The sequence below is a fragment of the Synechococcus sp. BA-120 BA3 genome (assembly GCF_034931285.1).
Taxonomy (GTDB): Bacteria; Cyanobacteriota; Cyanobacteriia; order PCC-6307; family Cyanobiaceae; genus Cyanobium.
Window position 1 is genome coordinate 1 of record NZ_JAYGHZ010000249.1, and the last position, 44,297, is coordinate 44,297.

Consider the following 44,297-nt stretch of genomic DNA (forward strand, 5'->3'; position numbering starts at 1 on the left):
GGCGCTGACAGCCCGGCCGGGGCATCCGCCCTGATGGCGCCCCTGCTGGGCAAGCTCCTGGTGCTGCCGGCGGCCATGCTGCTGCTGGCCGGCCTGCTGGACCTGCCCTCCCCCTTGCGGGACGCCGTGGTGCTGCAGGCGGCGGCCCCCACGGCCATCTCGGTGCTGCTGCTCACCGAAGCGGCCGCTGCCGGGCCAACGGAAGCGGCCGCGGCCGGGCGGCGGCAGGCTGTCGAGGCGGTGGGGATGCTGGTGCTCTGGAGCACCGCCCTGGCCCTGGTCTCGGTTCCGCTGTGGTGGTGGCTGCTGAGCGGTCCGCTGGGGAGCTAGGACAGGCCGACACGCACTGCCCGTTCGCCTGCGGCCATGGCCGGTTCCCTTGCCCAGCGGCTCGACCGCAGCTTGTCCCGCCTCAAGGGAATGGCCGTGCTGCCCGTGCTGATCCTGGCGGTGCCCTGGGTGCAGGAGATCATCGACCAGGTCGTCTTCGGGGGTCGCTGGAACCTGCCGATGGTGCCGGGGGGCCCCTTCCTCGGGGTGCTCACCGCCCCCTTCAGCCATGGAGGCTTCGGACACCTGATCAGCAACAGCCTCTGGTTCCTGCCCCTGTCCTGGCTGGTGCTGGCCAAGAGCCGGGGTGACTATCTAGCGGTGTGGCTGGGGGTCTACGCCATGGCCATCCCGGTCTGGCTGTTCTGGCACCAGGCCAGCCACGGCCTTTCCGGGGTCATCTACGGACTCCTGGGCTACCTGCTGCTGATCGGCTGGCTGGAGCGCCGCCCCCTCTCGATCCTGCTGTCCCTCACCGCGCTGTTCGCCTACGGCGGGGCGCTGCCCAGCCTGCTGCCGTTCCTGTCTCCCCCGGGGGTGAGCTGGATCGGCCATGCCTCCGGTTTCGCCGGCGGCGTGCTGGCGGCCCTGGCGATCCACCGCGAAAGCGGCGGATAGGACCCCATGCCGCCAGCCCCTGTCATGCCCGGGCGGCCTCGCCCCGACCGCCGCCGCCGGCTGCCGCTTCTGTTGACCGCGCTGGCCCTGGCGCTGCTGGCCCTGCCCCTGGCCAGGGGTGCCCTGGGCGCGCCGCCGTCCCCGCAACCCACCAGCTACGACCTGGCCTGGCAGGCCCCCTTCAACCGACCGGAGCACTATCCGCTGGCGCGACGGCCGGATCCGGCCCTCTACCGCCCCCACGGCGACTGGTTCGGGCGCCTGATCCTCCCCGAAGCGGCCGACGTGATCCCGGGGGGCGGCGACTGGGTGTGGCTGGAGCTGGAGCAGGCCCCGGCGGGCCAGGAGGCCCTGGTCGGCCAGCGCCTGCGGCTGGGCTGGCGGGACGCGCCGATGCTGCGGGCCCTGGTGGGCAAGGTGAGCACGCCGGTGCGGCTCGGGTCCCAGGCCCGGCTGGCGGCGCAGCAGGGCAATGTGGTGCCCACCCGTCTCGACGGCCGCAACGACGTCGGCCCGCTGCAGACCCTGGCGGGGGCCCATCCCCATGACGACATCACCGTGGCGCTCGAGGAGGTGGAGCTCGAGCGGCGGGACGGGGACACCGTGCTGCGGATCGGTCGCCCGCCCCTGCAAAGCACGGGGCGCTGGGTGGCTCTGGTGCGGCTGCTCTCCCGCGACCCTGCCGACCCGGAGCGCTTCCGGGTGCAGCACTACGACCGGGACCGGGGGGACTTCGGCGGTGCGATCGAGACGGTGCGACTGCCCCGCCAGCCCCCCGATCGCCATGGCCGGCGCTTCTTCGACCCCCAGGGCCTGCTGGGGTCCCCCGTCGGCGGGGACGGCTGGTACCTCTACGGCGCCCCGGACAGCGAAGGGACCTTCACCGCCCAGGCCCTGGAACCCCGCCGCCTCACCCGTCTGGAGAGCGACCGGGTGCTGCGGGGCACCGCCGCCGGCCTGAACGCGATCAGTCGGAGCAACTGGAGCCACGGCCAGACCCAACGCGGCCGCTTCAGCCGGGTGGGCCTGGATCCCGATGGGGAGCACGCCCCCTGGCAGGCCGGCGACCGTTCCCTGTTGATCCACAACTTCGGCGGCATCGGCGGGCCCGATGGCGAGCCCATCAGCGGCTTCACGGTGACGGGCCATTTCGCCTTCGGTGCCGCCCGGGTGGTGATCGATCCCTTCACCGGCGAGCCCCGCTTCGACCTGCGCTACCACCAGATCTACGCCAACAATCCCAACGGCATCGTCTCGGGCAGCCAGGACTGGAGCGCCTACACCGGCAACCTGCAGCGGGGCTGGATCGGGACGCGGCCGATCTCGGACGTGCTGGTGCGCACCGACCCCCTGCTGCTGGACGAACTGGCGATCCAGGCGGAGGTGCTGATGGCCCGCTACCGCAGCGGCGACGGCGGCGGCGTCTCGCTGGTGTCCCCGGCCATCTCCTGTGTGCAGGATTCCAGCCAGGCCCTCTGGATCGCCATCGACCAGCTGCGCCGCCGCCGCCGCGAGCTCGACGGCACCGAACTGCCCCGGCTCGCCTCCCTGGCCCGCTCCCTCGATGCCCTGCTGACCCCCTTCGGCATGGTCCGCGCCGACTGGCGCCACAACGCTGCGCTGATGGACCGCCCGGGTGATGCACCGGACCGCTTCAGGGCCAGCCCCAGCCTCTGGGATGGCCTGCTCAGCTGGCGCTCGATGCTGCCCCGCCGTGCCCACGACGAGATGGCCCTGGTGTTCCTGCGCCACGGGGATGCGCTCCATGTCCTGCGCACCAACCAGCTTCCGGGCACCGACCGGCGTCTGGCCCCCCTGGCGCCGACCCAGCTCCTCGGTCAGCTGCCTGTGGTGGGGCTGGCCCTGCCCCGGCTGATGGATGCCTTCTTCACGCCCCTCGGCGGAGGCGGCCTGGCCCTTGCGGCCCTGCTGCTGGGGGTCTATGCCGCCATCGCCCTGCCGCTGGGGCGCCGCAGCGGCTTCCTGCCGGCGGCGGCTTCAGCGGTGCGGCCATGGCTGCTGCTGCGCCGGGCCCCTGCCCTGCTGCTGTCCCCGGCCCTGGTCGAGGAGACCCTGTTCCGGGCCGCACTGCTGCCCCACCCCCTGGAAGGTCTGGGCCTGGCGGCCACCGTCGCCTGGGGGGCCCTGAGCGTGGGGCTGTTCGTCGCCTGGCATCCGCTGGCGGGCCGGCTCTGGTACCGCCAGGGCCGGAAGCTCTTCGACGACGGCCGCTTCCTGCTCCTGGCCGGCCTGCTGGGGCTGACCTGCGTGATGGCCTACGACCTCACCGGGTCCATCTGGCCGCCCGTGCTGATCCACGGGCTGGTGGTGCTGATCTGGCTGGAGCTGCTCGGGGGCCGCGGCTGGCTGGGCGAGGGGCCTCAGGGGTAGGCGTTGGGCACGAAGAACTGCTCGTTCATCGGCGGACGCTGGTAGTCGGCACCGCTCTTGCGGGGGGGCAATTCGATCGCCTTGGGTGTCATGTCCTCATAGGGGACCTTGCTGAGCAGGTGGCGGATGCAGTTGAGCCTGGCCCGGCGCTTGTCATTGGCCTCGACGGTGAACCAGGGAGCCTCCGGAATGTTGGTATGGGCGAACATCTCGTCCTTGGCCCGGGAGAACTCCACCCAGCGGTCCCGGGATTCCAGGTCCATGGGGCTCAGCTTCCAGCGACGGGCCGGGTCCTCGAGGCGGGAGCGGAATCGGGCCTCCTGCTCGTCATCGCTGACGGAGAACCAGTACTTAATCAGGGTGATGCCGCTGCGCACCAGCATGCGCTCGAATTCCGGGCAGGAGAGCATGAATTCATCCACCTGCTCCGTCGTGCAGAAGCCCATCACCTTCTCGACGCCGGCCCGGTTGTACCAGCTGCGGTCGAACAGGACGATCTCCCCAGCGGAGGGGAAATTCTCGACGTAGCGCTGGAAGTACCACTGGGTCTTCTGCTGGTCCGAAGGGGTACCGAGGGCCACCACGTTGCAGCCCCGCGGGTTGAGGGGCTCGGTGATGCGCTTGATGGTGCCGCCCTTGCCGGCGGCGTCGCGGCCCTCGAACAGCAGGATCATGCGGTAGCCCACATGCTTCACCCAGTACTGCATCTTGACCAGCTCCACCTGAAGCCGGGCCAGCTCCTTCTCATAGAACTTGCGATCCAGCTTGGGGGGACGTCCCTCGGAATGGTTGGAGAGGTCGTCGAAGATCGGCGAGGGCCTGTAGAGATCCGACTCGCAGACACCTGTGGAGCCGACGCCGTTGCCGGAGACACTGTCCGAACTGCGCCTGCCTCCGGATTCCTTCTTCTTCGAGGCCTTGATCTTCAGGGTCTTGACCTTGAGACCACCTTTTTCCTTTTTGCCCATGCCGCAGCGGGGTGTGCTGCCTCTGCAATAGCCGATCAACGGCACCCCAGGAGCAGCAATGGGTACCCGACAGCAAAGCCTGGGATTTTCTTCATGTTGTCGCCGCTGTCGGCGCAACCCCCATGGGCGGGAAGGAGGCGGTCGCCGGCAGATCGGAGGCGGCCACCCACTGGGCGATCAGCTGTTCCTGGCGCACCAGCCGGTAGCGGTTCCGCTCGCTGGGATGCTGCCGGTACTGTTCCCGCAGGCTCTCCAGCCTGGCGACGAGGGAGTGGTACACGGGATGGTTCTTGTTCATCACCTCACGGGTGAGGCATCAACAGGGGGGAGGGCTCAGCCGGCGACGCTGACGCCTGGGGCCCACTGGGCGATCAGCTGCTCCTGGCGGACGACGCGGTAGCGGTTGAGCTCGTTGGGCAGATCGTTGTACTGCTCATTGAGGGAGCGGAGCTGCTGCAGAAGCGCATTCATCACGGGATGGTCTTCGGACATGTCAGGCCTTCGTCTGCTGACCAAACCTTAACTGAATCGGAAGGTCCGCCACCCCCCTGTGCCGTCAGGGTCAGCAAACCCCCATGGCGGCCCCCTGCGTCCATGGGAGGACCGGGGCGGGAATGTCCCCGGATGGGGGGCGCGCCCCGGCCGCCCATGGACGACAGTGGGGAGATCTCTGCGGGGCCTGCCCCGAAGGATGCCCGATGACCGCCCGATCGCTTCCAGCGTCCCTGCCGAAGGTCACGATCCCGAAAGTCACCATCGGTGAACTGGAGGCCAATTATTCGATGTACTGCAAGGCCCTGCGGCTGCTGGTCCGGGAAGGTCGGACCCTCAAGAAGATCCAGCGCACGGTCTGCTGGCACCGGCTCGAGCAGCTGCACCAGTGCCTGCCGAGCCAGTACAAGGATCCGGACTATCTCTTTCTGCTGCTGCGCCGCGAGACCAACCGCAAGGCGGCCGGTCTTCCCTGTCCTTCCTGAAGCCACCGCCCCGATCCCGTAGCAACCGTCACAGCCGTCCCGTCCGGGGGCCTTCAGGATCCCAAGGCGGATATTGCTTCTAGGGTTCCGGTCCCCCATGGCTGGCACTGCCATTCCTGGCATTGCCGGCACCTGAGGGATGCCTGGTCCGAGAGAAGCGCACCCACCGGAGCTTGAGAACCCTGTTCTCACCGGTGTGTGGCACGGAGGGACAAAAGCCCGGGAGACCGCCCCATCCCCACCGTGCCCAGAGGTCCGAATGAATGATCCGTCCAGCGGCAGCCAGGCCGATGCGTCCGAAGCCTTCGGCCGGGGCCGCCCCCCGGCCGGCACGGAAGGGGCCCGGGCCCTCGAGAAGGAGGCCGCCCTTCCCCTTACCGGCTGGCAACAGGAGGTCGACCAGGGCCATCGTTACGGCCTGGAGGCGGCAGAAAGCATCGTCGATCGGCGCATCTCCACCTTCTCCCGCGGGGAGCTGCCCCACTTCGCGGGCATCAACACCTTCATGAAGGCGCCCTACATCGAGGACGTAAACCGGGTGGGGGAATTCGACGTGGCGGTGGTGGGCGTCCCCCACGACAGCGGCACCACCTACCGCCCCGGCACCCGCTTCGGCCCCCAGGGGATCCGGCGCATCTCGGCCCTCTACACCCCTTACAACTACGAGATGGGGGTCGACCTGCGCGAGCAGATCACCCTCTGCGACGTGGGTGACATCTTCACCATCCCCGCCAACAACGAGAAGAGCTTCGATCAGATCTCCAAGGGCATCGCCCACGTGTTCGCCAGCGGGGCCTTCCCGATCATCCTGGGCGGCGACCACTCGATCGGTTTCCCCACCGTCCGGGGCGTCTGCCGCCACCTCGGCGACAAGAAGGTGGGCATCATCCACTTCGATCGCCACGTCGACACCCAGGAGACCGACCTGGACGAGCGCATGCACACCACGCCGTGGTTCCATGCGACCAACATGGCCAATGCCCCGGCCGAAAACCTGGTGCAGCTGGGCATCGGCGGCTGGCAGGTGCCGCGGGAAGGGGTGAAGGTCTGCCGCGAGCGGGGCACCAACGTGCTCACCGTCACCGACATCTGCGACATGGGCCTGGAGGCGGCGGCGGCCTACGCCATCGAGCGGGCCACCGACGGCACCGACTGCGTCTACATCTCCTTCGACATCGACTGCATCGATGCCGGCTTCGTGCCGGGCACCGGCTGGCCCGAGCCCGGCGGTCTGCTGCCCCGCGAAGCCCTCAAGCTGCTGGAGCTGATCGTCCGCAACGTTCCGGTCTGCGGCCTCGAAGTGGTGGAGGTCTCCCCCCCGTATGACGTCAGCGACATGACCTCCCTGATGGCCACCCGGGTCATCTGCGACACCATGGCTCACCTGGTGGTGAGCGGCCAGCTGCCCCGCAAGTCGGTGCCGGCCTGGCTCTCCAAGGACTGCAACATGCAGGTCGACCGCGCCTGGAGATAGGCCATGCATGAAGTCGACATGACGCGCTGCCTGCTGCTGTCCATGAACGAGTGGAAGCAGCAGCACGCTCCCCGGGTGCCGGCGGTGGATCGGGTCCATCTCGAGGTGGGCACCTTCACCTGCGTGGAACCCGACCAGCTGGTGGTCACCTGGGCCGATGCCGTCAAGGGCAGCTGGCTCGACGGCGCCGAGCTGGTGATTGAGTCGGTGCCCCTGGTGGGGCGTTGCGTCCGTTGCCAGGCCACCTACAGCCCCGATCCCGCCGAGGGCTTCCGCTCCCCCTGCTGCCACCACCCGATGGAGGAGATCGTCAGCGGCCGCGAGCTGCGGATCCGCTCGGTCGCCTACGGGTTCGAGTCCGCCCCCTCACCGACCAACCCCGTGTCCCGTCCCACCGCCGCCCGCTGATCCGCCATGCACATGCCCCTTGAAGACAGCCTCGGTATCAACCTGCTGGCGGCCAACCAGCACCGGGCCGAGCACAACCGCGAGCACTTCGACGCCTGGAACCTGCTCTGCCTCAACGTGATGAGCAGCCCCGGCGCCGGCAAGACCTCCCTGCTGGAGCGCAGCCTCGCCGCCCTCGCCAGCCGCTGGGCCATGGCCGTGCTGGAAGGCGACATGACCACCCTGCTCGATGCCGAGCGACTGGAGGCCGTGGGGATTCCGGTGGTGCCGATCACCACCGGCCGTGCCTGCCACCTGGATGCCGCCATGGTCAGCGGCGGCCTGAAGCTGCTCCGCCAGCGGCTCGATCCCGCCGGCCTCGACATCCTCTGGGTGGAGAACGTGGGCAACCTGGTCTGTCCCGCCGAATTCGCCATCGGTGAGCACCGCAAGGTGGCGCTCCTGAGCGTCACCGAGGGGGACGACAAGCCCCTCAAGTACCCGGTGATGTTCCGGGAGGCCGACTGCGTGCTGATCACCAAGGTGGATCTGCTGCCCCACCTGCCGGTGGATGTGGAGCGGATCGAGGCCCACATCCGCCAGGTGAACCCCCGCACCGCCGTGTTCCGCCTCTCCGCCACCACCGGCGAGGGCTTCGAAGCCTGGCACGACTGGCTCGACGCCCAGCGCCAGGCCGTTCAGTCCTCCCCCGCCCTGTTGCACGCCTGATGAGTCACCAGCATCCCGCCTCCGATGCCACCACGGCCCTGCAGGCCGACCTGCGCGCGAAGGGCGTCCGCTACGCCCTGGCGAGCTTCGTCGACCTGCACGGGGTGAGCAAGGCCAAGGCCGTTCCCCTCGAGCACCTCGGCCAGATGATGGCCGGCTCCGAGCTGTTCACAGGGGCGGCCCTCGACGGCGTTCCCCAGGAGGTGAGCGACGACGAGGTGGCCGCGGTTCCCGATCCCGCCAGCGCCACCGTGCTCCCCTGGCAGCCGGAGGTGGCCTGGTTCGCCAGCGACCTGCACCTGCACGGCCGGCCCTTCGACGCCTGCAGCCGCCACATCCTCGGCCGGGTACGCCAGGAGGCCGCCGCCATGGGCTTCCGCTTCAACCTCGGCATCGAGACCGAGTTCTTCGTGCTGAAGAAGGGGGCGGCGGGCGGCTGGGTCCCCTTCAGCGACCGGGACACCCTCGACAAACCCGCCTACGACGTGCGCGGCCTGCTCGACAACCTGCCCTGGCTGGACGAGTTGGTGCAGGCGATGAACGGCCTGGGCTGGGGGGTCTATTCCTTCGACCACGAGGACGGCCCCGGCCAGTTCGAGACCGACTTCGACTACGCCGACGTCCTCACCATGGCCGACCGGCTCACCTTCTTCAAGCTGATGGCCAAGGAGATCGCCCATCGGCACGGTCTGCTGGCGACCTTCATGCCCAAACCCTTCGGCGACCGCACCGGCAGCGGCGCCCACTTCAACATGTCCCTGGCGGACCTTCAGACCGGGGTGAACCTGTTCGCCACGCCCGAAGCGACCCCCGGGGAGGTCACCAAGCTGGCGGAGCACTTCATCGCCGGTGTGCTCCGCCACGCCCCCGCCATCTGTGCGGTGATCGCCCCGACGGTCAACAGCTACAAGCGGCTGGTGGCCCAGGGGAGCATGTCGGGGTTCACCTGGGCACCGGTGTTCGTCTGCTACGGCAACAACAACCGCACCAACATGCTGCGCATTCCCTCTCCCGGTGGTCGGGTGGAATGCCGGGCGGCCGACATCTCCTGCAACCCGTACCTGGGTGCGGCGCTGATGCTGGCCGCCGGCCTCGAAGGGATCCGCGAACAACGCGATCCCGGCGCCCCCAACCTGGTGAATGCCTACACACTCAGCGCAGCGGAACGGGCCGAACGCGGCCTGAACATGCTGCCCCGAACCCTCGGGGAAGCGGTGGAGGCCTTCGCGGCGGATCCACTTGCTGAAAGCGTATTCGGTGATGCCATGTTCAACGCCTTTATCTCCTACAAACGTGAAGAGTGGGAGTCCTACCACTCGGCGGTTTCCGAATGGGAACAGCATCGTTATCTGGAGTTTTTCTGAGCCTCTCCATCGAGATCCCTTCACTCCAAAATCCCACGGAGCCGAGTCCGGCATCCATTCGGCAGCGCGCCAAAGACGCGACCTTCCCCATCTGCTCAGCCACCACTCCATTCCGCGATTCCTGTGATGTTGAAAGCCACTTTTTTCCGTCGTCAACGCCGGGCCGTCGCCCTCGCCCTGATGGCCGCCCTCGGGGGAGGATTGCTGGCGGGTTGCCAGCAGCCGGCCAGCCAGGAGGCGCCCGTCAAAATCGGCTACAGCGCCTGGCCGGGCTGGTTCCCCTGGAAGGTCACCGAAGTCAAGGGGTTGTTCGAGAAGCAGGGGGTGGCGGCCTCCATGCAGTGGTTCGACGGGTACCTGGATTCGATCAACGCCCTCAACGCCGGCCAGCTGGACTGCAACAGCCAGACCCTCAACGACACGATCAGTTCCGTGGCGGGTGGGGCCGATCTCCAGGTGGTGCTCCAGAACGACTTCTCCACGGGCAATGACCAGATCATCGCTGCGGCGGAGATCAAGACGATCCCCGATCTGAAGGGCAAGAAGGTCGCGGCCGAGGAAGGCACCGTCGACCATTTCCTGCTGCTGAAAGTGCTCAAGGAGGCGGGTCTCTCCGCCAAGGACATCACCTTCGTACCGCTCGAAACCGGCGCCGCCGCCGCGGCCTTCGCGGCCGGCAAGGTGGATGCGGCCGGCGTCTATGCCCCCTTCACCACCCAGGCCCTGAAGCGCCCCGGCAGCCGGGCCCTGGCCACCTCCAAGGATCACCCCGGGGCAATCAGCGATCTGCTCGTCTGCCGCACGGAATTCGTCGCCAAGAATCCCGAGAAGGTCCAGAAGATCGTCAACGCCTGGTTCGCCACGCTGCAGACAATCAAGGACGACCCGGCCGGCACACTGCCGATCCTGGTGGAGCGCTCCGGAGTCAGCGAAGCCGAATTCAAGGAGTACAACGCCGGCACCACCATCCAGACCCTCGAGGAAAACCGCAGCAACTTCAAGCCGGGCACCACGATGCTGTCGCTTCCCTTTGCCGCCGAACAGATCAGCGCCTTCCTGGTGGAGACGGGCCTGGCCAAGACCAAGCCTGACCTCACCAACCTGCTGAATTCCCAGTTCGTCGACAACGCCCGTTGAGCACCATGGCCCGGTCCCCCGCCCTGCGCCGCTTCGTCAGCCACCCCTGGGTCCTGGGGGTGCTTGGCATCCTTACCGTCTTCCTGGTGTGGTGGCTGGTCACCTCCAGCGGCATGGTCGACAAGCTCTTCCTGCCGGGCCCCGGAGCGGTGTGGATGGCGGGCACCGACCAGTTCCAGCGGGGCATCCTGGTGGCGGATGCGGCGGCCAGCATCAAGCGGGTGTTCATCGGTTTCATGATCTCGGCAGGGCTGGCCCTGCCGATCGGCATCGCCATGGGCACGAACCGCACCATCTGCCACTTTCTGGAGCCCCTGATGGCGCTGATCCGCTACATGCCGGCGCCGGCCTTCATCCCGCTGCTGATCATCTATTTCGGCCTTGAGGAACTCCCGAAAGTGATGCTGATCTTCATCGGCACCTTCTTCTTCAACGCCCTGATGATCATGGATGCGGTGAAGTTCGTTCCCTCCGAACTGGTGGAAACGGCCCTCACCCTGGGGGGCCGGGGCCTGCCGATCCTCACCCGGGTGGTGGCCCCCTACATCGCTCCCCAGGTGCTCGACACCTACCGCATCAACATGGCCTCCGCCTGGAACCTGGTGATCGTCGCCGAACTGGTGGCCGCCAATGAGGGCCTGGGTAAACGCATCAGCCTAGCCCAGCGATTCCTGCGCACCGATGAGATCTTCGTCGGCCTGATCGTGATCGGTCTGATCGGCCTGATGATCGATCTGGGTTTCCGCTTTCTGATGCGACGGGCCTGCTCCTGGGCCAACTGAACCCCATGCATCTCCAGGTCTCCCAGGTTTCCAAGAGTTTCGGCGAAGGGCGTGATCGCAAGCTCGTTCTCGACAACATCTCTTTCGAGCTGGTCTCGGGCCAGTTCATGGCCCTGGTCGGCAGTTCGGGGTCCGGCAAGTCCACTGTGATGCGCCTGATCGCCGGTCTGGAGCGGCCCAGCGCGGGCACCATCCACCTCGATGGCGTGCCGGTCCAGCGCCCCGGCTCCGACCGCGGCATGGTGTTCCAGAAGTACAGCCTCTACCCCTGGCTCACAGCGGCCCAGAACGTCGCCTTCGGCCTGTCCCTCCAGGGTCGAGACAAGGCGGAGATCCGCGAACGCACCGCCTACTTCCTCGACGTGGTCGGGCTCGCGGATGCGGCCCGACTGCTGCCGCGGGAACTCTCCGGGGGCATGCAGCAGCGGGTGGCCATCGCCCGGGCCCTGGCCAACGAACCGAAGGTGCTGCTGCTGGACGAACCGTTCGGGGCGCTGGATCTGCAGATCCGCGAATCGATGCAGGAGTTCCTCCACGACCTCTGGAAGCGCACAGGGCTCACCGCCCTGCTGATCACCCACGACATCGAGGAGGCGCTGCTGCTCGCCGGCACCGTGCACATCATGGCGCCGCGCCCCGGCAGGATCGTCCACAGCGTCGACGTCCAGCTCGACCGCTCCGACCTGCGCCACCTGCGCGTGTCCCCGCCCTTCCTGGAATTGCGCGAGGAACTCGCCAGCCGCCTGCGCAGCCTGGATGGCGCCCTGCTCTGAGGGATCACTCCGTCCTGCCCACACCGTTCGTTCCATGGACACCGCCACCGGGGCCACCTTTCTGCCGACGGAGCTCTACGGCTCGCCGTCCATCGCCGCCCTCGAGCGCGAGCACTACGCCACCCGCTTCTGGCACCCCGTCGCCGCCGCCGCCGATCTGCCGCTGGGCCATGTGCGGGCGCTGGAGCTGCTCGGTCTTCCCGTGCTGCTCTGCCACGGCAGCGACGGCCGCGTACGGGCCTTCCGCAACCGCTGTCCCCACCGGGCGGTGGCCTTCCGTTCCCCACAGGAGGGAAGCGTGGCCTGCCGCAGGCTGGTGTGCCCCTACCACGGCTGGACCTACGACCTGGGCGGCACGCTGCTGGCGGCCGCCCGGGAAGGGGACTTCGTCGACCCGTTCGATCGCGGTGCCTGGCCGCTCGAGGTCCTCGGCTGCCAGGTGCGGGCCTCCCTGATCTGGGTGGCCCTGGGGGCCGACCCGATCCCCCTGGACGACCAGCTCGATCTGGCGCTGCAGGAAGCTCCCGAAGCCCTCGCCCAAACCCTGGTGCCCCTGGCCTTCCACGAGCGGGGACTGGCCTGCAACTGGAAGATCGCCCACGACAACACCCTGGACGACTACCACGTCGCCATCGCCCATCCCACCACCCTGCATCGGCTCCAGGGCCCGGTGCGCGACTACCGCCATCGCTTCGGCACCTGGGCCAACGTGCTGGCCACCCCCTCGCCTGAGGCGGACGGGGAGTTCCTCACCTTCGGCCTGCCGCCGTGGAACCACCTGCTGGCGTGGCCGGACGGACGGCTGGCGATGATCCAGTTCCTGCCCGAAGCGCTGGACACCTGCCGGATGCAGGTGTGGCTGCTGGGGCCTGCCTCACTCCGGGGCGAAGGGGAGGCGCTGATGGCGGAGATGGTCCATTTCCTCGCCGAGGACCGCGCCCTGGTGGAATCGGCGCAGCGGGGCTACGGGGATGGCTTCCGCACCGGACCGCCGCACCGGCTAGAGGCCCGGATCCTGCACCAGCAGGCGATCTACGCTGCGCTGCTGGAGCCCTGGTACGCGTCGGGGCGGATGCCCAGGTAGGCGGCTTCCTTGAACAGGGCCCGCTTGGCATCGGCGTCCTGGCGCTGCTCGGCGATGGCGTAACGGGCGCGCAGGGAAGCAACCAGGGTGGCCTGGCGGGGATCGGACCCTTGGCTGGAGCGGTTGGCCGACGGCGTGCCGGTCGGGGCGTCGATCATGTTCATCACGACGTAACTCTGTTCACGATGAACACAGCTTATCGCTGTTCCCAGCTATCGGCTGACTGCGCAACCACCGCGCCATCGCCGTGTTGATCGTCAGCAGATCGGCCACCGGTTGGTTCGTGAACGGCAGGGTGGGCAGGTAGCCGTCCGGCCCGAATTCGGGTGTGAAGCTGGGGGGCGGTGCCCCCCGATTCACCGCCCGTTCGGCGAACAGTTGCCAGCACGCCAGGTGGGCGGCAAGCGCCTCGGCATGTTCGGGGGCGAAGGGATGGGACACCTGGGGACCCTGGGCATGGCCCACCCGGGCATGGATGTGGTCCACCCGGTCGGCCATCGCCTGCACCGGCTCCAGATCCGGGGTCATCAGCCGTTCGGCCACGACGCACCAGTGGCTCAGGTCGGCCGTCAGCCGCAGCCCCGGCACGGCCTCCAGCAGCGGCGCGATCGTCCAGGGCATGCCCAGGCAGCGGGACCGGTGGGTTTCGAAGCTCACCGGCAGGCCGCTGGCCGCCGCCAGGGCCTGGGCCTCGGCCAGAAAAACCCGTTGCCGCTCCAGGGGCCAGGCATCGCTGCCGGTGAGCACGGTCACCCGGTGGGGGCGGAGCTCGGAGCAGCGGTTCAGCTGGGTGCCCAGTTCCGCCAGGTGCTGCGCCGGCGTGACGGCCAGCTCCGGCACGTAATCGCCGCCGGTGACCACCTCCAGCACCAGGGGTCTGCCGGACTCCAGCAGGCGGGCGCGTCCGTCCGGGTCGCCGACCAGGGACGGATGGTGGATGTTGAGCTCCACCCCGTCGAATCCCCCCCGGCCGGCCGTCTCCAGGGCCATGGCGAGGGGCCCCTCGAAGCCCCAGAGGGAGAAAAACAGCAGGGAAGGCACCGGAGCGGCACGACGCAGATCCCACTCTTCCCTGCCGCACGCCCCCGGCGGGTAACCATCCCCACCGGGCGCCACACCCGGAGCAAGTGTCCGTGACGAACGGTGTCCGGCGGACTCCGAGCGGGACAGTGGAGCGACATCCTCTCCCTCCGCCGGCCAACGGCGACCTTCGTGACCGCCTCCCCACCCTCCGCCCCAGCGGTGGCCGGCCCGCGCACCGCCGGGCCTCTGCTGTCCGCTCCGCTGCTGGCGCGCCTCAACGAACGACGCGACGGGCCCGGCTGGCGCCGGCTGGCCTTCCACCTCACGGTGCTGGGCCTGGGCGCCCTCCTCTGGAGATGGCCCATGCCGCCAGCCCTCCCCACCGCTGCGTTCTGGGGCCTGCGGCTGGTGGGACTGCTGCTGCTGGGCTGGGGTCTGGCCTTCGGCTTCTGCGCCATGCACGAGTGCGGGCACCGCACTGCCTTCGCGAGCAAGGCGCTCAACGACACCGTGGCCTGGTGGGCCGGTCTGCTGAGCTTCTACAACGCCGATTACTACCGCCGCTACCACCAGTGGCACCATCGCTTCACCCACCAGCCGGGCCTCGATCCGGAACTGGAGGACGACCCGCCCAGCACCCTGGGGGGCTATCTGCTCGAGCTCAGTGGCCTGCCCTGGTGGACCGGCAAGCTGCGCGGCCATGCCGCCGGCCTGCGCGGTGACTTCGGCGGCAGGCCCTACATCCCCGCCGAGGCGACCGCGGCCGTCACCCGCTCGATTCGGCTTCAGGTCGCCGTCTACGCCGTCCTGCTGGCCGCCTCCCTCTGGCAGGCCAACGGCGCCCTGTTCTGGTTCTGGCTGCTGCCGCTGGCCGTCGGCCAGCCCCTGCTGCGCTTCGTGCTGATGGCCGAGCACGGCGGCTGCAGCACAGGCACCGACGGCCTCAGCAACACCCGCTCCACCCTGACGCTGGCGCCCCTGCGCTGGCTGATGTGGGAGATGCCCTTCCACGTTGAGCACCACCTCTACCCCTCGGTTCCCTTCCACGCCCTCGCCGAGGCCCATGGCCATCTGGCGCCCCATCTGGTGCACACCGGTCAGGGCTATCTGGCGGTGCACCGCGACTTCCTGAGCGATCCCGCTCGACTGGCCCTCCCCTGAATCCCGATCTCTTGCCCCCCAGCCCCGCAATCCCGCGCCGTTTCGCGCTCGGGGACTTTCCCCTCGCTTCCGGGGGAACCCTTCGCTCCGCCTGGCTCGATTACCGGGTCTACGGAACGCTGGCCGGCGACCGCTCCAACCTGGTGCTCTACCCGAGCTCCTACGGCGCCTGGCCCGAGGACATCGACTGGGTGGTGGGACCGATCCTTGATCCGCAGCGCTGGTGCGTGGTGCTGGTGAGCCAGTTCGGCAACGGCCGCTCCTCCAGCCCCAGCAACGCCGGACCGGACCTGGAGGACGGCCGCTGGCCCGTCGACCACCGCGACAACGTGGCCGCCCAGCGCCGGCTGCTGGAAGAGGTCTTCCAGGTGGCCGAGCCGGCCCTGATCTACGGCTGGTCGATGGGGGCCCAGCAGGCCTACCACTGGGCCGTGCTGGAGCCGCAGCGGACCCGGCGCATCTGCTGCGTCTGCGGCACGGCGCGCACCACAGCCCACAACCGGGTGTTCCTGCTGAGCCTGCGCCAGGCCCTCACCGCCGATCCCCACTGGGATGGGCTCCGCTTCCGGGGGGTGCCCGAGCAGGGGTTGCGCACCTTCGCCCTGATCTACGCCAGCTGGGCCGCCAGCCAGCCCTTCTATCGCCGCGGCGCCCACCGCCAGCTGGGCTTCGCCAGCGTCGAGGCCTACGTGGAACAGGCCTGGTTACCGGCCTACCGCCGCCATGACCCCCATGACCTGCTGGCCATGCTCGACGTCTGGATGGCGAACGATGTGGCCGCCGCCGCCGGGATCAGCGCCACCGATGGCACGGGCGACGGCGCTGGCGATCCCGATGCCGAGCTGGCCGCGGCCCTGGGCCGGATACGGGCCCGCACCGCCGTGATCGCCGGCCGCCACGACCTCTACTTCACTCCCGACGACTGCCAGGCCGAGGCCGCCCTGATCCGCGGTGCCCATTTCGAGGTCCTGGAGTCCGACCTGGGCCACCGGGCCGGCAATCCCCGCGACGCGCCGGTCGAGCAGCGCCAGCTGCGGGCCGCCGTGGATCAGCTCTGCGCCGACTGACGCCTCTGCGCCGACTGACAGCTCTGCGCTGACGGATCGCCTCCGCCTCCAGCTCCCCTTCCTCTTCACCACCCCCGATGACCGATCTGGCCCGCTTCGCCGCCACCCATGGCATCCGCCATTTCCTCTTCTCCTTCTGCGACCTGTTCGGGGTGCAGCGGGCCAAGCTGGTGCCGGCGGCCGCGGCGGCCGAACTGGCCCGATCCGGGGCCGGCTTCGCCGGTTTCGCCGCCTGGCTCGCCATGACCCCGGCCGACCCGGACGTGCTGGCGATCCCCGATCCCACCAGCCTGATGGTGCTCCCCTGGCAGAAGGACGTGGCCTGGGTGGCCACCGATCTGCAGGTGGAGGGGCAGGTGCTGGAGCAGTCGCCCCGGCGGGTGCTCCAGCGGCAGATCGCCCGGGCGGCGGCCCTGGGCCTGCAGTTCCGCAGTGGCGTGGAGGCGGAGTTCTTCCTGATGGACCCGGAACGGGACGCCATCGCCGATGGTCTCGACCGGCAGTCGAAGCCCTGCTACGACCAGCTCGCTCTGATGCGCCACTACCCGCTGATCAGCGAACTGCTCGACGGCATGGAGAGCCTCGGCTGGGGGCCTTACCAGGCCGATCACGAGGATGCCAACGGCCAGTTCGAACTCAACTGGACCTATGCCGAATCGCTGCTGACCGCCGACCGCCACGCCTTCTTCCGCGTGATGGCGGCCGCCCTGGCGGAACGCCACGGGGTGCGGGTGAGCTTCCAGCCCAAGCCGATCCCGGCCCTCACCGGCAACGGCGCCCACCTGCACGCCTCCCTCTGGGACGAGGGGGGGCGCAACGTGTTCCACGACCCGGCCGGGGAGAAGGGACTGTCGGAGATCGCCTACCGGTTTCTCGCCGGCCTGCTGGCCCACGCCCCGGCCCTCTGCGCCCTCACCAATCCGGTGGCCGGCAGCTACCGGCGTCTGGCGCGCTCCATCACCAGCTCCGGCGCCACCTGGTCCCCCTCCTGGATCAGCTACGGCGGCAACAACCGCACCCACATGGTGCGCATCCCCGACGACCAGCGGATCGAGTTGCGTCTGGGCGACGGCGCCGCCAACCCCTATCTGCTCCAGGCGGCGGTGCTGGCGGCCGGTCTGGACGGCATCGAACGGCGGCTCGACCCCGGCCCCCGCAGCGATCTGAACACCTACGTGGAGGCGCCGGCGGGGGCGGCCTCCCTGCCCACCTGTCACGCCGATGCCCTCGAGGCCTTCCGCCACGACGCACCGCTGCGGGACTCCCTGGGGGAAGCGTTCTGCAGCGCCTACGAAGCCCTGGTGGCCCAGCGCGGCGACGTGTGACGGCAGCAGGAAGCCCATCCCCCGACGAGGGAAAGACCCGCACGATTGCCTATGGCCAGGGCGGCCCGGGGGGATGAGAGTGAGTCCAGAAACCAGGAGGCTCCAGCGATGGAAGACACCCCGCCCGGTCAGATGTCAGGAGTGTGCTGACGGCAGGCCCCTGCTCCAACAGTCTTGTTCCCACCAACGGTTTCCCGGTCGTTCGCCGATCACCCGATGCATCGTTCAGGTGCCCACGGGTCCATGGAAACCGGCCCCTGGATGCCTCGGCCCCAGGTGCCTCCCTCCGCAGCTCCGACTCCGAAACCCACCCCCGGGGACTCCCACGGATCCCCCAGCCCCGCTGACCACCCTCTGATGGCGCGTCCATGGCGGAGGAGCATCCTCGTCTCCCTCCCCATCACCCATCCACGGTCCCCAAGGACCCGATCGTCAGCCCTTCTGATCGTCAACCCTTTCTGAACGACAACCGTCACACCGACCGTTCAACCGGAGTCACCACCGACATCAGACAACCCGAACCACGTCAGGAACATCACCGTTCCACCCCAAGCCCGGCGATCCTGGACGCCGGGCTTTTTCATGGGCCATCGGCCATCGGGCGGCCGGATCCCGCCGGCCCGGGGGAACCGCCTAGATTTGCTTAACAATCGGTCGGGGTCGATGACACGCCTGCCCTGGGCCGTCCTACTGCTGACACTGCTGGGGGCCCGTTATCTGGGCTGGCGCTTCACCGCCAGCCTCAACCTGGCCACGCCCCTGGCCGCCAGCCTCAGCATCCTGACCCTGGCGGCGGAGCTGGTGCTGCTGGCCGGATTCTTCCTGCAGCTCTGGTTCACGCTGCTGCCCGAACGGCCGGCGCCCCCCGCGGGCCCGATCCCCACACCCGTCCCGACGGTCGACGTGCTCGTGCCCAGCTGCGGCGAACCGGCCGATCTGGTGGAGCGCTGCCTGCGGGGCTGCCTGGCCATGGACTACCCCAGCCACACGGTCTGGCTCCTCGACGACAGCGACCGGCCGGAACTGGCGGAGCTCTGCGACCGCCTCGGCTGCCGCTATGTCGCCCGCCGGGAGCATGCCCATGCCAAGGCCGGCAACCTCAACCACGGCCTGCGCCACTGCATGGGGGAGCTGGTGGCGGTCTTCGACGCCGACGTCGTGCCCCTGCGGCCCTTCCTGCGCCGCACCGTCGGCCTGTTCGCCGACCCGACCGTGGGCTTCGTGCAGACCCCCCAGAGCTACATGAACGCCGATCCGGTGATGCGCAACCTGAGCCTGGAGCGCTGGCTGCTGCCGGACGAGGAAAGCTTCTACCGCTGGATCCAGCCCACCCGCCAGAACCTCAACGCCGTGGTCTGCGCCGGCACGTCCTTCGTGATGCGGCGCGAGGCGCTCGAGCGGGTGGGTGGCTTCGAGACGGCCACGCCATCGGAGGATCTGGCCACGGGCATCCGGATCACCGCCGCCGGCTACCGCAACCACTACCTCTCGGAGAAGCTGAGCGCCGGCCTCGCGCCCTTCACCGCGGCGGCCATGGCGCGACAGCGCTGCCGCTGGGGCAGCGGTTCCCTGCAGACCCTGCGCACGGGGGCCGATCCGCTGCGGATTCCCGGTCTCAGCCCCCTGCAGCGGCTCGCCTACAGCGAAGGCATCCTGCACTGGTTCACCTTCCCGGCCCAGCTGGTGCTGCTCTGCACGCCGCTCAGCCTCGGACTGCTGGGCATCGCCCCGATCCTGTTCAGCGGCGATGCCCTGCTCACGGTCGCCATGCCGTTCGTGTTCAGCCAGCTGCTGCTCACCCGCTGGTTGAGCGGCCATGCCCGCGCCGCGATCCTGCCGGAGCTGTACCGCTGGATCTTCCTGGTGCCGATCTGTGCCGCCGTGGTCGCCACGGCTCTGGGCCGGCCCCGGCGCTTCCGCGTCACCCCGAAGGCGGTGGTCGGCCGGGACTCCGGCCCGGACCTGGGCCTGCTGCTGCCGCTGCTGGCGCTGCTGGCCCTGCAGCTGGTGGCCCTCTGGAACCTGGCGCTGGGTCGGCTGCCGCTGCTGGCCGGCCAGGTGGGGCTGCTGCCGGCCTCGGCCGCCACGGTCGGGGTGGTGCTGGGCTGGAGCCTGCTCAACGGTCTGCTGCTGCTTCTGGCGATCCGCAGCTGCTGGGACCGGCCCCATCGGGATGGGGTTCCCTGGTTCGCCCTGTCGGTGCCGGTGCGGCTGCAGCACGGCGACGGGACGGTGCACGGGCGCCTGCGGGCCGTCAGCGCCTCGGGCGCCGAGCTCGGCCTGGAGAGGGCAGAGGATGCTCCGTTGCTGCAGGCGGCCGACAGCCTCAGCCTGGAGGGTCTGGTGCCGGGTCAGGAGCTGACGTTCGTGGTGATGGCTCGGGAGGGCCGTGCCATCGGTGGGGTCTGGGGACCGCTCACCCCGTCCCAGCGGCACCAGCTGGACACCATCCTTTACCGGCGCGAGGGGCTGTGGCCCACCCTGCGGGCCCCCTTGGAGCTCCGCACCCTGCCCCTGGTGCTGCTGCGCACGCTGCAGCGGGTGGAACCGGAAAGCTGGTTCCGCCGCAGCCTCATTCCCCAGCTTCCACCGCTGGCGGGGCTGCCGCTCCCCAGGCGTGCAGACCTTCCAGAACGGGCAGGAGCGCCCGACCCCGTTCGCTGAGGTCGTATTCCACCCGCGGCGGCACCTCGCCGAAGACACGGCGGCAGACGACGGCATCGGCCTCCAGCTCCCGCAGCTGGGCCGTCAGCACCTTGTGACTCACCCCCGCCAGGGACCGCTGCAGGGCAGAGAACCGCTGGGGGCCCTCGCTGAGACGGCAGAGGATCAGCAGCTTCCAGCGGCCGCGCACCACCCTCAGGGCCAGCTCCGCCGGACAGAGCTCGGAGCCGCCTGAGGGCTCGTGATCGGGATCGGGAAAGGAGGCGGTCACGGGTCTGGGTTACCGGCGGGTGCCCCAGGCACAACCCGGTGCGTTCTTGTCAGTCAGGGTGCGCGTCCGCCAGAGTCGCGCCATGACCTTAACAATCCCTTACGGCCCGGGGCATCCCCGCTCCAGCCGGTCGGTCACCACCCCATGAGCGACCTGTTCACCCCCCTGACCGTGGGCCCGATTGAGCTGCCCAACCGGGTGCTGATGGCTCCCCTCACCCGATGCCGGGCCGAGCCGGACCACGTTCCGGGGCCGCTGATGGCCACCTACTACCAGCAGCGGGCCAGCGCCGGCCTGCTGATCGCCGAAGCCACGATGGTGATGGAGGGCAACTCGGCCTTCTGGCACGAGCCCGGCATCCATTCGGCGGCCCAGGTGGCGGGCTGGCGGCTCACCACCGACGCGGTCCATGCCGCCGGTGGGCGCATCGTGCTGCAGATCTGGCACGGTGGGCGGGCCTGTCACCCCCTGCTCAACGGGGGGCGCCAGCCGGTGGCGCCGAGCCCGATCGCCATCACCGGCGACGAGGTGCACACCCCCGAGGGGAAACAGCCCTACGTGGTCCCCCGGGAACTGGCCGACGACGAACTGCCGGGAATCGTGGCGGGGTTCCGGCAGGCCACCCGCAACGCCATCGACGCCGGCTTCGACGGGGTCGAAGTGCATGGCGCCAACGGCTACCTGCTCGACGCCTTCCTGCGGGACGGCAGCAACCGGCGCCAGGGGCCCTACGGCGGACCGGTGGCCAACCGGGCCCGGCTGCTGCTGGAGGTGCTGGAGGCCGCCCGGGCCGAATCGCCCCTGGTGGGCCTGCGGATCTCACCGCTGAACGGCTACAACGCCATGGTCGACAGCGACCCCATCGGGCTGTCCGCCTGGCTGGCGGAGCGGCTGGAGCGCACGGGCCTGGATTACCTGCACGTGATGCGGGGGGACTTCCTCGGCCAGCAGCACGGCGATGTGCTCACCCCGATCCGGGCCGGCTTCAGCGGGGTGCTGGTGGGGAACATGGGCTACAGGGCCGAGGAAGCCAACGCCGCGATCACCGCCGGGCAGCTGGATGCGGTGGCCTTCGGCACGCCGTTCCTCGCCAACCCGGACCTGCCCGAACGCCTGCGGCGCGGCGCGCCCCTGCAGGTGGCTGACCCGTCCACCTACTACACACCCGGTCCGGCCGGCTACACCGACTACCCCTTCCTGGAATCCGCCTGAGATGACCCCCGATCTTCTGGTGCTGAGTGCCAGCAACGGCGAGAACCTGAAACTCGCCGAGCGTTTCGCCGCCGCCGGCCGCGCCCGTGGCATGGCCGCCGAGGTGCTCGACCTCACCACCCTGTCCCTGCCGCTCTACAACCCCCGCACCCATGCGGCGTCCGGCCTTCCCGCCGAGGTGGAGGGGCTGAGCCGCCGGCTTGAGGCCGCGCCCCGCTGGGTGATCTGCGCCCCCGAGTACAACGGCTCCCTCCCGCCGGTGCTGACCAGCGCCATCGCCTGGCTGTCGGTGCAGGGGGACGGCTTCCGCACCCTGTTCAATGGCCGGCCGGTGGCGATCGCCACCCACTCCGGCGGTCCCGGCATCGAGGTGCTGGCCGTGCTGCGCATCCAGCTCGCCCACCTCGGCGCCCACGTGGTGGGTCGCCAGCTCTCCAGCAGCCGCAGCAATCCCGCCAAGGACAGCAGCATCGACGACATCGTCCACCGCCTGCAGCGCATGGAACTGATCCAACCCTGAGACCCCGCCCCATGACCCTCGTCTTCCGACCCGCCGGCGAGCGCTTCCACAGCCGGCTCGACTGGCTCGACAGCTGGCACAGCTTCTCCTTCGCCCACCACCACGATCCGGCCTGGATGGGCTTCGGACCGCTGCGGGTGATCAACGACGACACGATCGCCGCCGGCCGCGGTTTCGGCATGCATCCGCACCGGGACATGGAGATCGTCACGGTGATGGTGGACGGCCAGCTCAACCACCACGACTCCATGGGCCACAGCGAGGTACTGCAGGCCGGTGAGGTGCAGGCGATGAGCGCCGGCACCGGCGTGGTCCACAGCGAGATGAACCTGGGCGAAAGCCCCTGCCGGCTGCTGCAGATCTGGATCGAGCCGGATCGGGCGGGCCACCCGCCCGCCTATCGCCAGGAGCCGTTCCGGCTCCAGCCCGGCTGGACGCCGCTGCTGGATCCGGATGGACACCAGGGGGCCCTGGCCATCCACCGTCGGGTGCGGCTCTGGCGGGCCAGAGCCGGCGCGGGTGAGCGGCTGGAACTGGCCATCGCCTCTGACGCCAGCGGCTGGCTGCAGGTGATCGAGGGGGAGGGCTCGGCGTTCGGTCGGTCGCTGCAGCGGGGTGATGGTCTCGGCTTTGCGGCGGCCCCTGCGAACAGCCTCCAGGCCGGCCCCGACGGGGCGGACGTGCTGCTGTTCGAACTGCGCTGAGCAGACCCGGCGGGCCACGGCGGCCGCCGCCCCGGCACGGCCCCAGGATGGGGGGAACAGCGCGACGTCATGGCCCGTTTCCTGCTGCTCTTCAGGCCCCGGGTCTCCCTGCCGCCGACGGAGCTCATCGGACGGCTGGATCCCCTGGTGCTGCGGTTCCACGCCGACGTGGAACACCGCTCCCCCGCCCATCTCAGCGCCATCGTCCGGGGGGAGCACGAGACGCTGCGGCTGCAGCTGATCGCGGACGTCCAGGCCAAGGCGGATGGACCCGTGCTGGAACTGGTGCTGATGAGCCGGGAGGCCATGGGGGCCGGCGCGCCCCACACCAAGGCGCTGTTCGAGACCCTGGTGGCGATCGCCGCCGAGGTGATGCCCGACCTTGACCTGGTGTTTCGATCCGACAGGGACGGTGCGCTCCCTGACCGCAACTGAGAGAATCGACCGAATGCAGACGCTCTCACCAACTCCTGCCGCCCTCGCGGAGCTGCAGCCGCCCCGCGGCTATCGCGTGCTCGCCTGGCTCGGTCTGGCGGCCAACCTGCTGGCCCTGCCGCTGGGCCTGGCGGCGATCCTGCTCAGCAGCCTCTGGCGGACGGCCAATGTGGTCGTCTACACCAGTGCCGTGCTGCCGGCGGTGGCCCTGGGCGTGGTGGCCTGCGTCGCCCTGCTGAAGTGGCGCGTCTGGGGCCAGGTGCTGGCGATCGTGGCGCTGTCGCTGGATCTGGCGATCGAGATGGCCTACGGCATCGTGCGCCTGGCGCTGGTGGGTGAGGAACGGCTGCTGCTGGCGGTGGGCGCCCCGGTGGCCTGGGGGCTGACCCTGGCGGCCCTGGTGTTCTGGTGCCGGCCCGCGATCCGCTCCTACCTGCGCTGAGGGCGGCTCCAGGCCGGCGGGCAACCTGCCGTTCTGTATCAACAGCACCACCCATGGGGCAGGACACAAGGATTGGATACCCCCCAGCCGACCAACGCTGTTTCCATGCCCAGCCCCCAACGCTTCGCCGCCATTCAGGAGATTCACCAGCGCCCTCCGGTGGTGACCCCCCCCATCGAGTCGCTGGATGAGCTCTGGGCCAGCGACGTGTTCAGCCTGGCCAAGATGAAGGCGGCCCTGCCCAAGGACATCTTCAAGTCGGTGCAGCGCACCATCAAGGAGAACGGCAAGCTCGACGTCTCGGTCGCCAACGTGGTGGCGCAGGCGATGAAGGAATGGGCCACCGGCCGCGGCGCCCTCTACTACGCCCACGTCTTCTATCCCCTCACCAACGCCACTGCCGAGAAGCACGACGGCTTCATCTCGGTGCAGGGTGACGGCTCGGTGATCACCGAGTTCACCGGCAAGGTGCTGGTGCAGGGCGAACCTGACGGCTCCTCGTTCCCCAGCGGCGGCATCCGCACCACCTTCGAGGCCCGCGGCTACACCGCCTGGGACATCACCAGCCCGGCCTTCCTGATGGAGACCCCCAACGGTCTCACCCTCTGCATCCCCACCGTCTTCATCTCCTGGACCGGCGAGGCCCTCGACAAGAAGACCCCCCTGCTGCGCTCCAACGCCGCCATGAACAAGCAGGCCCAGCGCCTGCTGCGGCTGCTCGGGGAAACCGAAGTGGCCCCGGTCAACTCCAGCTGCGGCGCCGAGCAGGAGTACTTCCTGGTCGACAGTGCCTATGTGCCCCTGCGTCCCGACCTGCTGCTGGCCGGTCGCACCCTGTTCGGCAAGCCCTCCGCCAAGGGCCAGCAGTTCGATGACCACTACTTCGGCGCCATCCCCCAGCGGGTTCAGGTGTACATGCAGGACGTGGAGCGCCAGCTCTACAAGCTGGGCATCCCCGCCAAGACCCGCCACAACGAGGTGGCCCCGGGCCAGTTCGAGATCGCCCCGTTCTTCGAGGCGGCCAACGTGGCCACGGATCACCAGCAGCTGATCATGACCATTCTCAAGAGCACGGCACGTCGCCACGGCATGAACTGCCTGCTCCATGAGAAGCCCTTTGAAGGCATCAACGGCTCCGGCAAGCACGTCAACTGGTCGGTGGGCAACCCCACCCAGGGCAACCTGCTGGATCCCGGCAGCACCCCCCACGAGAACATGCAGTTCCTGCTGTTCTGCGGCGCCGTCATCCGCGGGGTGCACAAGTTCGGCCCCCTGATGCGGGCCGTGGTGGCCACCGCCGGCAACGACCACCGCCTCGGCGCCAACGAAGCTCCTCCGGCGATCATCTCCGTCTACCTGGGCAGCCAGCTCGAGGACGTCTTCCGCCAGATCAAGGAGGGAGACGTGAAGGGTTCCACCCATGCCGGCGTCATGCAGCTGGGCGTCGACACCCTGCCGGAATTCCCCAAGGATCCCGGCGACCGCAACCGCACCTCCCCCTTCGCCTTCACCGGCAACCGCTTCGAGTTCCGGGCCGTCGGCTCCAACCAGTCGGTGGCAGGTCCCCTTGTGGCCATGAACACGATCCTGGCCGACTCGCTTGCCTACGTGAGCGACCAGCTGGAGCAGAAGATGGCCGCCGGCGAAAGCCTGCCCGGAGCCGCCTTCTCCGTGCTCAAGCAGATCATGACCGACCACGGCAACGTGGTGTTCGGCGGCGACGGCTACTCCAGCGAATGGCACCGCATCGCCGTGGAGGAGCGGGGTCTCGAGAACCTGCCCACCACCGCCGATTCCCTGCCGGTGCTGCAGCGTCCTGAGGTCCGCGACCTCTTCGCCCAGCAGGGTGTGCTCACCCCCCTGGAGCTGGAGAGCCGCTTCGAGGTCTACGCCGAGCAGTACGTGCTGGCCATCGACGTGGAGGCCAAGCTGGCGGTGCAGATCGCCCAGACCCAGATCTACCCGGCCGCCATGCGCTATCTGGGTGAGCTGGCCAGCTCCCTGCAGCTGCAGACCTCCATGGGCCTGCAGGTGTCCCCGGAGACCCAGCACAAGGTCGCGTCCCTCAGCGCCAAGCTGATGGAACTGAGCGGTGCCCTCGAGAGCGCCATCAGCAACGCCCCCCACGGCACCATCGCCCACATGCGCTACTCCGCCGACACCCTGATGCCGCTGATGCACCAGCTGCGGGAGGCGGTCGATGGTCTCGAGGCCGTCGTGGACGACAACCTGTGGCCCCTGCCCTCCTACCAGGAGATGCTGTTCATCCGCTGAGCGCTCCCGTTCCGCTCCCACCTTCGGCAGCGGGGAGGGCCTTTGCGGGCCCTCCTTTTTTTGTCCCCCGGGGCCGGGCCCTCCAGCGGAACCTCACGATCTGCACGCTTGGTTCCCTTCGTCACAGTCGCTGCCCGAGCGGAGGTGCTGGAGTCGATGGATGAGCGTTCCCGCCGACCTCCCGGATCTCGACGAGCACTACGGCTCCTACTGCCGGGCCATGCGGATGCTGGTGCGGGAGGGCAAGAGTCTCAAGAACGTGCAGCGCACCGTCTGCTGGCTGCAGCTGGCCCGTCTGCACGACTGCCGTCCGGCCCGCTACCAGGAACCGGATGCCCTCTATCTGAGGCTGTGTCGCGAAGGCGGGGCCGCCCGTGGGGCGACCTCAAAGCGCTGAGCGCCGGAGGGCGACGACGGCGAACCTTTCCAGGATTCGGTCGCATCGGCCACTGACAGGCACCCCTGGAGCGAACGATGACAGGTGTTCCCATGCTTGCGACGTTTTGTCCATGGACGCACCTACGGCCTTCGCCGCGGTGGCTCTCGCCGCCGTCTCCTGGGACGGGGCCCTCACCATGGCGGGCACACGGGCCCTTCGCCATGCCCTCGACTACCGCGCCCCCTTCAAGGGAAGGAGCGACAAGGAGATGATCAGCCTGATGGACACGCTGCTCCAAGGCCTGCGGGCCAAGGGAGCCATCGGCCTGATGGAGGAGGCGGCCGCGGTGCTGGACGACCGGCAGCGGCACACCGCCTATGCGGTGGCGGCCGAGATCATGCGCTCCGACGGTCCCCTGCAGGACCAGGAGCAGACGATCCTCGCCGACCTGGCCAGCACCCTGCGCCTCGATCCGGAGGAGACCACCAAGGTCCTCGAGGTGATGGACGTCCTCCATGCCAGCATCCTGGAGCCCGCCGTGAGCGCATGAGTTCCGACCCCGCCGGCCTCCGCATCGCCGTGGTGGGGGCCGGCAGTTCCGGCCTGCTGCTCGCCCTGATGCTGCAGCGCCAGGGCCACCGTGTCTGGCTGTTCGAGCGCTCCGGGCGACTGCGCACCGAGGGCTGCGGCATCCTGCTGGTGAAGAGCGGTGTGGAGGCGGTGGCGGCGGCGGCCGTTCCGGGCCTGCTCGACGACCTGCTGGCGGGGGGCCACCCCGTGCAGCGGTTCGTGTTCCGCAACCTCAGGGGCGATCTGATTGAAGCCAGCCCGGCGGAACGGGAGGCCGGAGCGCTGCCCTCCCTGTTGATCCACCGCCGCGCCATCCTCGACGCCCTCTGGGGCCATCTCGATGCCGACGGCTTCCACGGCGACCACGCGCTCGTCAGCTGGAGCCAGGACGAGAACGGCGTTGTGGCCCGCTTCGCCGATGGCCGCCAATGGACGGGCGATCTGCTGGTGGGGGCCGATGGGATCTTCTCCCGGGTGGCGGCCCTGCTCTGTCCCGAGCGGCGCCTGCAGTACCTGGGGGACAGGGTCTGGCGGGGGGTGGTGACGGACGCGGCCTTCTGCACCGACGGGGATTTCTTCGTCTATGCCCGGGGCCGGGGCATCTACGCCAATTTCTTCGATCTGGGCCCCGACGGGGAGGGCCGTGGGCGCACCCACTGGGGCTTCTTCCAGGAGGAGGAGCTCCCGGAGGACCGGGAGACCCGCCAGAGGCTGCTGGAGGAGGGGGTGCCCGCCGACGCCCTGGCCAAGCTTCCCGCCGATGCGGCCGCCGTGATCGCCGCCACGGCCCCGGAGGGGGTGGTGGCGAACTGGTCGTTCGACATCGATCCCCTGCCCGCCCTCGTCGACGGGCGGGTGGCCCTGATCGGCGACGCCGCCCACGCCATGAGCTCCTCCCAGGCACGTGGCATGACGGCGGGGCTGGAGGATGCGGTGGCCCTGGCGGCACGGCTGGCGCCCGGCGCCGCCCCCACCCCGCAGCTGGCGCTGCAGGCCTACCAGCAGGAGCGGCTTCCGGTCGTCCACCGTTATCAGGAACGCAGCCGCCAGGTCAGTCATCGCACGGGCCGGAAGCGCCCGCCGAGCCGACAGACCGCCGGGACCCGGTAGCGGAGCAACACCGAAAGATGTTGTGAAGGTGACAGTTCGGATCTGGCACAGGCGCCAGAATGCCACTCCTGTATACGAGGCAAGACGTGGCGATCTCCTTACCTCAGTCCTCCCGCTCCCGCAGCACCGCCCAGACGCGCAGCAACGTCCAGACGTGCCGCACCTACCGGCTGGTGGATCAGCAGGGTGATCCCCATCCCATCCTCGACGACCTCTACGACTCCCTCGATGCCGCCTGGAGTGAGGCGCTCAACTGGTGGCAGGAGGAGTTCGGCCCCGTCCAGGGTCCCGTCGGCATCGGCGTGGAGGTGAGCACCCTGAGCGGCGAATGGCGCACCCTCCGTTATCCCGGCAGCTGAATACCCCGGCAGGGCCAGGGGCCTCAGAGCAGCTCCCGCGGCGTCAGGCCACCGTCACCCCCTTCCAGAACGCCACCCGACCGCGGATGTTGCTGGCCGCTTCCTTCGGCTCCGGGTAGTACCAGACGGCGTTGGCATTCTCCTTGCCATCCACGATCAGGTTGTAATAGTGCGCCTCTCCCTTCCAGCCGCAGAAGGAGCGGTGGCTGGAAGGCTGGATGCAGGCTGGATCAAGGGCATCGGCGGGGAAGTAGGCGTTGCCTTCCACCGTCACGATGTCGTCACTGCTGGCGATCACCTTTCCGTTCCAGCTGGCCTGCATCGTGGTCGTCCTCAGGGTGCTCCATCTTGGCGCCTGCCCAATGCCTGCGGCCGATCGCTCACCACTCATTGGGCTGGTAGATCCGCAGGGTCCCCACCCCCACCGGGCTGGCCACCGGCTCGGGGCCGGCCGGGATCGCCGTCACCTGGAACAGGTAGGTGTCGGCCTGGACGGGGTTGAACCAGGGCCGCAGCGACACCGTGACCGTCGCGCCAGGAGGCACGGGCTCCGGGAAGCTGAGGCTGAAGCGCCGGGCGGCAGGATCGAACGCGGCCTCCACCGGGATGCGGCGCCCCTCGCGGCGGGGCACACCGAGAAAGGCACGGGTGCGCTCGACGGCAAAGGGGAACTGCCAGTCGGCACCACGGGTCTGCTGGATGGTCATGCCGCCGAGGGAGGCCCCCGCCCGCTCGTCGAGGCTGAGGGTGAAGAAGTACTCCGCCGGCGACTGGCCCACGTTGGTGGTGTAGCTGGTGAGGGTCACCTTCCACGGAGCCCGCACGAACTGGGTGCGGCCGCCCAGCTCCAGGGCTCTAGCGGCGGGAGCAGCGGCCGCCAGGGCCAGGGTCAGCGCCGCCAGCGGCGGCACCATCCCGCCGAGGCCCTGAGGGAGTCGCTGACGGAGACCCTCACCGAGGCCCAGGCGGCGGACGTCCAGGGGAGCGTGAACCGAAACGCCTGCCATGGCCTGCACCCGCATCGATACCAACGCTAGGAGCCAGCGCCGATGGGGCGGCCCGCGGCGGCAAGGAAGGGGGACGGATCCTGGTCGCGGCGATGCTGCACCGGGATCGGTTCCCCCGCCGCCAGGGGATCGGCCGGATCGAGGCGGGCGGTGGCCTCCAGGGAGCGACGCAGCAGGCGGGCCGCGTGCAGCGGCATGTCCCTGGGCACGCTGATGCGATCGCGCAGGTAGCGCAGGCCAGGGGCCGAACCGGGGGGCGGCGGGCAATCCTGGCCCGTGATCAGCCGGGTGAGGGCGCAGCGCAACGGCCGCTCGAAGCCATCGGATCCGAGGGGATTGCGCGCCAGGAGGGGTCCCCGGTGCCGGAGCACCCGGGCCAGGGCCACGGAGGCCGCGTCGGCCGGCTCGCTCTGGCTGGTTTCGGGATCGGGGCCGGGTGGGGACACGATCGGCCAGGGGCCGGCATCGATGCGGTCAGCCAGATGCTGCTGTGCGCCGCTGCCGCTGGCATGGCAGCCGCCCATCTGGGGAGGCAGGTCATGGGCGTGGGTGTGGAAGTCGCTCTGGGTGCCGAGGTAGGTGGAGCGCTGCTCGAGGGCCCGGAACCAGCGATCGATGGCGGGGTGGCGCTCCCTCAGCAGGTAGCCCTTGTAGTAGGCCAGGCTGGCGTTCATGCGCTCGACGTAGGGCACGAAGATCAGGTCCACCGTGCCCAGGTCACCGGTCAGGAACGGTCCCGGCTCCGCCTCGAGGGCGGCCGCGAACTGCGCGGCCCAACGGTCGAAGCCCTCCCGGCCCCGGGCCTCCTCGGCGGCCCCCCGAGACGGGACGCAGAGCCACTGGCACCAGGCCCGGAACAGCTGACGCTCCAGCTGGCGCAGCGGCAAGGCCCGGGACGACTGGATCGCCTCCCCCAGGGGGCCGAAGCTTGCCTCGAGCGCTTCGAGGATCTGGTCGCTTTCGGTGATCAGACGACCATCGAGCTCGAGGGCCGGCAGCATGCCGCTGGGCACCCGCTTGGTGTACCAGGGCTCCTTGCGCCCGTAGCAGAACATCGTCACCTTGCAGATCCGGTGGGGAACCTGCTTCTCCTCCAGCCACAGCCAGACCTTCTGGCAGTAGGGGCACCAGGCGTGGTGGTCGCGGTACAGGGTCACGCGGACCTCCGCCTCCGGACGGCCGAACAGCCGCAGCAGGGCCTGGGGGCTGGTGGGACCCGACGATGACTCGCCCGGCGTCGGCGCGGCCGCAAGGGCCAGCGCACCCCATTCCATCGGCTCGGGAGGCATGCGTGCGGAGCTGGCCATGCAGCCGCGAAGGGGCCAATCACCCTAGTCAAGCTGCCAGAGGCGCGTCATCCGGAGTGCTCGCACCCCCCGGGCCGGCGAATCTATGGTTCCTATCTCCCACGCTCCAGAGCAGTTCCCATGTTCGACGCCTTCACCAAGCTCGTCGCCCAGGCCGACGCCCGCGGCGAATTCCTCAGCCCCGGCCAGATCGACGCCCTGGGTGCGATGGTGGCCGAGAGCAACAAGCGGATGGACACGGTCAACCGCATCACCTCAAACGCCTCCAAGATCGTCACCAACGCCGCCCGCGACCTGTTCGACCAGCAGCCCGCCCTGATCGCCCCCGGCGGTAACGCCTACACCCACCGCCGCATGGCCGCCTGCCTGCGCGACATGGAGATCGTTCTGCGCTACATCACCTACGCGATCTTCACCGGCGACGCCTCCGTGCTCGAGGACCGCTGCCTCAACGGCCTCCGTGAGACCTACCTGGCCCTGGGCGTGCCCGGTGCCTCCGTGGCCGAAGGCATCCGCAAGATGAAGGATGCCGCCATCGCCATCGCCAACGACCGCAACGGCATCACCCCCGGTGACTGCTCCGCCCTGATGTCCGAGGTGGGCACCTATTTCGACCGCGCCGCCGCCGCCGTCGCCTGAGTCGAGCCCAGCCTCCGCCGCGACCATCCCGCCGGGGCCCAGCCCCGGCTTTTTTGTGACCGTTCGCTCGCCGGATGGGCTGTTTGTGCGTTTCGCTACACAGTCATCCATCCCTTGCGTTGAGGGTGATTTCGGCTTGTTCCAGGGTGTCCTCTCCTCCGATGCATGGATCACCAATGGATGCCGCCTTGCCGTCCGCACTGACGAGCTTGGATCGCCTCCCCAGCCCCACTCCATGGGGGCTTCCGGATCATCGGATCAGGGGAATCGCCCCCCTCCTGCAGGTGCTGCGGGCCCGCATCGGAGCTGCACTGGTCAGCCCGGTCCGCACGGCCCTCTTCACGGGCGTCGTTCTGATCGAGCTCATCGCCGTTCTGTGGATGGTGCCGGGGTCCGGCTCTGCCCTCGGCGTCTGCAGCGGTGCCATCGCCGGGTTGGTGGGGATCTTCCCGTCGGCAGGCTTTGGCTAGATGGACGCTTCGATTCCGATCCACGTCCTCACGGCGACGTCCTGCTTCCTGGTGGTGAGCATCAAGTCGCAGACGCAGATCGACCTCTCGATCGACACCTTCATGCTCCACGGCGTGGGCAGCACCATGGCTGGGATGCTGACGGCGATTCTCGCCTCAAGGGCCCTTGTGCCCGGGGATTACTTCCCCTTGTCGGCCAAGATCCTTGAGGAATCAGGACACTTCGGCCCTTTCATCCCCCAGCAGAACGCCGTTATCCTCACCTATGGATTTGTCGCGCTGGGTACGGCTATCATTCTCTGGATTCTCGGTGACCTGATGCCCCTTCGCATCAGCATTGAAGAGGAAGAGCGCGGTCTCGACTTCGTGACTCACGGGGAAGAGGCGTACGATCCAATGACCAACTGACGACCAAACCTTCCATGAAAATGATCACGGCCATGGTCCGCCCCTCCAAGGTGGATGCCATCAAGACAGCCCTCGTTGCCCTTGACATCATCGGCATGACGGTCACCGACTCCCGTGGATTCGGTCGCCAGAAGGGCCAGGTCGAGCGCTACCGGGGAACGGAGTTCACCGTCGAGTTCCTGCCCAAGGCGAGGATCGAGATCGTCGTCCCCACCGCCAAGCTGGACGCGGCGATCGCCGCAATCACCGAAGCGGCCCACACCGGTGAAATCGGTGACGGCAAGCTCTTCGTCACCCCGGTCGAATCGGTGATCCGGATCCGCACCGGCGAATCCGGCGAATCCACCCTCTGAGCAGCGACGCCGACACCGGCGCGTCCCCACCCGGAGCTGGCCAACGCGGTCAGCTCCTTTTTTGTGGGCTCCTGACGGCTCCTGAGCCATCCCGCTGGCCTTCCCCGTCCTGGCCAGCCGCCCAAACCATCCGCCAGGATTTCCAGACCCGCCGCCGGCGCCGGCCATGGAGCAGTCCCGCACCCTGCTGATCAGCGGCGCCAGTCGGGGCATCGGCCGGGCGATCGCGGAACGGGCCCTGGCGGATGGCCACCGGCTCAGCCTCGGCCTGCGGGATCCCGCCGCTCTCCCGGACGGTCCGCTCCGGGAGGCCGCCTGCCGGAGCGAGCGGTTGGTCGTCCATCCCTACGACGCCCGCGACCCCGGCCAAGCGACAGCCTGGGTGGAGGCGACCCTCGCCCACTTCGGCGCCATCGACGGGGTGATCCACTGCGCCGGCCTCTTCTCCCGGGTGGGCCTGCTGTTCGACCCGGGCGGCGAAGGGGAGATCGAGGACCTCTGGCGCGTCAATCTGATGGGTCCCTGGTGGCTCACCCGGGCCGCCTGGCCGGCGCTGGTGGCCAGCGGCGACGGCCGGGTGATCACCCTGGTGTCGATGAGCGGCCAGCGGGTGAAGGGGGCCCTGGCGGCCTATCCCTGCAGCAAGTTCGCCCTGATGGCCCTGTGCCAGTCGATGCGCAACGAGGGCTGGGACGCCGGCATCCGGGTGACGGCGATCTGCCCGGGCTGGGTCAACACCGCCATGGCCTCCCAGGTGACGGCCCTGCCCGCCGACGCCATGACCCAGCCCGAGGACCTGGCCGCCCTCACCGCCCAGCTGCTGCGACTGCCCGCCAGCGCCGTGCCCTTCGAGCTGAAGATCAACTGCGTGCTGGAACCCTGCTGAAGGCGCTCAGATCAGCCGCGAGCCGGAGGCCGTCTGGCGCTGGGAGGGATCGAACACGGCCGCGACGGTGCGGATCAGCCAGCGGCCCGAGGCGGTCACCTCCACCAGGCCCAGGCCATCGGCCTGGCTGAGCCGCACCAGACCGTCGGCGGCCAGGTCCTCAAGGGCGGCCCACTCGGCGGCGTAGCGCTCCGGATCGATCGCCACCCGGAAATGGCACATCACCTGGCGGATCAGCTCCCGCCGCTCCAGCACCTCCGGATCACTCACCACCAGCCCCCGCTCCACCGGCAGCTGGCCGGCGGCGATGCTGGCGGCATAGGCCTTGAGATCCCGCTGGTTCTGGCTGAAGAGACCGGGGAACTGGCTGATCGCCGTGGGGCCCACCCCCAGCAGCTCCAGCTCCCCGCCGGTGGTGTAGCCCTGGAAGTTGCGGTGCAGGCGCCCCTCTCTGGCCGCCACGGCCAGGCTGTCGCCGGAGAGGGCGTAGTGATCCATGCCGATGGCGTCGTAGCCGCACCCGCCCAGGCGGGCGGCGGCACGCTCCAGCATCTGCAGCCGCTGGCGCTGGCTGGGCAGATCCTCGGCGGCGATCTTGCGCTGCAGGGGCAGCTGCTCGGGGAGGTAGGCGAAGGAGAACAGGGACACCCGGTCGGGGCGCAGGTCCTGCACCAGGGCCAGGGTGGCGTCGAACCGCTCCGGCGTCTGCAGCGGCAGACCGCAGATCAGATCGACGTTGACACTGGCGAAACCCGCCTCCCGCATCCAGACCATGGCCCGGCGCAGCTGGTCCACGGGCACCACCCGGTTCACCGCCTGCTGCACCAGGGGGTCGGCATCCTGGATGCCGAAGCTGATCCGGGAGAAGCCCAGGCGGCGCAGCTCCATCACATCCTCCCGGCTGAGGGTCTCCGGATTCACCTCAATCGAGGCCTCCAGATCGCTGGCCAGATCGAAGTGGCGCTCGATCAGCCCCCAGAGCCGCCGTCGCTCGGGAATCGTCAGGTAGTTGGGAGTCCCCCCGCCCCAGTGCAGCTGGGCCAGGCGGCGGCGCTGGGCGGAGTGGCGGCTGATCAGCTCCAGTTCCGCGGCCAGGGCGTCCAGGTAGGGATCCACCACCTTCGAGCCGGCGCCGGTGGTGATGCGGTTGCAGCCGCAGAACCAGCAGGCGTTGCGGCAAAAGGGCACGTGGACGTAAAGCGACAGCGGCGCGTCGGTGGGGCGGGCCAGCTGGGCCTCCAGATCGGCCGAGCCGACGCCCCCGTGGAACGCCGCGGCCGTCGGATAGCTCGTGTAGCGGGGCACGGGCCGGTCGTGCTTGAGCAGCAGGTCGATCGGGGTGGTGGGACGTGGGGAAACGGTGGCCGCAGGGGTCATGGGAAGGGGATGGGGATAGGGGCTGGAGGCATGGGGAGCGGGGGACGGCCGGGGGGAGTCAGGCGGCGAGGTCTCCCAGTTCCGCCAGCAGGCGCTGGGTGTCGTGGAAGGCGATCACGGATTCCTCCAGCAGTTCCAGCTCCTCGTCTGCGCTGAGGTCCATGCGCTCGATGGCGTCATGCAACTCCTGCTTCAGCTCGGGGATGGGGCGCCGGAACTCCCAGAACCCCAGGGGCGGCAGGCCCTGGCCCGCAAGAATGGCGTTGGCCTGCGCGGCCAGCTGCTGGCCCCCGGAGAGATCGCCGCCGTAGCGCACGTAGACGTGGGCCATGAAGCGGTGCGGGGCCTGCTGGGCCAGGCGCTGCAGATGCTCCAGCCAGATGGCGGCCGCCGCGGAAGCGGGGGTGGCCGGGACAACGGTCAGCCCGGCGATGTCCAGATGCAGGGCCTGGCTGCGGGCCAGGTCGGCCCAGGGGAACCCCTCGGCCCCCAGGGCGGCAGCAAGCAGGGGGCCCCGGGCCTCGATCAGGCCGTAGGCGGGGGCGAGGGCACGGATCAGGGCCGCCAGCTGGCGGGGGTGGGCCTGCCCGTCCAGCAGCGAGCGGGAGAAGGCCATGCCCTCGGCCTGGTGGTGGGCGGCACCGATGCGGCCATGGAGCCGGCGCACCCGGGGACCGAAGCCCTTGCGGGCGAGCACATCGGCAGGCCCGGCATGGTCGGAGATGGCGGCGGGGATGGCGGTGGTCATGGGGAACGGCACTGGAGGAGAACGGCCTCAGGAAGGCGTTGCAACTGACGTTATAACTGTATCGTTGTTCCATGCTTCTATCGCAGCAAAATTGTTGCATCCCCCGCCACCGCTCCCCACCTCCACGCCCTGCCCCGCCATGTCCACCGCCCCCCAGGCCCCGTCTGCCGGCCCCCTGTGCTCCCTCTCGTTCCTCGTGGCCCCATGCGGGCAGCTCAGTGGGGACGGCCAGCTGCGGGAACTGATCGAGGAACGTCGCCAGCGCAAGGGCGCCGATGGGGAGATCTGGTATCTGGAGCCGGATCTGGTGGAGGAGCTGCACCTGACGCAGGCCTTCCGCCATCCCCCTGCGAAAGACCAGGAGCCGGGGCGGGAACGGCAGCGCATCGAAGCGATCGTGGCCGCTGAACCTGCGGTGATCACCTGGCTGCAACTGCGCTTCGGTGGCAGCAGCGGGACCCTCGCTCTGCCGGCAGGCTGGCTGCAGGAGCGGGGGGGAACACGGCCGCCGCGGGGAACACCTCCGGCTGTGGTCCTGGAGCCGTGACAGCGACGCTCAGGCGTGTTTCCGTTGGACTGACGGCCCGATACCCCGAGCGGAGGCGCCGTGAACCCAACCGCAACGAACCCAACCGCAACGAACCGTTCGAGCCGTCCCCAGGCTCCTGCCGCCGGTGCCTGATCTCACCCCGGCCGTCGGCGACGCCTCAGCCGCCCCCTTCTGCAACCTGCTCCTTCCCACCGGCGCCCAGGCGCGGGGGCGCACCCTCCCCGGTCGCAAAGTCGTGATCGTGGGCTGCGGCGCCGTGGGCATGGCCTGCGCCGTCTCGATCCTGCATCGGGGCTGCCAGGAGGAGCTGGTGCTGGTGGATGTAGCCCATGACCGGCTGGAGGGGGAGGTGATGGACCTGTGCCATGGCCTGCCGTTCCTGCCCCGCACCGACCTGCGGGCCGGAACCGTGGCCGAGGAGGGCCGCGATGCCGACCTGGTGGTGATCACCGCCGGCGTGGCCCAGCGGCCGGGCCAGTCGCGGCGGGAGCTGATCGAGCGCAATGCGGCCCTGTTCCGCCAGCTCGTGCCCCCGATCGCCCAGCACTGCCCCCGGGCGGTGCTGCTGGTGGTCAGCAACCCGGTGGATGTGCTCACCCACATCGCCGGCCAGCTGAGCGGCTTCCCCGCCCACCGGGTGATCGGCTCGGGCACCGTGCTCGATTCCGCCCGCTTCCGCATGGCCATCAGCCGCCGGCTGGGGATCGATCCCCACGACGTCCAGGCCTGGGTGATCGGCGAACACGGGGATTCCGAAGTTCCGGTCTGGAGTCGGGTGGTGGTGGCTGGCTCGGGCCTGGTCGATGGCGGCTGGGAGGGCAGCCGCACCCTGGCGGACCCCGAGCTTCAGGAGCTCTTCCACGACGAGGTGCGCCAGGCGGCCGACGCGATCATCCGGCTCAAGGGCAGCACCTCCTGGGCCATCGGGCTGGCCACCGCCGAAATCGTCGAGGCGGTGCTGCGCAGCAAGGACCAGATGCTCACGGTGAGCAGCCGCAGCCACGGCCACTACGGCCTGCCCGATGTCTGCCTCAGCCTGCCCACGATCGTCAACGACAGCGGCGCCGCCGCCCTGGTGCAGATGGCCCTGACCGGGAAGGAAATGGACCAGCTGCGCCACAGCGCCGCGGTGCTGCGGGGGATGCTCGACGAGGCGGGGTTCTGACCTAGGCCGCCGCCTGGGCCGCCCGACCCGCCAGTCGCGCCACCAGGGCACGGGCCTGGGACGGCGGGAAGCCCACCAGTTCGATCGCCGCCTGGAAGCCGCCGACGAATTCGCCGACCAGGTCGGCGGGATCGATGCCGATGGCGCTCAGGTCGTCACGGACGCTGTGGAGCATGGCCAGCACGATGGGCAGGGCGCGCTCGCAGCAGGCTGCGATCGGTGCGGCCACCTCCGGGAACCAGGCCGCCAGCCAGTGGCCGCCGTACGCGAGGTGTTCGGCCTCATCGGTGAGCACCGCCGCGATGATCGGCGCGGCGAAGGGGTCGGCCACGGGCTTGTAGCAGCGGTAGGCGGCCACGGCGAAGCTCTCGACGATCAGGCACTGGATCACCAGGGCGCTGACGCGGTCGCCGCTGCGTACGGCCTCACGGAACAGCCGGTGCAGGGGCGCGAACAGGCGGCGTGCCAGCGGCAGATCCGGGCGGATCCCCAGCTGCCTGCCGCAGCCGGAGAAGTCCCGGGCATGGCGGCCCTCCATGGCGGCGAGCCTCAGCAGGTCGTCCCGGTCCTCCGGCAGGAGGCCGGCCAGCAGGCGGAAGTGGCTGTCCGCCAGGCCCTCCCCCACGATCACCAGGGCGTTGATGCGGCTGTAGGCGTCGCGGTAGGCGGGGGTCAGGAGGGGCTGGGGCATGGAAGGGCAGGCAAGGGAACAGAAGCTGGAAATGCCGCAGGGAGGCCGGGCTCAGCCCGCCTCCGCCGGCACCATCGGCTGCCAGAACTGCCGCCACAGCAGCCCGCCGAAGCGCAGCCGCAGGCCGAGCTGGCGCAGGGGGCCTGCCCCCTGGCGGCGGGCGGCGCCCATCTCCTGGAAGCAGGCGACGAGGCGGTCCCGCAGGGCGATGTAGCCGCCGGACTCCAGATCGAACACCCAGGGGAAGGCCCGGCGGGCCGTGCGGTTGGTCTGACGCATGACCTCGGCGTCGAAGGCCTCCGGGTCCATGCCCAGGATCCTGTAGAACTCGCCCCGCTCACAGACCGTGAGGCTGTGGGTGAGAAACACCGACCACAGGAAGAAGCGACTCAGCAGCTTGCCGCGCAACCCCTGGCGCAGGGCCGGCCAGCAGCGGATCAGCATGTTGAAGATGTCGCCATGGCGGTTCTCGTCCTGGCACCAGGGCTCGAAGAAATCGAACAGCGGCGCGAAGTTGCTGTCCGGGTGGGCCTTGAGGTGGCGGTCGATGAGGATGTAACGCCAGTAGCCGATCTTCTCCGAGAGGAAGACGCTGTAGAGCACCCAGCTCAGGGGGAACCAGGTGATCGGTCGCTTGGTGCTGAGGCTGGGCAGATCGATCGCGATGCCCTCGGCCACCAGGGCCCGGTTGAGGAAGCCGGCGTGGCGGGCCTCATCACGGGCCATCAGCTGGAACAGCCGCCCCATCTCAGGACGCTGGGCCTGGAAGAGCCGGCGGGAGAGCTCCTTGAACAGCAGGAAACCGGAGAACTCCGACACGCAGGAGCGCACCAGGTAGCTCTCATAGGCCTGCTTCTCCTCGGGGCTGAGATCGCGCAGCCGGTCCAGCGGTGCCTTGCGGTCGAAGTGGTCGCGGTTGTAGTCCGCCTCCATCTCGGCGAGCATCGCCTCGAACGCCGGCCGCTGCCGCTCCAGATCCGTGCGGGCCGCCTTGGCGATCTGGGTCGTGTAGAACCGCGGGGTCAGCAGGTCTTCCCGCAGGTGGGGCGCCGCAGCAGGAGCAGAAAGGGTGGCGGTCATCGGAGGCGACGCTGGTTCACGTCATAACGACATCGTGATACTACGTGATCCAGGGGAAGCAGACCTGTGGTTTCACGATTCTGTATCAACAGTCTGAGACGCAAGCGTGGTAGCCTCCCCGAACACGGGCCCCGTTGCGGTCGATGGAATCTCTGGCCGACTACTTCAAGGTGTTCTCGGAGCCCAACCGGCTCACCGTGCTCGAGACCCTGCGCCCGGGCCCCCTGAACGTGACGGCCGTCGTCGAGAAGACCGGTCTCAGCCAGGCCCTGGTGTCCAAGCATCTCAAGCTGCTCACGATCGCCGGGGTGGTGCGCCGCCGTCCCGAAGGCAGCCTGGTGTTCTATGAAGTGATCGACAAGGGCGTCTTCCAGCTCCTGGCCCAGGCCAGGAAGCTGATGCTCGCCTCCCGCCGCCAGCAACTCGATGCCCTTGCGGCCATCCTCTGACCCTCCCACCGATCTGCCGGGTGACCTCCCCGCCGACCTGGAGGCCCTCAAACGCGCCCTGGCCGGAGGCCGCCGCCACTTCGCCGGTCTGCGGCTCGGGGATCTCGATGGCGTGGCCCTGGATCTCGGCGACTGCGACCTGCACGGTGGCTGCTTCAAGGAAGGTCGGTTCGGCCATGCCCGGCTGGCGGGAGCGAACGTGGAGGGCGCCTGCTTCCAGCAGGCCCTGCTCTGGGGGGCCGACCTCTCCGGTCTCAAGGCCGGCGGCTCCTTCTGGCACGACGCTGACCTGTCGGCGGCCCGGCTGCAGGGGGCCGATTTCGGCGGCGCCCTGATGCACCGCTGCTGCCTGCGGGGGGTGCTCGGCGCCCACAGCCGCTGGCGGTCCACCCGGCTGGTGGAGGCCGACTTCCGCGGCGGCCTCGACCAGCCCACCGACCTTGGCGGGGCCGATTTCCAGGGGGCCGACCTCAGCTTCGCCCAGATGCAGGGGGCCCTGCTGCAGGGGAGTGATCTGCGCGGTGCCTGCCTCTACGGCACCAACATGGGGGGCGCCGACCTGCGTGATGCCGATCTGAGCGGCTGCGACCTGCGGGACACCGATCTCCGGGACGCCATGCTGGATGGCACCGTGCTCCACGACGCCCTGCTGCCATGACCGACTGCTTCGATCTGATCGTCCTCGGGGCGGGCTCCGGTGGCCTGGCGGCCGCCAAACGGGCGGCCTCCTACGGGGCCTCGGTGGCGATCGTGGAGGGCGACCGGGTGGGCGGCACCTGCGTGATCCGCGGCTGTGTTCCCAAGAAACTGCTGGTGTACGGCTCGGCCTACCGGCACCTGCTGGCCGATGCGGCCAGCTACGGCTGGCAGCTGGACGGCTTCCGGCCCGACGCCTCGGTGCTGCTCGCCAACGTGCGCCGCGAGGTGGACCGGCTCAATGCGCTCCACATCACCCTGTTGGAAAAGGCGGGCGTCGAGCTGGTGCGGGGCTGGGGCCGGTTCGCCGATCCCCACCACATCGAGGTGGTCCACGGATCCAGCACCAGCCGACGGCTCAAGGGAAAACGGATCCTGATCGCCGCCGGCGGCCGTCCGCACCGGCCCACCATCCCCGGGGCCGAACTGGGCTGGGTGAGCGACGACATGTTCCTGCAGGAGCGCTTCCCGGACCGGGTGGTGGTGGTGGGGGCGGGTTTCATCGCCTGCGAATTCGCCTGCATCCTGCATGGCCTGGGCGTGGCGGTGACCCTGCTGGTGCGGGGCGACCACCTGCTGCGGGGCTTTGACCGGGAGGCCTCCGCCGCCGTGCAGGAGGCCATGGAGGCCGAAGGCATTGAGATCCGCTTCGCCCACAGCCCCGCCGCCATCTCCGGCGTGCCCGGCGCCCTGGAGGTGATCACCGAGAGCGGCGAGGTGCTGCCCTGCGGCGGCGTGCTGCTGGCCACGGGCCGGCGGCCCTTCCTCGAAGGGCTGCAGCTGGAGTGCGCCGGGGTGGCGGTGGAAGGCCACCGCATCCCGGTGGATGCCGACCAGACCACCAACGTGCCCCACATCCATGCCGTCGGCGACGTGACCGACCGCATCAACCTCACCCCGGTGGCGGTGGACGAAGGCCGCGCCTTCGCCGACACCGTCTACGGCAACAAGCCCCGCCAGGTGAACCACGATCTGGTGGCCAGCGCCGTGTTCAGCCAGCCGGAACTGGCCGGGGTGGGACTGAGCGAGGAGGCCGCGATCGAGCGCTTCGGTGCCGAGGGCATCCGGGTGCACCGGGCCCGCTTCCGGCCCATGGCCCAGGCCCTGCCGGCCCGGGGCCCCCGGGTGCTGCTCAAACTGATCGTGGACGCCGCCACCGACCGGGTGGTGGGCTGCCACATGGTGGGCGAGCACAGCGCCGAGATCATTCAGATGGCGGCGATCGCCATCGGCATGGGCGCCACCAAGGCCGACTTCGACCGCACCATGGCGCTGCACCCCTCGGTGGCCGAGGAGTTCGTCACCATGGCCGGCTGAACAGGACCGGGGCGATCAGAGCTCCTCTTCCACCCCCGGCCGGATGGTGCAGTCCGCGAGGGGGTAGCTGACGCACAGCAGGGCGAAACCTTCGTCGATCTGCCCATCGTCGAGGAAGCTCTGGTCGGACTGGTCGACGCTGCCGGAGAGGATCTTGCCGGCACAGGTGCTGCAGGCCCCGGCGCGGCAGGAGTAGGGCAGATCGATGCCCTGTTCCTCGGCCGCGTCGAGGATGTAGGTGTCGTCGGGGCAGCTGAAGGACTTCCCTCCTTCCAGGCTGATCGTGAAGCTCGCCATGGTGCCGCAGGAGGACGCTCAGCCAATCCTTGGGGAACCTGGAGCCGCTGTATGTATCGCAACGAACAGGGTTCGCGGCTGGGGACAGGGGGCGCTCAGGCCCCTTCGCCGCCCGCTGGCTCGCCGGGGAAGCCCCAGGCCCGGCGAAGTCCCGGGTCGGACAGCTCCCAGGCATGTTCGCTGGCTACCACGGCGGCCCGCACCCCCTTCCCCGTCAGCCCCCGGGCGGCCCGGGCGCTCTCCAGGAGGTGACGGAACCGCAGGCTCTCCTGCAGCAGCCGCTCCACCCGCTCGGCCCCTCCGGCGCTGGCGAGCATCGTCGGTTGCCGGGCGCAGAGTTCGAGCGTCTCGATGTGCTCCTCCAGCCAGGCGGCCTCGTAGTGGAGCATGGCGTCGCTGCAGCCCTCCAGCCGCGCGGCATAGAGCGTCAGATGCTCCTCCAGCACGGCAGGGTCACCGGAGCGGTCGACCGGGGCCGGTGCGGTGGAGCGGTCATGGAGCCGCTGCATGATCTGGCGCAGGTAACTCATCGGCGATGGCCTCGCGGCACGCGAACGGTCGTTGGGGTCAGACGGCCGCCAGGCCCCGTTCGTTGAACACGCCCTCGAACAGCACCGAACTGAGGTAGCGCTCGCCGGAGTCGGGCAGCACCACCACGATGGTGCGGCCCTCGAAGGCCTTCTCCCTGGCGAGCCGCAGGGCGGCCACCGTGGCGGCGCCGCAGGAGATGCCGGCCAGGATCCCCTCCTCCTTCATCAGGCGGCGGGCCATGGTCACCGCCTCTTCATCGCTGACGGCCTCGACCCGGTCGACCAGGCTGAGGTCGAGGTTGGCGGGGACGAATCCGGCGCCGATGCCCTGGATCTTGTGGGGACCGGGCCGGAGATCCTCACCGGCCATCGTCTGGCGAATGACAGGGCTGTTGAACGGCTCCACCGCCACCGACACCAGCGGCTGGCCGAGGGTGGTTTTGATGTAGCGGCTGACGCCGGTGATGGTGCCGCCGGTGCCGACGCCGCAGACCAGGGCATCGACCACCCCGCCGGTGTCCGTCCAGATCTCCGGGCCGGTGGTGTCGTGGTGGATGCGGGGATTGGCCGGGTTCACGAACTGCTGCAGCATCACCCAGCGGTCCGGTTCGGATTCCGCCAGCTCGCGGGCGGCGGCAATGGCCCCCCCCATACCCAGCCGCCCCTCGGTGAGCAGGAGATGGGCGCCGTAGGCCGTGAGCAGCTTGCGCCGCTCCAGGCTCATCGTCTCCGGCATGGTGAGGGTGAGGGGGATGCCGCGGGAGGCGGCCACGAACGCCAGGGCGATGCCGGTGTTGCCGCTGGTGGGTTCGATCAGCTCCTTGCCGGGCCCCAGCAGACCGTCTTTCTCGGCCTGCCAGATCATCGCCGCGCCGATGCGGCACTTGACGGAGTAGGCCGGATTGCGGCCCTCGATCTTGGCCAGCACCCTGGCGCTGCATCCCTCCGTGACGCGATGCAGCTCCACCAGCGGGGTCTGCCCGATGCTGAGGCTGTTATCGGCATGGATGGGGCTCATGGTGCTCCCTCTGGATCCGGTCCATGGGCACCTTAGACAGCGCGCGATCGCCGGGGACTGTCAAGCAGCTGGGGCACGTCGTCCGGGCGACGTCGGCCCATACGATCGCCCCCGTTGGATGCAATGTCGCCAGGGGTGAAGACACCGGTCCCCGGGATCCATGGACCCATCGCCCTGTTGCTGCTGCTGCTCTCCATCGCCGTGGTGACCGTGGTGATCGACCGGGGCCGCTACTGGTGGAAGTGGTGGCGCGGCCGCGCCTCCCGGCGCCAGCAGTGGGAACGGGTGCTGGCCGACCAGGGCGGATCGGCTGCCGGGCGCCTGCTGGAGGACTGGGAGCTGGAGATGCGTTTCGGCGAGCCCCTGCTCCAGGCGGCCATCGTGCTGGCGCCGCTGCTCGGGCTGGTGGGCACCGTGCTGGGTCTGATGCAGGTGCTCGCCAGCCTCGGCCCCCAGCTGCTGCTGCCGGCGGGGGCCAACCTGGCCGGGTTCGGCCAGGTGCTGCTGAGCACGGCCCTGGGCCTGATCCTCAGCCTGATCGCCAGCACCGGCCTGTTCGCCAACCAGTGGCTGCGGCGCAGCCAGTGCCTGCGGCTGCAGCGCCTCGGCCGTGCCTGGGATTCGCCGGCATGAACCACGCCCTTGCCGCCCTGGTGGGGTTGACCCTGCTGCTGTGCGGGTCGGTCGCGGCCCTGGCCGACCTGGCCCGGGAACGCCAGCCGCGGCTGCGCCCCCCGGGCGGCCCGTCCCTCACTGGCGCCCTGTGGATCGTGCAGGCC

At 69.6% G+C, this 44,297-nt stretch carries 52 protein-coding genes, 1 pseudogene and 1 riboswitch; of the genes and pseudogenes, 37 read left to right on the top strand and 16 right to left on the bottom strand.

All coding sequences use genetic code 11. From position 1 onward, the window contains the following. The 3 genes and pseudogenes from VB737_RS07590 to VB737_RS07600 form a co-directional block, all read left to right on the top strand. Positions 1–330: pseudogene (locus VB737_RS07590) on the top strand (hypothetical protein); the annotation flags it as partial. Between the two features lie 36 nt (positions 331–366). Then, positions 367–948 carry a rhomboid family intramembrane serine protease gene (locus tag VB737_RS07595; RefSeq protein ID WP_500312294.1) on the top strand — a complete coding sequence of 194 codons (582 nt, stop codon included), beginning with the start codon at positions 367–369 and terminating at the stop codon, positions 946–948. A 24-nt stretch (positions 949–972) separates the two neighbouring features. Beyond that, positions 973–3,339, top strand: coding sequence for a CPBP family glutamic-type intramembrane protease (locus VB737_RS07600; RefSeq protein WP_500312295.1), 2,367 nt, complete (start codon positions 973–975; stop codon positions 3,337–3,339). Here VB737_RS07600 and ppk2 read toward each other — a convergent pair. The 3 genes from ppk2 to VB737_RS07615 form a co-directional block, all read right to left on the bottom strand. Further along, complete coding sequence (gene ppk2 / locus VB737_RS07605) at positions 3,330–4,307, bottom strand: polyphosphate kinase 2 (protein WP_416238037.1); 978 nt, start codon at positions 4,305–4,307, stop codon at positions 3,330–3,332. The two genes, VB737_RS07600 and ppk2, sit on opposite strands and share 10 nt — an antisense overlap. Before the next feature lie 91 nt (positions 4,308–4,398). Then, positions 4,399–4,605: a hypothetical protein gene (locus tag VB737_RS07610; protein WP_323243020.1), complete on the bottom strand. Its 207-nt coding sequence runs from the start codon at positions 4,603–4,605 to the stop codon at positions 4,399–4,401. 35 nt (positions 4,606–4,640) lie between these two features. Then, the gene (locus tag VB737_RS07615; protein ID WP_323243019.1) at positions 4,641–4,799 is read right to left on the bottom strand and encodes a hypothetical protein; all 159 of its coding nucleotides are present in this window, start codon (positions 4,797–4,799) and stop codon (positions 4,641–4,643) included. Positions 4,800–5,005: 206 nt separating this feature from the next. Between VB737_RS07615 and VB737_RS07620 the strand changes: the two genes are divergently transcribed. The 9 genes from VB737_RS07620 to VB737_RS07660 all read left to right on the top strand — a co-directional run bounded on the left by VB737_RS07620 (position 5,006) and on the right by VB737_RS07660 (position 13,014). Next, on the top strand, positions 5,006–5,284 hold the full coding sequence (locus VB737_RS07620; protein WP_094584066.1) for a DUF3136 domain-containing protein: 279 nt from the start codon (positions 5,006–5,008) through the stop codon (positions 5,282–5,284). 68 nt (positions 5,285–5,352) lie between these two features. Then, a riboswitch (guanidine-I (ykkC/yxkD leader) is annotated at positions 5,353–5,512 on the top strand. Positions 5,513–5,543: 31 nt separating this feature from the next. Then, positions 5,544–6,758, top strand: a complete 1,215-nt coding sequence (gene speB, locus VB737_RS07625) for an agmatinase (protein ID WP_323243018.1) — start codon at positions 5,544–5,546, stop codon at positions 6,756–6,758. Positions 6,759–6,761: 3 nt separating this feature from the next. Beyond that, on the top strand, positions 6,762–7,166 hold the full coding sequence (locus VB737_RS07630) for a hydrogenase maturation nickel metallochaperone HypA/HybF (RefSeq protein WP_323243017.1): 405 nt from the start codon (positions 6,762–6,764) through the stop codon (positions 7,164–7,166). Positions 7,167–7,172: 6 nt separating this feature from the next. Next, positions 7,173–7,874, top strand: a complete 702-nt coding sequence (hypB, locus tag VB737_RS07635; RefSeq protein ID WP_323243016.1) for a hydrogenase nickel incorporation protein HypB — start codon at positions 7,173–7,175, stop codon at positions 7,872–7,874. Then, a complete protein-coding gene (gene glnT, locus VB737_RS07640; RefSeq protein ID WP_323243015.1) occupies positions 7,874–9,238 on the top strand; it encodes a type III glutamate--ammonia ligase in 1,365 nt (454 codons plus the stop codon). The genes hypB and glnT (VB737_RS07640) overlap by 1 nt, the downstream gene beginning before the upstream one ends. A gap of 126 nt (positions 9,239–9,364) precedes the next feature. Further along, positions 9,365–10,375, top strand: a complete 1,011-nt coding sequence (locus tag VB737_RS07645; RefSeq protein ID WP_500312296.1) for an ABC transporter substrate-binding protein — start codon at positions 9,365–9,367, stop codon at positions 10,373–10,375. A gap of 5 nt (positions 10,376–10,380) precedes the next feature. Then, positions 10,381–11,157: an ABC transporter permease gene (locus tag VB737_RS07650; RefSeq protein ID WP_500312297.1), complete on the top strand. Its 777-nt coding sequence runs from the start codon at positions 10,381–10,383 to the stop codon at positions 11,155–11,157. A gap of 5 nt (positions 11,158–11,162) precedes the next feature. Next, entirely contained in the window at positions 11,163–11,930 is a 768-nt protein-coding gene (locus VB737_RS07655) for an ABC transporter ATP-binding protein (RefSeq protein ID WP_500312298.1), read from the top strand. A 34-nt stretch (positions 11,931–11,964) separates the two neighbouring features. After that, the gene (locus VB737_RS07660; protein ID WP_500312299.1) at positions 11,965–13,014 is read left to right on the top strand and encodes an aromatic ring-hydroxylating oxygenase subunit alpha; all 1,050 of its coding nucleotides are present in this window, start codon (positions 11,965–11,967) and stop codon (positions 13,012–13,014) included. Here the strand turns inward: VB737_RS07660 and VB737_RS07665 are convergent. Together VB737_RS07665 and VB737_RS07670 are read right to left on the bottom strand one after the other, a co-directional pair. Beyond that, entirely contained in the window at positions 12,963–13,172 is a 210-nt protein-coding gene (locus VB737_RS07665) for a hypothetical protein (RefSeq protein ID WP_500312300.1), read from the bottom strand. The genes VB737_RS07660 and VB737_RS07665 overlap by 52 nt on opposite strands. Positions 13,173–13,194: 22 nt before the next feature. Then, positions 13,195–14,055: a sugar phosphate isomerase/epimerase family protein gene (locus VB737_RS07670; protein ID WP_500312301.1), complete on the bottom strand. Its 861-nt coding sequence runs from the start codon at positions 14,053–14,055 to the stop codon at positions 13,195–13,197. A gap of 171 nt (positions 14,056–14,226) precedes the next feature. Here VB737_RS07670 and VB737_RS07675 point away from each other — a divergent pair, with 171 nt between their 5' ends. The 4 genes from VB737_RS07675 to VB737_RS07690 all read left to right on the top strand — a co-directional run bounded on the left by VB737_RS07675 (position 14,227) and on the right by VB737_RS07690 (position 20,254). Then, entirely contained in the window at positions 14,227–15,198 is a 972-nt protein-coding gene (locus VB737_RS07675) for a fatty acid desaturase (protein ID WP_323243008.1), read from the top strand. Between the two features lie 11 nt (positions 15,199–15,209). Beyond that, positions 15,210–16,265, top strand: a complete 1,056-nt coding sequence (locus VB737_RS07680) for an alpha/beta fold hydrolase (protein WP_323243007.1) — start codon at positions 15,210–15,212, stop codon at positions 16,263–16,265. A 77-nt stretch (positions 16,266–16,342) separates the two neighbouring features. Continuing rightward, positions 16,343–17,590 carry a type III glutamate--ammonia ligase gene (gene glnT / locus VB737_RS07685; RefSeq protein ID WP_323243006.1) on the top strand — a complete coding sequence of 416 codons (1,248 nt, stop codon included), beginning with the start codon at positions 16,343–16,345 and terminating at the stop codon, positions 17,588–17,590. Between the two features lie 663 nt (positions 17,591–18,253). Next, entirely contained in the window at positions 18,254–20,254 is a 2,001-nt protein-coding gene (locus VB737_RS07690) for a glycosyltransferase family 2 protein (RefSeq protein ID WP_500312302.1), read from the top strand. On the opposite strand, the gene VB737_RS07695 is transcribed toward VB737_RS07690, so the two are convergent. Further along, on the bottom strand, positions 20,163–20,525 hold the full coding sequence (locus VB737_RS07695) for a winged helix-turn-helix transcriptional regulator (protein ID WP_323243086.1): 363 nt from the start codon (positions 20,523–20,525) through the stop codon (positions 20,163–20,165). The genes VB737_RS07690 and VB737_RS07695 overlap by 92 nt on opposite strands. 144 nt (positions 20,526–20,669) lie before the next feature. Here VB737_RS07695 and VB737_RS07700 point away from each other — a divergent pair, with 144 nt between their 5' ends. The 10 genes from VB737_RS07700 to VB737_RS07745 all read left to right on the top strand — a co-directional run bounded on the left by VB737_RS07700 (position 20,670) and on the right by VB737_RS07745 (position 28,530). After that, entirely contained in the window at positions 20,670–21,737 is a 1,068-nt protein-coding gene (locus VB737_RS07700) for an alkene reductase (protein ID WP_500312303.1), read from the top strand. Position 21,738: 1 nt separating this feature from the next. Further along, the gene (locus tag VB737_RS07705; RefSeq protein ID WP_500312304.1) at positions 21,739–22,257 is read left to right on the top strand and encodes an NADPH-dependent FMN reductase; all 519 of its coding nucleotides are present in this window, start codon (positions 21,739–21,741) and stop codon (positions 22,255–22,257) included. An 11-nt stretch (positions 22,258–22,268) separates the two neighbouring features. Then, positions 22,269–22,961, top strand: coding sequence for a pirin family protein (locus VB737_RS07710; RefSeq protein WP_500312305.1), 693 nt, complete (start codon positions 22,269–22,271; stop codon positions 22,959–22,961). Between the two features lie 69 nt (positions 22,962–23,030). Beyond that, positions 23,031–23,396, top strand: a complete 366-nt coding sequence (locus tag VB737_RS07715; protein ID WP_500312306.1) for a hypothetical protein — start codon at positions 23,031–23,033, stop codon at positions 23,394–23,396. Positions 23,397–23,409: 13 nt separating this feature from the next. After that, positions 23,410–23,838 (top strand): Hepatitis C virus core protein, encoded by a 429-nt coding sequence (locus VB737_RS07720; protein ID WP_323243091.1) that lies wholly within the window; start codon positions 23,410–23,412, stop codon positions 23,836–23,838. 105 nt (positions 23,839–23,943) lie between these two features. Beyond that, the gene (locus tag VB737_RS07725) at positions 23,944–26,112 is read left to right on the top strand and encodes a glutamine synthetase III family protein (RefSeq protein WP_500312307.1); all 2,169 of its coding nucleotides are present in this window, start codon (positions 23,944–23,946) and stop codon (positions 26,110–26,112) included. Positions 26,113–26,272: 160 nt separating this feature from the next. Beyond that, positions 26,273–26,509 (top strand): DUF3136 domain-containing protein, encoded by a 237-nt coding sequence (locus VB737_RS07730; RefSeq protein WP_323243093.1) that lies wholly within the window; start codon positions 26,273–26,275, stop codon positions 26,507–26,509. A gap of 112 nt (positions 26,510–26,621) precedes the next feature. Continuing rightward, positions 26,622–27,041 carry a tellurite resistance TerB family protein gene (locus VB737_RS07735; protein WP_323243094.1) on the top strand — a complete coding sequence of 140 codons (420 nt, stop codon included), beginning with the start codon at positions 26,622–26,624 and terminating at the stop codon, positions 27,039–27,041. After that, positions 27,038–28,171 carry an FAD-dependent oxidoreductase gene (locus VB737_RS07740; protein ID WP_323243095.1) on the top strand — a complete coding sequence of 378 codons (1,134 nt, stop codon included), beginning with the start codon at positions 27,038–27,040 and terminating at the stop codon, positions 28,169–28,171. Before VB737_RS07735 ends, VB737_RS07740 begins: the two co-directional genes overlap by 4 nt. An 86-nt stretch (positions 28,172–28,257) precedes the next feature. Next, positions 28,258–28,530, top strand: coding sequence for a hypothetical protein (locus VB737_RS07745; protein WP_323243096.1), 273 nt, complete (start codon positions 28,258–28,260; stop codon positions 28,528–28,530). A 43-nt stretch (positions 28,531–28,573) separates the two neighbouring features. Here VB737_RS07745 and VB737_RS07750 read toward each other — a convergent pair whose 3' ends face one another. From VB737_RS07750 to VB737_RS07760, 3 genes are read right to left on the bottom strand one after another with little or no spacing between them, the layout of a single operon-like run. Beyond that, on the bottom strand, positions 28,574–28,852 hold the full coding sequence (locus VB737_RS07750; RefSeq protein ID WP_323243097.1) for a DUF427 domain-containing protein: 279 nt from the start codon (positions 28,850–28,852) through the stop codon (positions 28,574–28,576). Positions 28,853–28,910: 58 nt separating this feature from the next. Beyond that, positions 28,911–29,537, bottom strand: coding sequence for a DUF2808 domain-containing protein (locus VB737_RS07755; RefSeq protein ID WP_323243098.1), 627 nt, complete (start codon positions 29,535–29,537; stop codon positions 28,911–28,913). A 26-nt stretch (positions 29,538–29,563) separates the two neighbouring features. Beyond that, the gene (locus tag VB737_RS07760) at positions 29,564–30,844 is read right to left on the bottom strand and encodes a glutathione S-transferase family protein (RefSeq protein WP_416238040.1); all 1,281 of its coding nucleotides are present in this window, start codon (positions 30,842–30,844) and stop codon (positions 29,564–29,566) included. A 120-nt stretch (positions 30,845–30,964) separates the two neighbouring features. On the opposite strand from VB737_RS07760, the gene cpcB reads away from it, so the two are divergent. The 5 genes from cpcB to VB737_RS07785 all read left to right on the top strand — a co-directional run bounded on the left by cpcB (position 30,965) and on the right by VB737_RS07785 (position 33,600). Further along, positions 30,965–31,483: a C-phycocyanin subunit beta gene (gene cpcB, locus VB737_RS07765; RefSeq protein ID WP_015108656.1), complete on the top strand. Its 519-nt coding sequence runs from the start codon at positions 30,965–30,967 to the stop codon at positions 31,481–31,483. Positions 31,484–31,767: 284 nt separating this feature from the next. After that, entirely contained in the window at positions 31,768–31,953 is a 186-nt protein-coding gene (locus tag VB737_RS07770) for a hypothetical protein (RefSeq protein ID WP_500312308.1), read from the top strand. Continuing rightward, the gene (locus tag VB737_RS07775; RefSeq protein ID WP_500312309.1) at positions 31,954–32,361 is read left to right on the top strand and encodes a hypothetical protein; all 408 of its coding nucleotides are present in this window, start codon (positions 31,954–31,956) and stop codon (positions 32,359–32,361) included. A 14-nt stretch (positions 32,362–32,375) separates the two neighbouring features. After that, positions 32,376–32,714, top strand: a complete 339-nt coding sequence (locus VB737_RS07780) for a P-II family nitrogen regulator (protein WP_323243101.1) — start codon at positions 32,376–32,378, stop codon at positions 32,712–32,714. Between the two features lie 166 nt (positions 32,715–32,880). Then, positions 32,881–33,600 (top strand): SDR family NAD(P)-dependent oxidoreductase, encoded by a 720-nt coding sequence (locus VB737_RS07785; protein ID WP_323243102.1) that lies wholly within the window; start codon positions 32,881–32,883, stop codon positions 33,598–33,600. Positions 33,601–33,606: 6 nt separating this feature from the next. On the opposite strand, the gene hemN is transcribed toward VB737_RS07785, so the two are convergent. Then, entirely contained in the window at positions 33,607–34,977 is a 1,371-nt protein-coding gene (gene hemN / locus VB737_RS07790; RefSeq protein WP_500312310.1) for an oxygen-independent coproporphyrinogen III oxidase, read from the bottom strand. A gap of 58 nt (positions 34,978–35,035) precedes the next feature. After that, positions 35,036–35,725 carry a biliverdin-producing heme oxygenase gene (locus VB737_RS07795; RefSeq protein ID WP_500312311.1) on the bottom strand — a complete coding sequence of 230 codons (690 nt, stop codon included), beginning with the start codon at positions 35,723–35,725 and terminating at the stop codon, positions 35,036–35,038. Positions 35,726–35,864: 139 nt separating this feature from the next. Between VB737_RS07795 and VB737_RS07800 the strand changes: the two genes are divergently transcribed. Beyond that, complete coding sequence (locus tag VB737_RS07800; protein WP_500312312.1) at positions 35,865–36,272, top strand: hypothetical protein; 408 nt, start codon at positions 35,865–35,867, stop codon at positions 36,270–36,272. Between the two features lie 127 nt (positions 36,273–36,399). Then, entirely contained in the window at positions 36,400–37,440 is a 1,041-nt protein-coding gene (locus tag VB737_RS07805) for an L-lactate dehydrogenase (protein ID WP_500312313.1), read from the top strand. A gap of 1 nt (position 37,441) precedes the next feature. On the opposite strand, the gene VB737_RS07810 is transcribed toward VB737_RS07805, so the two are convergent. Continuing rightward, positions 37,442–38,131 carry a long-chain fatty aldehyde decarbonylase gene (locus tag VB737_RS07810; RefSeq protein WP_500312314.1) on the bottom strand — a complete coding sequence of 230 codons (690 nt, stop codon included), beginning with the start codon at positions 38,129–38,131 and terminating at the stop codon, positions 37,442–37,444. 51 nt (positions 38,132–38,182) lie between these two features. Further along, the gene (gene acsF, locus VB737_RS07815) at positions 38,183–39,211 is read right to left on the bottom strand and encodes a magnesium-protoporphyrin IX monomethyl ester (oxidative) cyclase (RefSeq protein ID WP_500312315.1); all 1,029 of its coding nucleotides are present in this window, start codon (positions 39,209–39,211) and stop codon (positions 38,183–38,185) included. 143 nt (positions 39,212–39,354) lie between these two features. Between acsF and VB737_RS07820 the strand changes: the two genes are divergently transcribed. The 3 genes from VB737_RS07820 to gorA are packed head-to-tail and all read left to right on the top strand — an operon-like array spanning position 39,355 to position 41,673. After that, a complete protein-coding gene (locus VB737_RS07820) occupies positions 39,355–39,660 on the top strand; it encodes an ArsR/SmtB family transcription factor (RefSeq protein WP_094584033.1) in 306 nt (101 codons plus the stop codon). Continuing rightward, positions 39,638–40,318, top strand: a complete 681-nt coding sequence (locus VB737_RS07825) for a pentapeptide repeat-containing protein (RefSeq protein ID WP_500312316.1) — start codon at positions 39,638–39,640, stop codon at positions 40,316–40,318. The genes VB737_RS07820 and VB737_RS07825 overlap by 23 nt, the downstream gene beginning before the upstream one ends. Continuing rightward, positions 40,315–41,673, top strand: coding sequence for a glutathione-disulfide reductase (gorA, locus tag VB737_RS07830; protein WP_500312317.1), 1,359 nt, complete (start codon positions 40,315–40,317; stop codon positions 41,671–41,673). Before VB737_RS07825 ends, gorA begins: the two co-directional genes overlap by 4 nt. A gap of 15 nt (positions 41,674–41,688) precedes the next feature. Here gorA and VB737_RS07835 read toward each other — a convergent pair whose 3' ends face one another. From VB737_RS07835 to cysK, 3 genes are all read right to left on the bottom strand, one after another. Beyond that, the gene (locus tag VB737_RS07835) at positions 41,689–41,970 is read right to left on the bottom strand and encodes a 2Fe-2S iron-sulfur cluster-binding protein (RefSeq protein WP_500312318.1); all 282 of its coding nucleotides are present in this window, start codon (positions 41,968–41,970) and stop codon (positions 41,689–41,691) included. 95 nt (positions 41,971–42,065) lie between these two features. Beyond that, complete coding sequence (locus VB737_RS07840; RefSeq protein ID WP_500312319.1) at positions 42,066–42,500, bottom strand: hypothetical protein; 435 nt, start codon at positions 42,498–42,500, stop codon at positions 42,066–42,068. A 37-nt stretch (positions 42,501–42,537) separates the two neighbouring features. Next, a complete protein-coding gene (cysK, locus tag VB737_RS07845; protein WP_500312320.1) occupies positions 42,538–43,518 on the bottom strand; it encodes a cysteine synthase A in 981 nt (326 codons plus the stop codon). A gap of 135 nt (positions 43,519–43,653) precedes the next feature. On the opposite strand from cysK, the gene VB737_RS07850 reads away from it, so the two are divergent. Next, the gene (locus VB737_RS07850; RefSeq protein WP_500312321.1) at positions 43,654–44,151 is read left to right on the top strand and encodes a MotA/TolQ/ExbB proton channel family protein; all 498 of its coding nucleotides are present in this window, start codon (positions 43,654–43,656) and stop codon (positions 44,149–44,151) included. Positions 44,152–44,297: the final 146 nt, after the last annotated feature.

Excerpts from the sequence above, each read along its gene's own strand:
- VB737_RS07595 (WP_500312294.1), top strand. The coding sequence starts at position 367 with ATGGCCGGTTCCCTTGCCCAGCGGCTCGACCGCAGCTTGTCCCGCCTC.
- VB737_RS07600 (WP_500312295.1), top strand. The coding sequence starts at position 973 with ATGCCCGGGCGGCCTCGCCCCGACCGCCGCCGCCGGCTGCCGCTTCTG.
- ppk2 (WP_416238037.1), bottom strand. The coding sequence starts at position 4,307 with ATGGGCAAAAAGGAAAAAGGTGGTCTCAAGGTCAAGACCCTGAAGATC.
- VB737_RS07610 (WP_323243020.1), bottom strand. The coding sequence starts at position 4,605 with ATGAACAAGAACCATCCCGTGTACCACTCCCTCGTCGCCAGGCTGGAG.
- VB737_RS07615 (WP_323243019.1), bottom strand. The coding sequence starts at position 4,799 with ATGTCCGAAGACCATCCCGTGATGAATGCGCTTCTGCAGCAGCTCCGC.
- VB737_RS07620 (WP_094584066.1), top strand. The coding sequence starts at position 5,006 with ATGACCGCCCGATCGCTTCCAGCGTCCCTGCCGAAGGTCACGATCCCG.
- speB (WP_323243018.1), top strand. The coding sequence starts at position 5,544 with ATGAATGATCCGTCCAGCGGCAGCCAGGCCGATGCGTCCGAAGCCTTC.
- VB737_RS07630 (WP_323243017.1), top strand. The coding sequence starts at position 6,762 with ATGCATGAAGTCGACATGACGCGCTGCCTGCTGCTGTCCATGAACGAG.
- hypB (WP_323243016.1), top strand. The coding sequence starts at position 7,173 with ATGCACATGCCCCTTGAAGACAGCCTCGGTATCAACCTGCTGGCGGCC.
- glnT (WP_323243015.1), top strand. The coding sequence starts at position 7,874 with ATGAGTCACCAGCATCCCGCCTCCGATGCCACCACGGCCCTGCAGGCC.
- VB737_RS07645 (WP_500312296.1), top strand. The coding sequence starts at position 9,365 with ATGTTGAAAGCCACTTTTTTCCGTCGTCAACGCCGGGCCGTCGCCCTC.
- VB737_RS07650 (WP_500312297.1), top strand. The coding sequence starts at position 10,381 with ATGGCCCGGTCCCCCGCCCTGCGCCGCTTCGTCAGCCACCCCTGGGTC.
- VB737_RS07655 (WP_500312298.1), top strand. The coding sequence starts at position 11,163 with ATGCATCTCCAGGTCTCCCAGGTTTCCAAGAGTTTCGGCGAAGGGCGT.
- VB737_RS07660 (WP_500312299.1), top strand. The coding sequence starts at position 11,965 with ATGGACACCGCCACCGGGGCCACCTTTCTGCCGACGGAGCTCTACGGC.
- VB737_RS07665 (WP_500312300.1), bottom strand. The coding sequence starts at position 13,172 with ATGATCGACGCCCCGACCGGCACGCCGTCGGCCAACCGCTCCAGCCAA.
- glnT (WP_323243006.1), top strand. The coding sequence starts at position 16,343 with ATGACCGATCTGGCCCGCTTCGCCGCCACCCATGGCATCCGCCATTTC.
- VB737_RS07690 (WP_500312302.1), top strand. The coding sequence starts at position 18,254 with ATGACACGCCTGCCCTGGGCCGTCCTACTGCTGACACTGCTGGGGGCC.
- VB737_RS07700 (WP_500312303.1), top strand. The coding sequence starts at position 20,670 with ATGAGCGACCTGTTCACCCCCCTGACCGTGGGCCCGATTGAGCTGCCC.
- VB737_RS07705 (WP_500312304.1), top strand. The coding sequence starts at position 21,739 with ATGACCCCCGATCTTCTGGTGCTGAGTGCCAGCAACGGCGAGAACCTG.
- VB737_RS07710 (WP_500312305.1), top strand. The coding sequence starts at position 22,269 with ATGACCCTCGTCTTCCGACCCGCCGGCGAGCGCTTCCACAGCCGGCTC.
- VB737_RS07715 (WP_500312306.1), top strand. The coding sequence starts at position 23,031 with ATGGCCCGTTTCCTGCTGCTCTTCAGGCCCCGGGTCTCCCTGCCGCCG.
- VB737_RS07720 (WP_323243091.1), top strand. The coding sequence starts at position 23,410 with ATGCAGACGCTCTCACCAACTCCTGCCGCCCTCGCGGAGCTGCAGCCG.
- VB737_RS07725 (WP_500312307.1), top strand. The coding sequence starts at position 23,944 with ATGCCCAGCCCCCAACGCTTCGCCGCCATTCAGGAGATTCACCAGCGC.
- VB737_RS07730 (WP_323243093.1), top strand. The coding sequence starts at position 26,273 with ATGAGCGTTCCCGCCGACCTCCCGGATCTCGACGAGCACTACGGCTCC.
- VB737_RS07735 (WP_323243094.1), top strand. The coding sequence starts at position 26,622 with ATGGACGCACCTACGGCCTTCGCCGCGGTGGCTCTCGCCGCCGTCTCC.
- VB737_RS07740 (WP_323243095.1), top strand. The coding sequence starts at position 27,038 with ATGAGTTCCGACCCCGCCGGCCTCCGCATCGCCGTGGTGGGGGCCGGC.
- VB737_RS07750 (WP_323243097.1), bottom strand. The coding sequence starts at position 28,852 with ATGCAGGCCAGCTGGAACGGAAAGGTGATCGCCAGCAGTGACGACATC.
- VB737_RS07755 (WP_323243098.1), bottom strand. The coding sequence starts at position 29,537 with ATGGCAGGCGTTTCGGTTCACGCTCCCCTGGACGTCCGCCGCCTGGGC.
- VB737_RS07760 (WP_416238040.1), bottom strand. The coding sequence starts at position 30,844 with ATGGCCAGCTCCGCACGCATGCCTCCCGAGCCGATGGAATGGGGTGCG.
- cpcB (WP_015108656.1), top strand. The coding sequence starts at position 30,965 with ATGTTCGACGCCTTCACCAAGCTCGTCGCCCAGGCCGACGCCCGCGGC.
- VB737_RS07775 (WP_500312309.1), top strand. The coding sequence starts at position 31,954 with ATGGACGCTTCGATTCCGATCCACGTCCTCACGGCGACGTCCTGCTTC.
- VB737_RS07780 (WP_323243101.1), top strand. The coding sequence starts at position 32,376 with ATGAAAATGATCACGGCCATGGTCCGCCCCTCCAAGGTGGATGCCATC.
- VB737_RS07785 (WP_323243102.1), top strand. The coding sequence starts at position 32,881 with ATGGAGCAGTCCCGCACCCTGCTGATCAGCGGCGCCAGTCGGGGCATC.
- hemN (WP_500312310.1), bottom strand. The coding sequence starts at position 34,977 with ATGACCCCTGCGGCCACCGTTTCCCCACGTCCCACCACCCCGATCGAC.
- VB737_RS07795 (WP_500312311.1), bottom strand. The coding sequence starts at position 35,725 with ATGACCACCGCCATCCCCGCCGCCATCTCCGACCATGCCGGGCCTGCC.
- VB737_RS07800 (WP_500312312.1), top strand. The coding sequence starts at position 35,865 with ATGTCCACCGCCCCCCAGGCCCCGTCTGCCGGCCCCCTGTGCTCCCTC.
- VB737_RS07810 (WP_500312314.1), bottom strand. The coding sequence starts at position 38,131 with ATGCCCCAGCCCCTCCTGACCCCCGCCTACCGCGACGCCTACAGCCGC.
- acsF (WP_500312315.1), bottom strand. The coding sequence starts at position 39,211 with ATGACCGCCACCCTTTCTGCTCCTGCTGCGGCGCCCCACCTGCGGGAA.
- VB737_RS07820 (WP_094584033.1), top strand. The coding sequence starts at position 39,355 with ATGGAATCTCTGGCCGACTACTTCAAGGTGTTCTCGGAGCCCAACCGG.
- VB737_RS07825 (WP_500312316.1), top strand. The coding sequence starts at position 39,638 with ATGCCCTTGCGGCCATCCTCTGACCCTCCCACCGATCTGCCGGGTGAC.
- gorA (WP_500312317.1), top strand. The coding sequence starts at position 40,315 with ATGACCGACTGCTTCGATCTGATCGTCCTCGGGGCGGGCTCCGGTGGC.
- VB737_RS07835 (WP_500312318.1), bottom strand. The coding sequence starts at position 41,970 with ATGGCGAGCTTCACGATCAGCCTGGAAGGAGGGAAGTCCTTCAGCTGC.
- VB737_RS07840 (WP_500312319.1), bottom strand. The coding sequence starts at position 42,500 with ATGAGTTACCTGCGCCAGATCATGCAGCGGCTCCATGACCGCTCCACC.
- cysK (WP_500312320.1), bottom strand. The coding sequence starts at position 43,518 with ATGAGCCCCATCCATGCCGATAACAGCCTCAGCATCGGGCAGACCCCG.